Here is a 54,881-nt window from a genome sequence, read left to right on the forward strand (position 1 = left end):
CGGGCACCCAGCACCATCCCGATCGCCATGAATGCGGCGCACAGCAACCTCCGGCCTGCCGCCGGCGCATGGCCGCGCGGCCAGGGCGTCAGCGCGGCCAGCACCATCGCCGCGCTGCTGACGGGCATTAGGGTGGCGTGCCGCCATGCCATGTCCCACAGGCTTCCGGGCGCGCCGCATTCGCTGGCGAGCAGCGCCGCAGGCGTCTGGCGGGTGTCCGCCCACAGGCCCAGGGCCATGGCCGCCAGGCAGGCCAGCCACAGCGCCGTCATCGCGCGCGCCGGGCTAGGCGCAGGCGTGGCAGGGGGCGGGCTTGGCGTCGTCGTACCGGTCATGGTGGCGCACCCAGTCGCCCAAGTTGAAGTGCGGGCCGTTTTCGTTGCGTCCCAGCGGCGCGAAGTCCAGATAGTTGTACGCGCCAACCAGCCGTTCCACGCCGCGCTCGAAGGCGGAATAGGTCAGGAAGATTTCGCCGTCGGGGTCACGGAAGAATGCGCTGGCGCCTGAGCGTTCTTCGATACTGCCGTCGGCAAGCGGCACCGACGCGTGCATGTCGGCATTGAAGTCGCAGCCCTCGGAAGACACCCATTCAAACTGCCAGCCCATGCGCCGTTTGAAGGCGTCCAGCTTGGCGAATGGCGCGCGCGACACGGCCACCACCGACACATCGTGATGGCGCAGATGCGTGATGGCGCTGTCCAGGTGGTCGGCCAGAAACGAGCAGCCCACGCAGCCTTCTTCCCAGTCCGGGCCGTACATGAAGTGGTAGATGATCAGTTGGCTATTGCCGCCAAACAGGTCGGCCAGGCCTAGTGGCCCGTTTGCGCCTTGGAATTGATACGCCTTGTTCATCAGAACCCAGGGCAGGTCCTGGCGTTCACGGGCCAGCGCGTCCTGGCTGCGGGTCAGCGCTTTCTCACGGCTAAGCAGGGTCTCGCGGGCGGCCTCCCATTGGGGGCGGGGTACGACGGCGTGTTGGGTCTGCATGGTGCGGCTCCTTCTTCGATCGGGCCATTGCGGCCCGGGAACGGTAAGCGGCAAGCGCTGCATAGGAAGTGCAGTCAGACTGCGCTTGCCAGATGGTCCGCCAGCCGGTCCATAGCGCCCGCCCAGCCGGTTTCATGGCTGTCACGGGTAGCTTGATCGACAAACGGGGTTTGCAGGAAGGCGAGGTCGGTGCCGCCCTGCGCAGGGGTCAATTCAAGGGTGATCAACGAGGTGTCGTCGGGGGTATCGCGCCAGGCCCATGTGAATACCAAACGGCGCTGGGGCTCGACTTCGCGGTACACCCCGCTGGCGTAATGGGCTTGGCCGTCGTCGGTGACAAAGCCCACCTGGTAGGCGCCGCCCACCCGCACATCGGTTTCCGCCAGCAGTACGCGCTGGGTGCCGGCGGGGCCGAACCAGCGCATCAGCGCTTGCGGGTCCGTCCAGGCGCGCCAGACGCGCTCGGCAGAGGCGGTGAAGCGGCGAGTGAGCCGGAGCTCAAGGGGGGCGTCGCTGGGGGTTTTGCTGCGGGTGTCGCTGCGGTTATGGCTGTGGTCGTCGTCGGGGTTTCGGGCGGACATGGATGGATCTCCTCGTCGTGATACAGGTATCGGGCCAGCGAATCCAGTTGGCCGCTCCAGAACTTCTCGTAGCGCGCAAGCCAGGTGGAGGCGGCCTGCATGGGTTCGGGCGACAGCGTGCAACTGACGACGCGGCCGTCCTTGGCGCGGGCGATCAGCCCGGCGTCTTCCAGCACCCGCAAATGCTTCAGGAAGGCGGGCAGCGACATCGCGTGAGGCCGGGCCAGGTCGCTGACGGATGCCGTGCCTTGTTCCAGATCGGCCAGCACCCGCCGCCGGGTGGCGTCGGCCAGGGCGGAAAAGATGCTGTCCAGCGTGTCGTCGTTTAAGTTAACCATAAGGTTAAGTATTGATCCAAAAAACTGCCGGCGTCAAGCCAGCAGCATTGGGAATTTCCCGAAGGCTTAGTCGTGCCGGTGCATGGCCGACTGATGCTTGGTGTCGCGCATGGTTGCGTACACCAGCAGAGACACAAAGATCACGCCGGCCAGGTAGTAGTAGAACCATTGCTCATGCCCTTGCTGTTTGAAGAACAGCGCAATGGCCGGGGCCGTGCCGCCGAAGATCGACACAGTGACGGCGTAAGGCACGGCCACGCCCGTGGCGCGGATGTTCGTGGGAAACAGTTCGGCCTTCACCACGGCGTTGATCGACGTGTAGCCCGCCGTGAACACCCATGCGCCGCAGATCAGCAGGAAGGCGATGAAGGGCGAACGCGTATGCGACAAGGTCATCAGGATGGGCACGGTCAGCAGCGCGCCCGCCACGCCGAAGAAAATCAAGAGCGGCTTGCGGCCAACCTTGTCCGACAGCGCGCCATACAGCGGTTGCAGGATCAGCGCGAAGATGAGCGAGGCCGCGATGATGTAGGTGGTGGTGATGTCGGAAAAGCCCGACGTCTGGCGCACGAACGTCTGCATGTACGTCGTGAACGTATAGAAGGCCGCGGTGCCGCCCGCGGTCAGCCCGACGACGATGGCCACTTCACGCGGATATTTCATCAGGCCCCGCAGCGAACTCGTTTTGGGCTTGGTCTTCTGGGCTTCCTTGTAGGAATCGGTCTCGGGCATGTCGCGCCGCATCAGCGCGGTCACAATCGCCAGCATGGCGCCGATCACAAAAGGAATGCGCCAGCCCCAATCGACCAGTTGTTCGTGGGTCAGGAATACGTTCTGCAAGAGCAGCAGCACCAGGATTGCGCAGAGCTGTCCGCCGATCAGCGTCACGTACTGGAAGCTGGAATAAAAGCCGCGATGCTCGGGGTCGGCGATCTCGGTCAGGTAGGTGGCGCTGGCGCCGTACTCGCCGCCCAGGCTCAAGCCCTCGATCACACGGGCCAGCGCCAGCAACGCCGGCGCGGCGAAACCGATGGTGGCGTAGGTGGGCGTGACGGCGATGATCAGCGAGCCCACGCACATCATCACCACCGACACCATCAGCGATATTCGGCGCCCGTGCCGGTCGGCGATATGGCCGAACAGCCATCCGCCCAGCGGCCGCACGATGAAGCCGGCCGCAAACAGCGTGGCGGCGTTCAGTTGCTGGACAACGGGATCGTGCGACGGGAAAAAGGCGGGCGCGAAATACAGAGCGAAGGCGGTGTAGGCGTAGAAGTCGTACCACTCAACCAGATTGCCCATCGAGCCGACAAAGATGGCCTTGATGCGGCGTTTGGCGTCGGGCATGTCGAGATACGTTTGCGTCATAGCGGCTCTCGGGAGGAACTCGTTGACGTATCTTGCGCCTGCCCGGCGCGAAATGCAGCACCGGTAAATAGTTGTTATTCAGGAAAATGTCAGGATTAGCGGCCGCGCGGCTTGATGATGTCGCACGCGGCGGCGCGGTCGCCCGTTTGCGCGCCGCTGCCTAGCAGCGCTTGCGCGCCGCAGACCGAGCCGAACATGCGCGCGTTGTCGTGGCCCACGCCGCCCACTTCGAAGCTGCTGCGGTGCAGCGTGACGGGCTTCGCACCGCGGGCGGCCAGCACGTATTCGTATTGCAGATAGCCCGTGCCACGAGCCAGCCGCGTGGCGCCCTGAGCTTCGGCGCCGCAGGTCTTGTCCAGCAGCCGGTGTTCGGGGTTGTTGTCGGCGCCGCCCAGCAGATAGGTGACGTCGCGCGCGGCGTAGCGGACAAAGAGCCGGGTGTCGTCGGTGTCGCGCGCATTGGGAGACACCGACCCTGTCACATAGGCCGACACGTACGCGGGCAGCTTGTCCGTGCCGTACTTGTACTGGTTGTAGGTGGGGCAGATGCCGCGTTCGTAGGGCGCGTAGCCCTTGCCATCGGCGCGCGGGCGTTCGTTGGTCAGGTACAGGTAGGACGACGGGTTGGCGATGACGTAGCGCAGCGCCAGGCCATCGCGCCGCAGCGGGCCGTCCACGTTGTTCAGCACGGCGTAGCGCTGCACCAGTTGGCCCCCGGCCGAGTGCCCGGCCAGCACGATGCCGGCCAGCGTGGGCAGACGCTTGCGGTCGTCCAGGCTGCGCAGCAGGTCGTCCAGCACCTGGAACGACGAGACGGGCGCGGGCCGGCCGCTGGCCTGCACGCTTTCATCGCCGTCTTCCCAGCTGGACTTGCGCCACGCGGCCATGCCGGCAAACCCCGAATCAATGGACCCGGAGAAGCGCGGCGCCAGAATCAGCGTGTCGCGCGCCCGCTCGGGGTTGTGCGTCAGCAGTTCAGCGGTGGTTTCGTAATAGCGGTCGGCATCGCGTTTGACGCCGTGGATGATGACGATGACCTGCTTGATGTCGCGCAGATCATCTTTCGTCAGATTGCGATTGGCGTAGACCGGAATTTTGTACTTGCGGCCCGGTTTGCCCAGCTCGACGGGTTGCCAGCGCAAGGGCGCGGCGCGCTTGGGCGCCGGCACGGCTTCGTCGTAATCGTAAGGGTCAGGCAGCGGCGTCTGCGCATGCGCGGCCCAGGGGGCGAGCACGGCAACCAAGGCCAGCGCCGCACCCAGCCGGCGCCCGGACGCTTGGCGCGCTGCGCCGTGCGTAGCGGGGAAGCGGTGGGAGACGGAAGAGGCAGGCGCGCGGCGCATGGCGCGGCGGGCGATCAGCAGCCCTCGTGACCGAGCAGCTGCTTGAGCGCGGGCAGGTCCAGGATGCGGACTTCGCGCTGGTTGATCTTGATCAGGCCCTCGCGTGCGAAACGCGAGAACAATCGGCTGACGGTTTCCAAGGTCAGGCCCAGGAAGTTGCCGATTTCTTCGCGGCTCATGCGCAGCACGAACTCGGTCGACGAATAGCCCAGCGAGGCATAACGTTGCGACAGGTTCAAGAGAAAAGCGGCCAGGCGCTGTTCAGAACGCATCGAACCCAGCGACGCCAGCATCTGATGCGAACGCGTGATTTCGCGGCTCATCAGACGGCGGAATTGCTGTTGCAGCGACGGCAGGTGCGCCGCCACGCGATCGACTTCGGTCAGGCGGATGACGCAGACTTCGGAGTCTTCCAGCGCCACGGCGGCGGACACGTGCTTGCTATCAAGCATGCCGTCCATGCCGACGATTTCGCCGGGCAGGTGAAAACCGGTGATTTGAATCTGGCCGGTGGCGTCTTCGAGCTGAGTCTTGATGCTGCCGAAACGCACGCCATAAACGGCGTCCAGCGGTTGATCCAGCGAATACAGCGTTTTGCCCTTTTCCAGGCGCACACGCTCTTTCACCAGCTCGTCCAGCTTTTCCACTTCGGCGGCAGCCATGCCCACGGGAACACACACGTGGCCCAACATGCAGGTGGAACAGTGGGCGGCATCAGGGGCAACGGGAACCCGTTTTTGCATACGATGACCTCTAGAGTGCCCGTCGCGCCGCAAAGGGCAGGGACGGGTGTAAAAGCGTGAAGACAAATTCCATTGTAGTCGGTTGTTACTACGCCCGTCTTACGGGGCGTCTTCACCGCTTCGGCGACGGCGGTGCGCGATCCAGTCGTCGCCCGGGATATCGATGGCGGCGGCCCGCAGCGCCGGGTCGATCGGGTAGTACTGGCAGGCGATGTCAGGGGCGCCGCCCGCGGGCGTATCCAGGCGCGCGGTGACGTCGCGGCGCACAAAACAGCACGGCTGGCCGGGCACGTATTCTTCGATCTCGTCCATCAAGGCGATCAGGCCGGGATCGACCCGGTAGACGTCGCCGCGCACCCGCCGCCCATCGGCCACCGGGATCAGCCCGGGCCAGTCGCCGAAGTCGACCAGCACGCCCGGCACGGTGGCCGCGCCGACCCATTCGGCGGCGGGCAGCCCGCGCCGGGCGGCGGCTTTCGCCAGGTCATTGATTTCGCCGGCGCGTAGGGTGCCGTAGACAAAAACGTATATGCTCATAGCTCGGTTTATTGATCCATGTCCGGATGCATTGCCCAGATGCATGGCTGAATGCACGTTTGATTGCACGTTCGATTGCACGTCACAGCAAACCCGTGTGCGGCAGGTGTTGAAATTCTCTCATCCGACCGCATATTCAGGATATCGAGCCAGCCGGCACGTATCGGTCAGGCTCCCCAACAAGCCAAACGACCATTATGCGATTCGACAAACTGACTACCAAGTTCCAGCAAGCCCTGGCCGACGCCCAAAGTCTGGCCGCCCGCAACGACCACCCCTACATCGAGCCCGTACACGTGCTGTCGGCGCTGTTGTCCGACGCGGACAGCGGAGCAAGCAGCCTGTTGGCGCGCGCCGGTGTGGCGGTGAACCGCCTGCAACCCGCTTTGGAAAGCGCCCTGAAGTCGCTGCCCCAGGTGCAAGGCGACGATAACGTCCAGGTTGGCCGTGACCTGAACGCCGTGCTCACGCGCACCGACAAGGAAGCCGCGCGCCGCGGCGACACCTATATCGCCAGCGAATTGTTCCTGCTGGCGCTGGCCGACGACAAGGGCGAAGCCGGCCGCATCCTGCGTGAAGCCGGCCTGCAAAAGAAGGCTCTGGAGTCCGCCATCGACGCCGTGCGCGGCGGCGAAAACGTGTCGGGCGCCGAAGGCGAATCCAACCGCGAAGCCCTGTCCAAGTACACGATGGACCTGACCGAGCGCGCCCGCCAAGGCAAGCTCGACCCGGTGATCGGCCGCGACGACGAAATCCGCCGCACCATCCAGATCCTGCAACGCCGCACGAAGAACAACCCGGTGCTGATCGGTGAACCCGGCGTGGGCAAGACCGCCATCGTCGAAGGCCTGGCGCAGCGCATCGTCAACGACGAAGTGCCCGAGAGCCTGCGCGGCAAGCGCGTGCTGTCGCTGGACCTGGCGGCGCTGTTGGCCGGCGCCAAGTTCCGGGGTGAATTCGAAGAACGCCTGAAGGCCGTGCTGAAAGAGCTGGGCCAGGACGACGGCAGCAACATCGTCTTCATCGACGAGCTGCACACCATGGTGGGCGCGGGCAAGGCCGAAGGCGCGATGGACGCCGGCAACATGCTCAAGCCTGCGCTGGCGCGCGGCGAGCTGCATTGCATCGGCGCCACCACGCTGGACGAATACCGCAAGTACATCGAAAAGGATGCGGCGCTGGAGCGGCGCTTCCAGAAGGTGCTGGTCGACGAGCCCGATGTGGAATCCACCATCGCGATCCTGCGCGGTTTGCAGGAACGCTATGAAATCCACCACGGTGTTGAAATCACCGACCCGGCGATCGTGGCCGCGGCCGAGCTGTCGCACCGCTACATCACCGACCGCTTCCTGCCCGATAAGGCCATCGACCTGATCGACGAAGCCGGTGCGCGCATCCGCATGGAAATCGATTCCAAGCCCGAGGTGATGGACAAGCTTGACCGTCGCATCATCCAGCTGAAGATCGAGCGCGAAGCCGTCAAGAAGGAAACCGACGACGCGTCCAAGCGCCGCCTGGGCGTCATTGAAGACGAACTGGAAAAGCTGCAACGCGAATACAACGACTTCGAAGAAATCTGGAAGGCCGAGAAAGCCGCTGTGCAAGGCACGCAGGCCATCAAGGAAGAGATCGACAGCGTGCGCGCCGAAATGGCGGAGTTGCAGCGCAAGGGTCAATTCGACAAGCTGGCTGAACTGCAATACGGCAAGCTGCCGGACTTGGAGTCGCGCCTGAAGGCCGCCGAAGTGGGCGCGGCGCAAGCCGCTGAAAACGCCGAGGGCGACGAAAGCCGTCCGCGTCTGCTGCGCACCAAGGTCGGCGCCGAAGAAATCGCCGAAGTCGTGTCGCGCGCCACCGGTATTCCCGTGTCGAAGATGATGCAGGGCGAACGCGAGAAGTTGCTGCACATGGAAGAGTTCCTGCACAAGCGCGTGGTGGGCCAGGACGAGGCCGTGCGGCTGGTGTCCGACGCCATCCGGCGTTCGCGTGCGGGTCTTGCCGACCCGGCGCGGCCTTACGGTTCGTTCCTGTTCCTGGGCCCCACCGGCGTGGGCAAGACCGAACTCACACGAGCGCTGGCCGAGTTCATGTTCGACTCCGAAGAGCACCTGATCCGCATCGACATGAGCGAGTTCATGGAGAAGCATTCGGTGGCGCGGCTGATTGGCGCGCCGCCGGGATACGTGGGCTACGAAGAGGGCGGCTATCTGACCGAAGCCGTGCGCCGCAAGCCGTATAGCGTGGTGCTGCTGGACGAGGTTGAAAAGGCCCATCCGGACGTGTTCAACGTGTTGCTGCAAGTGCTGGACGACGGCCGTCTGACCGATGGCCAGGGCCGCACGGTGGACTTCCGCAACACGGTGATCGTGATGACGTCCAACCTGGGTTCGCATCATATCCAGAGCCTGGCGGGCCAGCCGTATGACGTGGTCAAGGAAGTGGTGTGGGGCGAGTTGAAGCAAACCCTGCGGCCTGAATTCCTGAACCGTATCGACGAAGTGGTGGTGTTCCACGGACTGGAAGCGCAGCACATCGAGTCCATCGCCCGCATCCAGCTGCGCCGTCTTGGCGCGCGCTTGGAAAAGCAGGAGATGCGCCTGGAAGTGACCGAGGCCGCCTTGGCGGAACTGGCCCGCTCCGGTTTCGATCCGGTGTTTGGCGCGCGCCCCTTGAAGCGCGCGATCCAGCAACAGATCGAGAACCCGGTGGCGCGCCTGATCCTGGAAGGCAAGTTCGGGCCGCGCGATGTGGTGCCGGTCGATTGGCAAGACGGGGAATTCATCTTCACCCGCACCTTGCAGTAAGTCCTGCAAAGGAAAAAAGCCCAGCGCAATATGCGCTGGGCTTTTTTTTCGCCTGCGACCGGATGGGCATCCGGTCTGGGTTCACCCGCGTTACGGCGCGACCGTCACGAATACCGGGTTCGAGTAGAACCACAGATCGTTGTAGTTGCGCGCGTTGATGGCGTTGAAGCGGGCGGCGTTATCCGCCAGGTCCACCTTGGCGTCGGGCAGGGGTTCGCCCGCTGCCGTTTCGCCCGCCACGTCCACGCCCAGGTTCGTGCCGCGCAAGCGCAGGTACAGGCTCTTGTCCGCCGTCACCGTGGTCTTGATGACGTTGTAGCCTTCGGCGTCCACCGTCCAGTCGGCGCGCGTGTAGCGGGCCAGCACTCGGGTGGTGGGGTTGGTGTCGGCGTCATAACCCGCGGTGCCGGCGGCGGCGCGCGCGCCCACTTCGCCTACGATCAGGTCCACGTGGTTGACGGTGGGTTTCACGTAGGTCGGATTGCCGCTTTCGATCGGGTATTCGTAGTGGTTGCTGTCGGGGCTGCGAAAGCGGATGGTGACTTCCACTTTCTCGCCCTTGGCGGCTTGCAGCTCGCCGCCCATGTGCACCGCGCCGGCTGCGCCCTTGGCCTGGAAGTCCAGCGCGTCGATCAAGTCGCCAAACACACCGAACACGCGGCCGCTTTTCAAGCCCGCGACCACGGCCGCCATATCGTTGCCGTCTTTCCAGACGTGCGTCTTGGCGTATTCGCCGGGCGCGTAGCCAGAGCTGTACAGGCCCGATGCGGTGCGGAAGTGGAAGTCGGAATCGGCCACCGTCCAGATGCGCCGGCCTTCGCCCAACAGCGCATCCCAGGTGCCGCCCAGGTGCGCCACCAGATAGTCCACGCCGCCATACGTGCGGTTGGGCAGGAAGGCGTTGGTGTAGGCCGTGGCGTAGCCGCCGCGGTCGGGCTCCATCTGGTTACCCACCATGCCTTCAATGGCGAAGAAAACGGACGGGGCCAGGTCATTCATTTCGCGCAGCTGGGCCACCGTGTACTTGCCGGCATAGCGCGACGGGTGATTCAGCAGCATGTAGCTGTCGGGATGTTTGTCTCGCAGCCACTTCAGTGCGGCCAGCGAATCGGCATGCGTGGTGAACGCGCGGGTTTCGCCCGACAAGCGCGACACCAGCAGCGGGTCGAACAGCGCGGGGTCGCGGTTGGTGAACAGGTATTCGAATTCGGCCACCGCTTCCAGCGATTTGGCCGACATCGGGTCGTTCGTGCCTATGCCGATGTTCACGTGGTCATGCGTGGGCATGTCCCATTCGAACGACGAGAAGATGATCTTGCCCGCATAGCGGCCTGCGGCCTGCGCGCTCTTGATGAAAGGCACTTCGTACTGCGCCATGCCGCTGGAAAACGGGATGGAGCCGCCTGCCAGCGCGGTGCCGGTGTGGTCACGGCCCGACAGGCGCAAGTGGTTCGAAATGGCGGCCCAGTCCAGCTGGTAGCGGTCAAAGGCCTGATCCAGCGCGCTTTCCAGGCTGACTTGCGCGTCGTCCGATTGGTACGTGTGCACATGCAGGTCGCCCGCGCTCCAGGCGCCGGTTTCAACCGGGGGCTTGGGCTCGACGGGCGGTGCGGGTTCCGTGACGACCGGCGGGCTGGGCTCTGTCACGGCTTCATCATCGTCATCACTGCCGCCGCACGCGCTTAACAGGGTGACGCAAGCCAGCGACAAGGGCATGATGGCCCGCCGCAAGCGGGATACTTCGAACTGCATGGACACACTCCAACGTTTGGCGGCATGCGAAAGGCATGGCCGCAAAACGCGGAACTATGCAGGCGGCGGGTGACGCGGCCATGACAGCCGTGCGCCAGGCGCTACGGCTTCGCCGCGTTCGCGTCGGCCAGCGCCTGGTTGATGATGGCGTTGGCCGTCCAGCGCACCACGTCCGTCACCGCGGGCAGATCTAGATTCCAGATGTCTTTCAACACCAGAAACACTTCCGTGCCGTACACCAGCGACAACGCTTGCGCCACGCGCGCCTGCTCGGCCGCCGACAGCTCAGCCGCCAAGGGCGCGATGGCGCGCTTCAGGATGTCAACGCGGTGGCCGCGCACCAATCGCGGTTCGGCGGTGGACTTGCCCGCGGCGGCTTCGGCGTGCTGCTGCAAAGACACCATGATGGCGGCGCGCAGCGGCGCTTCGTGCGAGGCCAGCCGGGGGTAGGCAAAGCGCAGCAGCTCATCGACCCGCGTCGCGGCATCCGGCGCGGTGGAGTCCCACGCCAGGATCGGGCCCAGGCTCTCGTCCACCACGGCGGCGATCAGCGCGCTTTGGCTGGGAAAGTAGCGGTACGCGGTGGCGCGCGATACCTGGGCGTGTTCGGCCAGTTCGGCAACCGATGGCGTGATGCCCTGGGCCATCAACTGCTGCGCCGCATCCAGCAGCGTCTTGCGCATGCGGGCGCGTGGCCCGTGCGGCGGTTCGCCGCTGGCCGCGGCCTGCCGGCTGGCGGGCGCGATCAGGCGGGCGGCCGCGCCCGATCCGGCGGCGGGTTTGGCAGGGGCTAAGGTTTGACGTGAGACAGGTGTCTCAGTATGATTCTTTCGTCTCATTTCTTGATTCTACAGGCCTAGCGGCCTCACATATCGAGGCGCGCACCGAGTGTAGCCGCCCGCGGAGGAGCCATGACGCATTCGAATCGGCGGGTCTTTGTTGCCGCCACCTACGACACCAAGGGCCACGAAGCCGAGTACGTCGTGAATCTGCTCAAGCGCGAAGGGCTGGACGTGGTGTCGGTGGACGTGTCCACCTCGGGCGCCGCCAGCGCGGCGCAGGTGCAGGCGCAAGAGGTGGCGCGCAGCCATCCCGATGGCGTTGACGCCGTCTTCACCGGCGACCGCGGCACCGCAATCGCCGCCATGGCGCTGGCCTTTGAACGCTATGCGGCCAGCCATGACGGCATTGGCGCCATGCTGGGCCTGGGCGGCTCGGGCGGCACCGCGCTGATCACCCCCGCCATGCGCGCCTTGCCCATCGGCACGCCCAAGCTGATGGTGTCGACAATGGCCTCGGGCAATGTCGCGCCATATGTCGGGCCCTCTGATATCGCCATGATGTATTCCGTAACCGACGTGGCCGGTCTGAACCGCATTTCGCGCCGTGTGCTGGCCAATGCCGCAGGCGCCGTCGCAGGCGCGTTCCGGATGGCGGACAGCATTGCCGCCGAAGACGACAGCCGGCCTGCCGTTGGCATCACCATGTTCGGTGTGACGACCGCGTGCGTGCAGCAGGTAACGCCGTTGCTGGAATCGCGCTACGACTGCCTGGTGTTTCACGCCACGGGCACCGGCGGGCAGTCGATGGAAAAGCTGCTGGACAGCCATCTGCTGGGCGGCGTGCTGGACCTGACCACAACGGAAGTGTGCGACTTCCTGTTCGGGGGCGTGCTGGCCTGCACCGAAGACCGCTTCGGTGCGGTGGCGCGCACGGGCGCGCCGTATGTTGGATCTTGCGGCGCGCTGGACATGGTGAATTTCGGCGGCATGGATACCGTGCCCGAACGCTATCAGGGCCGCCAGTTCTATCCGCACAATCCGCAGGTGACGCTGATGCGCACCACGGTTGAAGAAAACACGCGGCAGGGCGAATGGATTGCCGCGAAACTGAATCAATGCAACGGGCCGGTGCGCTTTCTGATTCCCGAAGGCGGCGTGTCGGCGCTGGACGCGCCGGGCCAGGCGTTCTGGAACCCCGAGGCCGATGCCGCCTTGTTCGCCGCGCTGGAAGCGCATCTGGTGCAGACGTCCAACCGCCGCCTGGTGCGCGTGCCGTGCCACATCAACGACCCGCTGTTCGCCAAGACGGCGGCCGATCACTTTCTTGACATTGCTACACACTAAGGATTGCCGTTATGCCGCGTTTTGACCGTAACGAGTTGCTGGACAAGTTTCGCGCCATGGTGCGCGCGCGCACGCCGATTGTGGGCGGCGGCGCAGGCACGGGGCTGTCAGCCAAGTGCGAAGAAGCGGGCGGCATCGACCTGATCGTGATCTATAACTCGGGCCGCTACCGCATGGCGGGGCGCGGCTCGCTGGCCGGCTTGCTGGCTTACGGCAACGCCAACGAAATCGTCGTCGACATGGGCCGCGAAGTGCTGCCCGTGGTGAAGCAGACGCCGGTGCTGGCCGGCGTGAACGGCACCGACCCGTTCTGCGATTTCGATGTGTTCCTGGACGACCTGAAGCGCCAGGGATTTTCCGGCGTGCAGAACTTTCCCACCGTGGGCCTGATTGACGGCACCTTCCGCGCCAACCTGGAAGAGACCGGCATGGGCTACGCGCTGGAAGTCGACATGATCCGCCTGGCGCACCAGAAGGGCATGCTGACCACGCCCTACGTGTTCAACGAAGACGATGCGGTGGCGATGGCGAAAGCGGGCGCCGACATCATCGTCGCGCACATGGGCCTGACCACCGGCGGCTCCATCGGCGCCGAAACCGCGCAGACGCTGGACGGCTGCGTCGCCGCCATCGACCGCATCGCCGCCGCCGCGCTGGCGGTGCGCCCCGACCTCATCGTGCTGTGCCATGGCGGCCCCATCGCCACGCCTGACGACGCCGCGCACGTGCTGCGCGCCTGCAAGCATTGCCACGGTTTCTATGGCGCCAGCTCCATGGAGCGCCTGCCCACCGAACTCGCGCTGACCGCTGCCACGCGCGAGTTCAAAAACCTGACCTTCTAAGAGGCGTTCCCATGCCGCACACCGTACACGTCAGTGCCATCATCCACGCGCCGCTCGCCAAGGTTTGGCCCTTGTTCCGTGACTTCAACGGCTTGGCCGGATGGCATCCGGGCATCGCGCAAAGCCGGCTGGAAGCCGACGGCCGCCACGACGCGGTGGGCAGCGTGCGGTATCTGGCGCTCAAGCCCTCGGGCTTTGTGCGCGAGCAGTTGCTGATGCTGGACGACCCCGGCACGGCGCTGCGCTACTCCATCATCGAGACCAGCTTGCCGATGCGTGACTACATCGCGGGCGTGTCGCTGCGCCCCATCACCGAAAGCGGCCACACGCTGGTGGAATGGTGGGCGGACTTCCGCGTGGAAGGCGCCGAACTGGCCGACGTGGCCAAGGCCGTGGGCCAGGGCGTCTTCGCGGCGGGGCTGGCCGCGCTGGATGAGAAGGTGCGCGCGGCGTAGCGCAGGGTTGAGCCGCGGCCAGCCTCGTCTGGCGATTGCCGCTACGCCGCCAACGTCTTCCTGCTCACTGGCACGCGCTTGCAGCCAGCGGGTAGCGCCGCGTCGCGCAGATAGTCATGAATGGCGCGGATCAGCGCCTGCGCGGCGGGGCTTAGCGGATATTCCTTGTGCCGGATGATGCACACCGTGCGCACAACGGTGGGCCGCGCCAGCAAGGCGTAGGCCAGGCCGGGTTCCAGCACGCGTTCCGCGGCCAACGCCGGTAGCAGCGCCACGCCCAGGCCCGCCTTCACCAGCGCCGCTTGCGACGTGGTGCTGGACGCTTCATAGAAAGGCGCGCCGGCCTCAATCGGTAAATCCGCGCGGGCGCGCAACAGCGCCATGATGCCGGTTTCGTCCACCACGCCCACCAGCTTGCGTTGCGCCAGATCCGACCAGCGCATCGTGCCGTCGCGGCCCGGGCGCAGGCTGTCGTCGTCGGCGCGGTACAGCACCCCGAAGCGGTCTTCCAACAAGGGATCAAAGCGCAAGCCGGGCGCATCGGCCCAGCGGCTGGTCAGCCCGAAGTCCACCTCGCGCGCGGCCACTTTGCGCTGGATGCGGCCAGAGTTGTCGTCGCTCAGGTATAGGCGCACGGCCGGGTACTGCGCCGCAAATGCTGCGGCCGCTGGCGCGATGATTTCCGTAATGGCCGATGGCGCCGCGGCCAGGCCCACGCGCCCGCGCTCCAACGCGCCAAAACGCACCACGTCTTCGATCACGCCATCAAAATCCGCCAGCAGCCGCATCACGCGCGGCAGGAATTCTTCGCCCGCCGCCGTCAGCAACACGCGCCGGCTGGTGCGCGCAAAGAGCTGGGTGGCAAGCGCGTCTTCCAGTTGGCGCACCAGGCTCGTCACCGACGATTGCGTTTGGAACAAGCGCTTGGCCGCATGCGTGAAACTGGATTCCTGGGCCACCGCAACAAACGCGGTCAAGTGCTTCAGGGTGACGTGCTTGGGCAGACGATTCATTTCAAACCACGATAGATGGATCAATAAAAACAATTTTTCCAGATTGATCGCGCGGACGATACTAGGGGCTTCATCCAGGCAGGGCAATCATGCAACAGGAAAAATTCGATCTGATCATTGAAGGCGGCTGGGTCATTGACGGCTTGGGCGGACCGCGCCGGCGCGCTGATGTGGCGGTAGCCGGCGAGCGCATTGCCGCCATCGGTGACTTGTCCCATGCCGCCGCCACACGCCGGCTAGATGCGCGCGGCAAGATCGTGGCGCCGGGCTTCATTGATTCGCATGGCCACGATGACCTGATGTTCGTGGAAAAGCCGGGCCTGGAATGGAAGACCAGCCAGGGGATTACGTCGGTGGTGGTGGGCAACTGCGGTGTCAGCGGCGCGCCCGCGCCCTTGCCGGGCAACACCGCAGCGGCGCTGGCGTTGCTGGGCGAAACGCCCTTGTTCGCCGACATGCACGCGTACTTTGATACGCTGCGCGCGCAACAACCGATGATCAACGTGGCCGCGCTGGTCGGCCATGCCAACTTGCGTCTGGCCGCCATGCGCGACCCGGCCGCCGCGCCCACGCCTGACGAGCAACGCGCCATGGAACGCATGCTGGCCGATGCGTTGGCGGCGGGCGCGGTGGGCTTCAGCACGGGCCTGGCGTATCAGCCGGGCGGCGTGGCCGAGCAAGCGGAACTGGACGGCCTGGCCCGCGTGGCCGCTGCACAAGGCGCGCTGCACACGAGCCACATCCGCAACGAGGGCGATGAGGTCGAAGCGGCGGTGGACGAAGTGCTATCTGTTGGCCGCAACACCGGCTGCGCCACCGTGTTGTCGCACCACAAATGCATGATGCCGCGCAACTGGGGCAAGAGCCGCGCCACGCTGGCCAACATCGACCGCGCGCGCGCCGAAGGCGTGGACGTGGCGCTGGACATCTACCCGTACCCGGGCAGCTCCACCATCCTGATCCCGGAACGCGCCGACAGCATTGATGACATCCGCATCACGTGGTCGGTGCCGCATCCCGAATGCAGCGGGGAATCGCTTGCCGATATCGCTGCGCGCTGGGGATGCGGCAAACAGGAAGCGGCCGAGCGGCTCAGCCCCGCAGGCGCCATCTACTTTGCCATGGATGAAGCCGAGGTGCGGCGCATCTTCCAGCATGACTGCTGCATGGTGGGTTCAGACGGCCTGCCCAACGACGCGCACCCGCATCCCCGTTTGTGGGGCAGCTTCACGCGCGTGTTGGGCCGCTACGTGCGCGAGGCCGAACTTCTGACGCTGGAAGCCGCCATCGCCAAGATGACGGCCTTGCCCGCGCGCGTGTTCGGGCTGGCGGGCCGGGGCCAACTGAGCCCGGGCGCGTGGGCGGACATCGTGGTGTTCGACGCGGACACCGTGCTGGACCGCGCCACGTGGGAATCGCCCACGCTGCCATCGGCAGGCGTCGAGCACGTGCTGGTCAATGGGCAGCCGGTGTTTCCCGCCGTGAAAGGCATGACGCGGCCGGGCAAGATTTTGCGGCGAGAGGCTGGAGCAAGCTGACTGCGCCGCTGGCTGACTGCGCGGCTGCGCCCAACAACCTATCAATAACAACTAACCCAATCCCTAGGAGACAACCCCATCATGATGCGCAAAACCTGTGCCGCCGTACTGCTTGCGGCCGTGCTGCCCGCTGCCCACGCGGCTTTTCCTGACCACCCCATCACACTGATCGTGCCGTTCCCGGCAGGCGGCCCCACTGATATCGTTGGCCGTTTGGCGGCGGCGAAGGCGGGCGAGATTCTGGGCCAGCAGATTGTGGTGGAGAACCGCACTGGCGCGTCCGGCACCATCGGCATGACCGCCACCGCGCGCGCCAAGCCCGACGGCTACACCGTGGGCCTGGCCACCGTCAGCACGCACGGCACCGCGCCGCACCTGTTTCCCAACCTGGCGTACGACCCGGTCAAGGACTTCACGCCGATCAGCAACCTGGTCACCAGCCCCAACATCCTGAGCGTGAATCCGAAGTACCCCGCGCAGACGCTGGCCGACTTCGTCACGCATGTGCGCGCCAATCCAAATAAGGACGGCTACGCGAATGCGGGCGCGGGCGGCGTGAACGACCTGGGCATGATCTGGTTTCTGCAAATCATCGGCGGCAAGATGAACAGCATTTCGTACCGGGGCTCGGCGCCTGCGCTGACCGATACGGTGGGCGGCGTCGTGCCGGTGATTTTCGACAACTTCCCCTCGTCGTTGCCGTATCTGAAGAGCCAGCATCTGCGCGCCTTGGCCATCACCGGCACCGAGCGCAACCCGCGCCTGCCGGACGTGCCGACGTTTGCGGAGCAGGGCTACAAGGACTACGACGTCACCGCGTGGTATGGCGTTGTCGGCCCGGCTGGCATGCCGGACGACGTGCGCGACAAGCTGGCGAAGGCGTTTGCGCAAGCCGTGCGCGACCCCGCCACGGCGGCCAAGATGGAAGAGACGGGCGCGTTTCCGCTGGGCAATACGCCGGCGGAATTTGGCGATCAGATCCGCACGGAACGCGACCGCTGGAAGACGGTGATCGACCGCGCGCAGATCAAGCTGCAATAAGGACGCGGGGGGGGGGGGGCGGCAGCCGCTTCAGATGCCCTGCTAGTACACGTCGCGCCGGTACCGGCCGGCGTGCTGCAAGGCTTGCAGGCGGGCGTCGCCCAGGATGTCTTGCAGCGCGGCATCCACACCGCCCGCCATGCCTTGCAGGCTGCCGCACACATAGATGGCGGCGCCGTCTTCTACCCAGTCCCGCAGCGTGCCGGCTTGCTCGCGCAGCAGGTGCTGCACGTAGCGGCGCTGGGGCTGGTCGCGGGAATAGACGGTGTCCACGCGCGCTAGCGTGCCGTCGATACGCCAGGCGGTGATCTCGTCGCCGCAAAACGCGTCATGGGCGGCGTTGCGTTCGCCAAACACCAGCCAGTTGCGGTGATGGCCGCGCGCACGCCGCGTCTTGATCAGCGCGCGCAGGCCCGCCAGCCCGGTCCCGTTGCCGATCAGGATCAACGGCCGGTCATCCATCGGCGCATGGAAGTTGCGGTTGGTGCGCACGCGCAGGTCGATCTCGTCACCCACGCGCGCAATATGCGTCAGCCAGCCGCTGCCCACGCCCAGCCCGCCATCGGCGCTGCGCATCTGGCGCACCAGCAATTGAATCGCGCCGTCTTCGGGCAAGGAAGCAATTGAGTATTCGCGGTGCGCCAGCAGCGCGCCGCCGCGTTCCTGCCGGGGGCCGATTTCAGCGATATCGCCCGCGAGCCAGTGCAGCGTTTGCCCGTCGGGCGGCGTCAGCGTCAGCAGATAGCATGGGCCGCCTTGGCTGTCGGGGTTGAGCAGCTTGCGCCCGGTAAGGCGCCAGGTTTCATAGACGGGCGCTTGCCAGTCGGGCAGGTCGCTGCGGCCGGCCAGCAAGCCCAGGTGATGCTGCCAGTGGCGCAGCGCGGCGGGGTCGCCATTGTCTACTTCGACCAGGTCGAACAAGGGGGTGGCTCCTTGCGCATGCAGCCAGTCGTTAAGCCGATGGCCGAAGCCGCAGAACTGCGCGTATTCGCTGTCGCCCAATGCCAGCACGGCGTATTGCGCGCCGCTTAGGGCGAGGGCGGGTGTGACGGTGGTGGCGGATGTCGTTGTCGCTGCCGTTGTTGTTGTCGCCGTCGCCGTCGCTGTCGTTGTCGTTGTCGTCGTCGTCGTCGCTGAATCGGTAGCTCCGCCTGCGGGAATTGGCAAGTTCCCCGGCTGCATCTGGCCCGCGAATGCGGCGGCTGCATCGGGCGGGTCGCCTTCGCCATAGGTGCTGGCCACGAACAGCATGCGCCGGTAGCCCGACAGCCGCGCCACATCCAGCTGATCCAGCGCCGCCACGCGCACGCTTAAGCCGCCCGCGCGCAGCGACTCTGCGGTCTGCGCGGCGAGCGATTCGGCATAGCCCGTTTGCGTGGCGTAGGCGACAAGCAAGGTGTCATCCGGGGCGGGGGCGTTCAAGGCGGCCAGCGCCTGCGCCTGCTGAGCGTTGTGCCGGCGGGCGCGTCGCCACGCCCACAGGCAGAGCAGCAACCACACGCCCACCACGCACGCTGCTGCAATCAATCGGGTCAGGCTCATAGGTCAGCGGGGCAGCGCCAGCGCCTGAAAGGCCGGGGTGGCGATGACGCGGTAAGCGTCGGCATCGCGCAGGATAAACAACGCCGCCAGATCGTGACGGCGGGCGTAGGCCAAGCCATCCGTTTCGCCCAGCACGGTCAGCACCGTGGCCAAGGCGTCGGCCTGCATGCACACCGGGTGCAGCACGGAGACAGACGCGACGTTATTGCGCACCGGCTGGCCGGTGCGCGGGTCAATAGTGTGGGCGTAGCGCGCGTCGCCGCTGCCGGCGTGGCGGCGGTAGTCGCCCGATGTGGCGATGCTGCGGTTTTCCAGCGGCAAGGCCAGCGCGTGGTTATCGCTGGCGTCGGGTACTTCGATCGCCACGCGCCAGGGCTGCCCATCGGGCCGCATGCCGCGTGCGCGCAATTCGCCGCCCACTTCCACCAGGTATTGCGAGATGCCCAACGCGTCCAGCGCCATCGCGGCGCGGTCCACGCCGTAGCCTTTGGCGATGGACGACAGGTCGATATACGCGCCGCCCGGTTGCCACGCGGCTTGGGCGGCGGCGTCCAGCGTTACGCGCTGCCAGCCGCAACGGGCGCGGGCGGCGTCGATCGCGGCAGAAGAGGGCGGCTCGAATGCGCGCTGATGCGGACCAAAGCCCCAGGCGTTGACCAGCGGCCCCACGGTGGGGTCGTAAGCGCCGCCGCTGTCTTCGGCCAGCGCCAACGCGTGGCGCAGCACATGGAAGAAGCCGTCGGGCAAGGCCTGCCAGCCGGGCGCCGCTTGATTGAAACGCGTGATGTCCGAGTCCGCTTCCCACGTGCTCATCTGCGCCACCACCTCGTCCAGCGCGGCCTGGATCGCGCGCCGCGCGGCGTCGCTGCCGCAGCCTGCGGGCAGCGCCATGCGAGCGGACCAGGTGGTGCCCATGGTCGCGCCCGCCAGCGCGGCAAGCTCAGGCTGCGGCGCGGGCATGGCGCCGTAAGCCACGCGGACGACGGGCGCCGCCGCGCCGCGTGGCGCGTAGGAAGGGGGCGTGGACACGCGTGTCCGCTTAGGGTTGCAGCACTTCGACGGTGCCGGCGTAGGACAGGCGGCGCTTCTTCGCTTGCGGCACGTTGACCTTCGCGTCTTCCAGACCGGCTTCGATCCAGTACAGGCCCGGCTGCGCCCACTTCACAGCGAACTTGCCGTCCTTGTCCGTCTTCAGCTTGATTTCGCCGACCTTGTCGCGATAGCGGCTGCCGCCCGGCACGACGTTCACTTCCAGTTCCGCGGCGGGCTTGCCGTCAATCAGCATCTGGAACGTGGCTTCTTCGCCCGTGAACAGGTCGTTCGGATGCGTGACCGGCGCAAGCTCCAGGCCACGGCCCACGGGCTTGAGGGGCGTGGGCTTGCCTGCCGTCACGAACGTTTCAACGCGGCCCAGGCTTTGCGACACTTCCAGCTCTTGCGCGTTGGCCGGCACGGCTTGGGCCATGCCTTCCACCTTGCCGAAGTAGCGCTTGTTCTTGCCGTCTTCTTTCCAGCGCGCGAACACGCCGTCGTTGACGACCGCCACGCGGTACGTGCCGCTTTGCTTTAACTGCAAGTCAAACGTGCTGCGCAGCTTGCCGCGGTTCAGGTTTTCGGCTTCGGCGGCGCTGCCATCGGGCGCGACGACGGTCAGGCCATCCAGGCGCAGCGGCGCGTGGTTGAAATAGAACTTGTCGTTGCCGACGGCGGCGTCGACGGTGATCCAGCTGTCGGTGCCCGACAGCACCGTGGACGACGGCACCATCCACACATCATGCGCGTGGGCGGCGAAGGGCAGGCACAGCGCCAGGGCGGCGGCCAGTTTGGCGGCGGATTTCATGGTTGCGCTCCAGGGAGGAATCAGGGTTTGAGGTCGAGCGCAATCGCGCCCAGTTCGTGTTCGCCGCGCACCGTCAATTGCTCGGCCTTTTGCGGCGGCCACTGGAAGGGAATGCGCAGCAGCTCGCGGCCGCCGACTTCGCGCGCGGCTTCAACCACCACGGCGTACTGGCCGGGCTTGAGCGCGGCCAAGGGCTTGGACGCTGCGTCAAAGCTCAGGGCATGTTTGCCCACGGGTTTGGTCGCGCCGCTGACGCCGTCCACCGGAAACTGCTGGTTGCGGCCGCTGCGGCGCCACCATTGGCGCATGTCCTTCAGCCATTCAGTGCCTTCGTTGTTTTTCTTGGCCACGTCGTACCACACGGCCAGATCGGTGGCGACGCTTTGGTCGGGGTTCTCGATCCAGATCGCCACGTACGGGCGGTGGTACTCGGCCACATCCAGGCGCGGCACCTCGATGGATACGCTGATGTCGGCCGCGTTGGCCGTTCGGGCGATGGCGCCGGCCAAGACGGCCGACAACAACAGTTTGCGCATGGAAATCTCCAGGGGCGGATCGATGGAATCAGTGGATGAAGAGCAGGGCCAGCACCACGGGAATCACGACGCCCAGCCCCACCATGGGCCAGGTCGCGCTGCGGTTGCCGGCGTGCATCTTCAGCAGCACCAGTCCGGTCAGCGAAAAGACCAGACAGGCGACGGCAAAAATATCTAGGAACCAGCTCCAGGCCAGGCCGGTGTTGCGGCCCTTGTGCAGATCATTCAGGTACGAGATCCAGCCGCGGTCGGTGCGTTCGTATTCGACTTCGCCGCTGGCCCGGTCGATGGACAGCCAGGCGTCGCCACCGGCGCGCGGCAACGACAAATACACTTCGTCGGCGGACCATTCAGCGGTTTTGCTGGCGGTGCCGGCATCCAGCGTGTCGTCCAGCCATTGGGCGACGGGGGCGGGCAGCGGCGCCTTTTTTTGCCCGGCGGGGGCGGTCAACTGCTTTAACACGGGCTCGGGCAATTGCGCCTGGCGGGTGGTGACCACCGCCTTCGATTCAATGTGCGACGCGTTGTTCAGCGTGAGGCCGGTGATGGCGAACAACAGCATTCCCAGCAGGCACAGGGCCGAGCTGATCCAGTGCCATTGATGCAGCGTTTTGAGCCAGTAGGCGCGACGCCGGGGAGTGGGTTGACTGTCCATGCGGGATTCGGTTTGAAGCGGCGGATTCTAACATTTAATGAGAATTACTCTTATAAAAGAGCGCATTAACGCCGCTGCCAGGCGAAGAAGACGATTTCAATCCATTTCTAAGCACGCCGTCAGGTGCAAGGCGCCCTGCGGCGATAAGATAGGCCACTTATTTTTTTGCATCGTCCGGGGCCAGTGCCGGGTGACTCCCGGGGCTGTCGCGGGTGAACTCCTGGTCCGCTCCTGGTCAATCCACACGCCCATGTCCGTCTACCAAACCCTGATTCCCCTGAATTTCCTGGCCGTGGGCCTGGGCGCCGTCTTGGGCGCGTGGGCGCGCTGGCTGGTCAGCCTGTGGCTGAACGTGGAGTCGTGGCCATGGGGCACGTTCGCGGTCAATCTGGCGGGCGGGTATCTGGTGGGGCTGGTGCTAGCGCTGGTGGCCGGGCATCCGGAATGGCCCGCGTGGGTGCGGCTGGGCGTCATCACCGGGTTCATGGGCGGGCTGACCACGTTTTCGACCTTCTCGGCCGAAACGGTCGCCATGCTGGAGCGCGGCGCCTATGGCACCGCGTTGAGTTATGCGGGGTTGAGCCTCGCCGGGTCGTTGGCGCTGACGGCGGCGGGTCTGGCTACCGCGCACTGGTTGCGCTGAGCCGGCGGCGGACGGGCGTCCGCCGCACGGCCCGCGATATCGATTCGGTCAGCTGGCGTGCGGGTTCAGCACGCGGGCGGCTTGCAGGCCGCTGCGCACTGCGCCTTCCAACACGCCAGGGTAGCCGGTGTCGGTCCAGTCGCCGGCCAAGGCCAAGGTCGGCCACGGCGTGGTGTTCAGTGGGCGGGTCAGGCCCGGCACCGCGGCGAAGGTGGCGCGCTTTTCAATCAGCAGTTCCGCGGCCGACACCTCCGGCATGGCCGGCAGGCGCGCGGGATGGCGCGCCGCTTGTTCCGCCACCTGGTCGATCAGCGCTTCGATGACCTGCTGGCGATTGCGCTCGGCGATGCTGGTGGCGGCGCTGGCCACCACCGCCAGTTCGCCCGAATGGGTGTCGCCCGCCAATTGCGCGCGGTCAAACAGCCATTGGCCGACATGGCCGCGGGCCGCTTCTTCGCGCAGCATCATCATGGGTTCGGGCAGCCGCCACGGTTCAGCCAGCCGCAGGTTCAGGGTGGCGATGGGCAGGTAGTCGAACGCCTTCAGAGCTTCAAGCAGGCCGGTCGCGCCGGCTTCGCGCAAGGGAGCGTCCAACAGGCGCGCGGCGTAGGTTGGCGGCACGGCCAGCACGGCGGCGTCAAAGCGTTCCTGGTTGACGACGATGCCGTCATCCGACGGATGCAACTGGCGCACGGTGCTGCCGTAGCGCATCGTGACCTGGCGCGCGGCGGCGTCGGGCCAAAGGGCAGACAGGTCGGTGCAGGGCAGCAGCAGGTCGCTGTCTTCCCGCACGCCGGCCAGGCTGTCGCGCAGCACGCGGGCAAACAAGGTGGCGCTGGCCGTGACGGTGGGCGTGTTCAGCGCGGCCAGGCAGAGCGGTTCCCAGATTTGCCGGATCAGCACGTCGGATTGCGCGTGATAGTGCAGCAATTGCAGCACGGTCCAGTCGCGCGGCGGCGACCACGACATGGCTTTCAAGCCGCGCATCAGCCGCAGCGAGGCAAAGCGGTCGGACCACGACAAGCCGCGTGCGCGCAGGAGGGCAATCGCCATGTGCAGCGGGGCGGGCAGGCGCGGGGCCGACAGATGGAAGCGGCCGTCCAGGCTGGCCAGCCGCAACGGGCGGCGCATCAGCAGTGCGTCGGGGTTGCGGCCCACGCGGCGCATCAGCGCCAGCGTTTGCCGGTAGGCGCCCGACAACAGATGCTGGCCGTTGTCCAACGGCGCGTCGAACGATTCGTGGAATACGCGGCGGGCGCGGCCGCCAGGCGTGTGGCCGGCTTCGAATACGGTGACTTTGGCGCCGGCTTCACGCAGCGCCACGCTGGCCGCCAAGCCAGCCCAGCCCGCGCCAATGACCGCCGCCTTCACCGCGCCAACCGGCGGACCAGTCCGCGTCCGCCGCCCACCCAGGTTTTCCAAGCCAGCCACAGCTTGCGCAGCGGCGTAAGCGAGATGCGCTGATGCAGCACCTGCCAGTTGTCGCGCTCGATCTCGTCAAGCAGCGCGTAATAGATCGCGGCCATCATCAGCCCGGGGCGTTGCGACCGGCGGTCGGCTTCGGGCAGATTGCTCATGGCCTCGCGGTACAGCTCGCGGGCGCGGTCGGCCTGGAACTTCATCAGCGCGCTGAAACGGTCGGAATATTCGCCGTTCAGAATGTCCGAGGCCTTGACCTCGAACTGCTGCATGTCGTTCACCGGAATGTAGATGCGGCCGCGGCGCGCATCGTCGCCGACGTCACGGATGATGTTGGTCATCTGGAACGCCAGGCCCAGCTTCTCGGCATAGACCAGCGTCTTGGGATCGCTGTAGCCGAACACGCCAGCCGAGAGTTCGCCCACCACGCCAGCGGCGTGCCAGCAGTATTTGCGCAGGCCAGGCCAGTCCAGATAGCGGGTCTGGTCCAGATCCATTTCCATGCCATCGACCACCGCCAGCAGGCGCTCGCGGGTGATGGAACAGCTTTCCAGATGTGGCTGCAACGCCCGCGTCACGGGGTGATCGGGCTTGCCGTCAAACATCTGGTCGACCTGCGTGCGCCACCACGCCAGCTTGATGCGCGCCAGCGACGGGTCGGTGCATTCGTCCACCACGTCGTCCACTTCGCGGCAATAGGCGTACAGCGCCGTGATCGCGCGGCGGCGTTCGGGGGGCAGGAACAGGAATGAGTAGTAGAAGCTGGAACCGCTTTTCGCGGCTTTTTCCTGGCAGTATTCGTCAGGGGTCATAGATAGGCAGGGCCTGTTACTTGATAGAGCGCCACAGCATGATGGCCCAGTCTTTGGCGCCCAATTCGGGGCGATTCATGAATACATCGTAGCTGCTTGCCTCGATACGCTCCAACACACGCAGCCCGCCTTGCACCACCAGGCGCAGCTCCAGGCCGATGCGGCCCGGCAGGCGGCGCGCCAGCGGAGCGCCGAAGTGTAGCAGCGCTCGTGTGCGTTCAACCTGGAAGGCCATCAACTCGCGCCACGCGGGCGTCAGGCGGCAGGCGGCCAGGTCGTCGTCGGTCACGCCATGGCGGCGCAGGTCTTCTTGCGGCAGGTAGACACGATGCTTGTGCCAGTCCACCCGCACGTCCTGCCAGAAGTTCACCTGTTGCAGCCCTGTGCAGATGGCGTCGCTTTCGGCGATGTCCTGCGGGCTGGTGGCATTGAACAGGTGCAGCATCAGGCGGCCGACCGGGTTGGCCGAGCGCGTGCAATAGTCGGCAAGCGACGCGTAGTCTTCGTAGCGTTTGACGGTGATGTCCTGCTCAAAGGCGGACAACAGGTCGTAGAACGGCGTGATGGGCAACTGGTGCTGGGCGATGGTCTTGGCCAGCGGCGTGAAGACATCAGCCAAGGGCGGCAGGCCGGGCGGGGGCACCGTGCCGGGCTCCGCGCCAATGCGGTGCAGCTCGGTGCGGTAGGCGGCCAACTGCGCCAGCCGTTCGTCGTCAGACGCGCCGCCTTCATCGGCGATATCGTCCGCCGAGCGGGCGAACCGGTAGATATCGGTCACGGCGCCACGAAGCCTGCGCGGCAGCAGCAGCGAGGCGACGGGAAAGTTTTCGTAGTGATCGATGGACATGGATAGCAATGCAAGTCGGGTCCGGTGGACCGTGTACGACGCATTTTAGAGTAGTCGCTTTCTTGGGCAGGGCGCTATCCCCATCGGGGCATCCCCGCGAGGGCGTCGATCAGTTAGACTTAAGCGCCACAGGATCTCACACCATGCCGCGCCCCATATCAGCCACTGTTTCCGTCTCAGCGCTTGCGCACAATCTTGCCACCGTGCGCCGTCATCTTGAACAAACCGCCGCCGCGGCGTCCGGCCTGCCGCCCTCCATCTGGGCGGTGATCAAGGCCAACGCGTACGGACACGGCATTGAGCAAGCGGTCACGGGGTTCTCCAAGGCGCAAGGCCTGGCGATGCTGGATCTGGACGAAGCCGTGCGCTGCCGCGAGGCCGGCTGGGGCGGCCCCATTCTGCTGCTCGAAGGGTTCTTCAAGCCGTCCGACCTGGATCTGGTCGACCGCTACCATCTCAGCACCACCGTACACAACCGCGAACAGCTGGACATGCTGGCGCGCGCGCGTTTCTCCCGCCGCGTGGACATCATGCTGAAGCTCAACAGCGGCATGAACCGCCTGGGCTTCAGCCCCGCCGCCTATCCCGCCGCCCATGAGCGCGCGATGCTGCTGCAACAGCAAGGCACGCTGGGCTCGGTGGGCAAGATGACGCACTTTGCCTGCGCGGACGGCCCCCAGGGCGTGACCGAGCAACTGGCCGTGTTTAATTCGGTGACGCATAAGATGCCGGGCGCGATCAGCGTCTGCAACTCGGCCGCCACCTTGCGCTTTGCCGACATCGCGGTGGGCTCGCCCACGCAAACCCATTGGGTGCGTCCTGGCATCTGCCTGTATGGCGCGTCGCCGTTTGCGGATGCCGAGGCCACGTCGTTCGGCCTGAAGCCGGCCATGACGCTCAGCTCCGAGATCATCGCGGTGCAGGAACTGAAGGCGGGCGATGCGGTGGGTTACGGCGCCATCTTCCGCGCCGAACGCCCCATGCGCGTGGGCATCGTCGCCTGCGGTTACGCCGACGGCTACCCGCGGCACGCCACCACCGGCACGCCGGTCGTCGTGGCCGGCATCCGCACCCAGCTGGTGGGCCGCGTATCCATGGACATGCTGATCGTTGACCTGGACCCGATTCCCGCCGCGGGCGTCGGCGCGCCCGTCGTGCTGTTTGGCGAAGATGGCCCGTCGGTGGACGAAGTCGCCATGGCCGCCGGCACCATCGGCTACGAGCTGCTGTGCGCACTCGCGCCCCGCGTACCCGTCACCCGCGACGCCTGAACGCGCTGTTTTCGCCGCCTGCCGTCCCGGGCGGCACGGTGTCCGCCGTGCAAGATTTGCTACGCAATTTACAAGACAGCCATCTCAGGATGGTGTCTACTGGGAACACCGGGCGCCCAAGCGCCCGTTTTTGACCAAGCAAACAGACTACGAGGTTTCGATCCATGAAGGACAAATGCGTGCTCATTACGGGTGCCACCAAGGGCATAGGCTGGGCGCTGACGCAGCGGCTGTCCGACATGGGTTGTCATGTGGTGGGCATCGCGCGCAACACGACGGATGTCGATTTCCCCGGTTATCTGTACGCCTGTGACCTGGCCGACGCTGGCCGCACCGAAGAAGTGCTGCGCGAAATCCGCGAGAAATTCCCGGTCGACGCGGTCGTCAACAATGTAGGCATCGCGTCGCCGCAGCCGCTGGGTGAAATTGATCTGGCCACGCTGTACAACGTGCTGGACCTGAACGTGCGCGTGGCGGTGCAAGTCACCCAAGCCTTTATTGAATCCATGAAGGTGCGCCGCGCCGGCCGCATCGTCAACGTGGTCAGCCGCGCCATTTATGGCGGCCTGGACCGCACGGCGTATTCCGCCGCCAAGAACGCGCTGGTGGGTTGCACCCGCACCTGGGCGCTGGAACTGGCCGAGTACGGCGTCACCGCCAATGCGGTGGCCCCCGGCCCGATCGAAACTGAAATGTTCCGCGCCACGCGCCCGGCAGGCAGCGAAGGCGAAAAGCGCGCGCTGGCTTCCGTGCCTATGAAGCGCTTGGGCACGCCGGCCGAAGTGGCCGCCGCCATCGCCTTCCTGTTGTCGGATGACGCGGGCTTCATTACCGGCCAGGTGCTGGGCGTGGACGGCGGGGGCAGCCTGGGCGGCCGTTCCTGATTGCGTCCCGCTGGCCCGAAGAACAAAGCGCACCATAAGGTGCGCTTTTTTTATCCGTGAAGCCTGCGGTCAGTACGGACCTTTGCCCGCCGCCACCGGCTTCACATCCTTGAATTGCGACGCCAGGTTTTCGGCTGCGCGCGCCAGCAGCACCGCGTCCACGCCCACGGCCACAAAGGTGGCGCCCAATTCCAGATAGTGCTTGGCTTGCGCCACGCCGCCGTGCAGGATGCCCGCGGCCTTGCCCGAGCGCACGATGCGGGTGATGGCGTCGTCGATGGTCTTCAAGACCTCGGGGTGATCGGGCTGGCCCAAGTAGCCCATGCTGGCCGACAGGTCTGCCGGGCCGATGAAGGCGCCGTCCACGCCGTCCACCGCCAGAATCTCATCCAGCGCGGCGATGCCGGCCGGCGTTTCGATTTGCACCAGCACGCACATCTGGTCGTTCGCGCGTTCCAGGTAATTCGGGATGCGGTTCCAACGCGACGAACGCGCCAGCGCGCTGCCCACGCCACGAATGCCAGCGGGCGGATAGCGCACGGCGGCAACTGCCGCGCATGCTTCGTCGGCGGACTGAATCATCGGCACCAGCAAGGTCTGCGCGCCGGTGTCCAGAATCTGCTTGATCTGTACCGGGTCGTTCCAGGCCGGGCGGACCACGGCGGCTACCGGGTAAGCGGCCACCGATTGCAGTTGCGACAGCGTCGTCTGCAACGTGTTGGGGGCGTGTTCGCCGTCAATCAGCAGCCAGTCAAAGCCGGCGCCGGCAACGATTTCGGAGGTGTAGGCGCTGGCCAGCCCGGCCCACAGGCCGATCTGAGGTTGGCGGTCGCGCAAGGCTTGCTTGAAGGTGTTGGTCAGGATGTCCATGGACGGCATGCCGTGTTAGATGAAATGACAGTTGACGGAACCCAGCACGCCGTAGTCGACATTGAAGGTGTCGCCGGGCCGGGCAGCGATCGGGCGCGTGAACGAACCCGACAAAATGATTTCCCCCGCTTCCAGCGCCACGTCGTGGGCGGCCAGCTTGTTAGCCAGCCATACTACGCCATTGGCCGGGTGATTCAAGACGCCCGCGGCCACACCGGTTTCCTCGATGACGGCGTTGCGCGACAGGATGGCGCCTACCCAACGCAAGTCCAGCTCGCCAATCTTCATGGGTCGTCCGCCCATCACCACACCCGCGTTGGCGGCGTTGTCAGCGATGGTGTCGAACACCTTGCGCGGGCGCTGGGTGGCGGGGTCGATGCCGTGCGAGCGCGCGTCGATGATCTCAAGCGCCGGGATCACGTAATCCACCGCGTCATACACCTGGAACAACGTCACGTCCGGGCCTTGCAGCCGCTTGCCCAGCACGAACGCCAGCTCGACTTCCAGGCGCGGCAGGATGAAACGGCTTGCGGGAATATCGCTGCCATCGGCAAAGAACATATCGTCCAGCAGCATGCCGAAATCGGGTTCGTTGATTTGCGATGCCTGTTGCATGGCGCGCGAGGTCAGCCCAATCTTGTGCCCGCGTTTGACGCGGCCTTCCGCCAGCTTGATGTCCATCCACGCGCGCTGAATGGCGTACGCATCGGCGATGGTGATGTCCGGGTATTCCAGCGAAATCTGGCCGATCTGCTGCCGGCTGCGTTCGGCGTCGTGCAGGCGCGCGGCAAGGTTGCGCACCGTTTGGGTGTCTAGCATGGGGTGTCCTGTAAAGGGCTCACGAAGAATAGGGAACCAGCGTGTTGACCAGCCGGCCGATGCCTTCGATTTCAGTGACCACTTCATCACCCGGCGCCACGTTGACGATGCCGTCGGGCGTGCCGGTCAGGATCAGGTCGCCCGCTGAAAGCGTCATGAAGCTGCTGAAGTATTCGATCAGAGCGGGCACGTCGAACACCATGTCGCGCGTGTTGCCGCGTTGGGTTTCGACGCCGTTGACGGTGGTGCGCAGGTTCAGATTCATCGGGTCTGGGACGTCGTCGCGGTCGACCAGCCAGGGGCCAAGCGGCGTGCAGGTGTCGCGGCTTTTTACGCGCAGGTTGGGGCGATACCAATTTTCCAGGTAGTCGCGCAGCGCGTAATCATTGGCCACCGTGTAGCCCGCCACGTAGTCATAGGCTTGATCGCGCGACACGCCGCGCGCCGTTTTGCCGATCACGACAGCCAGCTCGCATTCATAGTGCATGAAGGCGACGTCGGCCGGGCGCAGCGTCTGCGCGCGGTGCCCGACGAAGGTGTTGGCCGCCTTCAGAAAGCCCAAGGGTTCGTCGGGCGCCTTGAAGGCCAGCTCTTTGGCGTGGTCCGCGTAATTGATGGCAAGTGTGAAGGTCGTGCGCGGCTCAATAGGTGGCAGCCACGTTACGGCGTCTTCGGCCAGGACGCGGCCGTCGGCCAGGCGGACGTGGCCGGGCTGCGCTTCGGTGGCGGCGTGGATAGCGCCTTCATAGGCGATGCGTGCGTGTTTCATGGAGTCGTCCTTAAACCGTGGCGGCGGCCAACGCGTTGCTCAACGTGCCAACCTGCGCGATGCGGATGTCATAGCGTTGCCCGGCGCGCAGGCGCGGCGCGTCGTGCGGCGTGCCAACCAGCAGCATGTCGCCCGCCTCGAAGCTCATGAACTGCGTCACGTCGGCGATCAAACGCGCGACGGGGCGGATCAGGTCGGCGGTGCTGGCGCGCTGCGCGACCACGCCGTCCACCCACACCTCGATGTCGAGCGCGTCCGGGTTGCTGATGGCGGAGGCGGGCGCTAAATCACGGCCGATGGGGCAGAAGCCGTCGCGGCATTGCTGTTTCAGGGCGGGGCGGAAGTAGCTGCTGTGCGGCACAGACAAATCGGCCACCACGCGATAGCCCGCCACCACGTCTAACGCTTCCGACTCGCTCAGGCGCGTGGCGCGGCGTGCGAACACCACGCCCAAGGTGGCGCCCACTTGCACCTCGTCCACATCCGCCGGCAGCGTGATGACATCGCCGTCTTGCGCGTACGTATTGGCGGGTTTGATGTAGAGCACGGGGGCTTTGGGCGCGGCTTTGTAAGGCGGGGCGTCCACGGCGCTGCCCAAGGCGGCCAACGCTTGCCGCGTGTTCAGCGCCGCACCCACCACGGTGCGTGGGGGCGCGGCCAACGCGGCGCGGGTCTGGGCGGCTCTGGCCGCCAGATAGTCGCGGTAGTTGTTCAGCTTGTAGTTCAGCACGGGGTCCGCTTCTTCGATCTGCATCGAAATCCCGAAGGGGCGCGCGGCCATTTGCGGCGCCAGCGCCGTGGTCAGCGCCTGAAAAACGCGTTCACCCAGCGCGGTCTTCTGGGCGTCGTTGCGGCCATGTCCGATGCGCAGCACCACATGGACGAACGCGTTGTCCGGGTGGCCATCGACGATCAGGCAATCATCCACGCGCAAGGCGCGGGTGCGGGCGCCGGCCAACGGGAACAGGCTGCCGTCACCCACGGCGGCATCCTGCACGGTGCGCATCAGCGCACGCGTATCCAGGGCCAGATTGCCCGAGTACTCAATCCAGATATGGGGCATGGGGTCTCCCGCACAATATTGTTAGCATGTTAATTATCATAATGAAATCTGCAATGGGTGACAACGTGGCGGCAACCTGCAGCAACGCCACATGCGCGCAACGCCGCTGCATTCCGCTAGTGGTTTTCCGACGTTGACAGCCTGCCTTTCGCCGGCATAATGTTAACGTGTTAATTAAAAGTGGCGGCCATCACCGCCGGGCACGGGACGAGGAGCCGCGATGAGCATAAAGCACTGGATCAATGGGGAGCAGGTCGACAGCCAAGACCGCTTCATCACCTACAACCCGGCCACGGGCGACGCCATCGACGAAGTGGCCTCGGGCGGCCAGGCCGAAATCGACGCCGCCGTGTCCGCCGCGGCGGCCGCCTTTCCCAAATGGGCCAACACGCCCGCCAAGGAACGCGCCCGGCTGATGCGCCGCCTGGGCGAACTGATCGACCAGAACGTGCCGATGCTGGCCGAACTTGAAACGCAGGACACCGGCCTGCCAATTTCACAAACCCGCAAGCAGCTGATTCCGCGCGCCTCCGAGAATTTCAATTTCTTCGCCGAGGTCTGCACGCGCATGAACGGGCATACCTATCCCGTGGACGACCAGATGCTGAACTTCACGCTGTACCAGCCCGTGGGCGTGTGTGCGCTGGTGTCGCCGTGGAACGTGCCGTTCATGACGGCCACGTGGAAAACCGCGCCATGCCTGGCGCTGGGCAATACGGCGGTGCTGAAGATGTCTGAACTCTCGCCACTTACGGCCGATCAGCTGGGCCGTCTGGCCCTTGAAGCCGGCATCCCGGCCGGCGTGCTGAACGTGGTGCAGGGCATGGGTGCGACCGCGGGCGACGCGCTGGTGCGCCACCCCGGCGTGCGCGCAATCTCGTTTACCGGCGGCACGGTCACCGGTAAAAAAATCATGGCCAGCGCCGGCGGCATCAAGAAGTTTTCGATGGAGCTGGGCGGCAAATCGCCCGTGCTGATCTTTGATGACGCCGATGTCGACCGCGCGCTGGACGCCGCGTTGTTCACCATCTTTTCGTTGAACGGCGAGCGCTGCACGGCGGGTTCGCGCATCTTCGTGCAGGAAACCATCTATGCCGATTTCGTGCGCAAATTTGCCGCGCGCGCCGAACGGCTGGCGGTGGGTGACCCGATGAATGACGCCACGCATGTGGGCGCGATGATCACGCGCCAGCATTGGGAAAAGGTGACGGGCTACATCCAGCTGGCCGAACAAGAGGGCGCGCGCATCCTGGCGGGTGGCGCGGGCAAGCCGGCCGGGCTGCCGGCGCAGTTATCGGGCGGCAACTTCGTGCGTCCGACCGTGCTGGCCGACGTCGACAACCGCATGCGTTGCGCGCAGGAAGAAATCTTCGGCCCCGTCGCCTGCCTGATCCCGTTCAAGGACGAGGCCGAAGGGCTGGCGCTGGCCAATGATGTCAAATATGGCCTGGCTTCCTACATCTGGACAAGCGACATCGGCCGCGCCCATCGCCTGGCGCGCGGTATTGAAGCCGGCATGGTGTTCATCAACAGCCAGAACGTGCGCGATCTGCGCCAGCCGTTTGGCGGCACCAAGGAATCCGGCACCGGGCGCGAAGGCGGCGAATATAGCTACGAGGTCTTCGCCGAAATCAAGAACGTCTGCGTGTCGATGGGCAGCCACCACATACCGAAATGGGGCGTCTGAGCCCCTGCACCAAGGAGACAACCATCATGGGCAAGCTTGCGCTGGCGGCGAAAGTGACGCACGTGCCGTCGATGTATCTGTCGGAACTTCCCGGCAAGCACCACGGCTGCCGCGAGGCCGCCATCCAGGGCCATCGCGACATCGGCGAGCGCTGCCGCAATCTGGATGTGGATACGATTGTGGTGCTGGACGTGCACTGGCTGGTGAACGCGGGCTATCACGTGAACGCCAATGCGCGCTTTGCAGGCCGCTACACCAGCAACGAACTGCCGCACTTCATCAAGGACATGGACTACGCCTACGGCGGCAACCCTGAACTGGGCCGCCGCATCGCTGAATGCGCCAACGCGGCGGGCGTGGCCACGCGCACGCACGAGATCGACAGCCTGGAACTGGAATACGGCACGCTGGTTCCCATGCGCTACATGAACGGCGACGGCCGTTTCAACGTGCTGTCGGTGGCGGCGTGGTGCGCGTGGCATGGCCTGGATGAAAGCCGGCGCTTTGGCGCCGCCCTGCGTCAGGCGATCGAGGCCAGCGACAACCGCGTGGCCGTGCTGGCCAGCGGTTCTTTGTCACATCGGTTCAACGATAACAACAGCCCTGAAGCCGCCATGCACCAGATCAGCCGCGAGTTCCATCGTCAGATGGATCTGCGGGTGGTTGATCTGTGGCGCCAGGGGGATTGGAAGACGTTCTGCGCCATGCTGCCGGACTACGCCGAGCTGTGCGTGGGCGAGGGCGGCATGCACGACACGGCGATGCTGCTGGGCTTGCTGGGGTGGGACGCTTACGACAAGCCGGTGGAGATCGTCACCGATTACTTCACCAGCTCCGGCACGGGGCAGATCAACGCGATCTTCCCGGTGCCTGACTAAGTGTCAGCCTTCGTCGGCATCGCCCGATGCCGGCGTATTCCGCTTGATCAGGTCGACCATGGTGTCGACATCGCGGTACAGGCGGTCAAGCAATTCCTTGCCGATCTTGGCTTCGATCTCTTGGTACTTCGCATCCACGTGCGGGCGCATCCGGTCGATCAGCTTGTTGCTCTTGGGGGTCAGCGAGATTTCCTGGCGGCGCTGGTCGGCGCTGGAGCGCACGCGCTTGATCAAGCCTTGTTCTTCCATGCCGGCCAGCATGCGGGTCAGGCTGGGGCTAAGAATTTGACAGCTGCGCGCGATCTGGTTCGGTTCCATCGATCCCACTTCGCTCAAGGTGCGCAACACCCGCCATTGTTGTTCGGTGACGCCGGCCGCGTGCAATACGGGTCGGAAATGCGCCATCAGGGTTTCGCGTGCGTAGAGCAGCAGGTGGGGAAGATTGCGGTGGTGGAAGCTCGGACTCATGGCGGCTATGTTAGCAAGAAGCCATCCGTTTTTTGCTCACTGTTTCTTGATCCTGAACGGCTTGCGGCGGGGATGCAACACGGCCCCCGGCGCCGCCGTGACGGGCGGGCTGGGGGCCGGATCAAAGCCGTGAGTTCGGGCCGTAAGTTCAGGCCGGGTTCTGCTGGGCCAGTTCCTGCAAGTCGTCAGGCAAGGTCAGGTCGGGCGCGCCTTGCTGCAATTCGCGCAGCGCTTGCACGGCGTCGTCCTGCTGGTCGTTCTGCATCAGCGACCGGATGTGCGCCACGCGAGCCTCGATATCTTCTTCGCTGAACGCGACGACGTCGGTGGCAGTGGCCTCGGCGGGCTGCTCCGTGCTGGTGGCGGCAGCGGCTTGCGGGGCCGGCGTCACTTGAACCGCCTGGCTCTGGCTAGCTTCGGGCGTTGACCCTGACGCCGATGTAGAAACCGAAACGCGTTGAGTGACAGCAGGCGCCGCGGATTTTCCGGCCAGCGCATCGGTCAGGGCGGCGGGGGGCGGCGAGCGTTCGGCGCTGGTGCCAACTTCATGCGGGGCGACGAGCTGCGCGTTCAGCTCGGGTGCCTCGGCGCTTTCGCGCATGTCGGTCCAGGCGAACAGGCCCGCCACCATCGCGGCGCACGCCGCTGCGGCCCAGCCGGGGTGCCAGCTATGGCCAGGGTGCCAGGTTCGGCGCACCGCGGCGTCCAGTTCGGGACTGCTCCCGGGTCTGGGCTTACGGTACAGGGCGCGCAGATCCCGTTCATCGTCTTCATCGAAAGGGGGGCGATAGGTAATGCTCATGCGCGTACTCCTCGCGCCTGCGTCCGGTGGCAGGACGCATCCGCGTTTGACCTTTCGCTCGTCGCCGCGCCGGTGGTCCGGCGGTCTTGTCGTGGCTTGGGTCGTGTTCCGGTTTATGCGGCTTGGGTGGCAGGCCGCGCTGCATCCGTCGATTATGCGCGATTTGCGGGATTCCGGCAGGGAATTTCTTCTATTTGCATGATGTAACTTTGGCCCGTCCCTAATACTGAAAGCAGAATGACAGACTCGTGCCTCGCAGCACGTCAAAGTGACTGTTCAATGCGCGTTTTGATCCCGGTTCTGCGCCCCGGGACGCGAGCGATGCCAGTACACTTTCGCGCATGGCCAAATCCCGAACCGTATATGTGTGCGCCGACTGCGGCGGCACGACCCCGAAGTGGCAGGGCAAATGCCCGCATTGCAACGCCTGGAACACGCTGGAAGAAACGGTGGAGTCGTCGTCGCCCGCCGCGTCCGCCCACCGCTATGCGCCGCTGGCCTCAGCCAGCCCGGTGCGCAGCCTGTCCGAAATCGAAGCCCGCGAAACGCCGCGCCAGCCTACCGGCCTGGACGAATTTGACCGCGTGCTGGGCGGCGGTCTCGTCGCCGGGGCCGTGGTGCTGATTGGCGGCGACCCCGGCATCGGCAAGTCCACGCTGCTGCTGCAAGCGCTGGCTTCGCTGTCCGAGACCACGCCCGTGCTGTATGTGACGGGCGAAGAGTCCGCCGAGCAGGTCGCCTTGCGCGCGCGCCGCCTGGACTTGCAGACAGGCAACGTCAACCTGCTGGCCGAGATCCGGCTGGAAGCCATTCAGGCTGCCGTGTCCGAACAGAAGCCCACGGTTGCCGTGATCGATTCCATTCAAACGCTCTACAGCGGTGAACTCAGCGCCGCGCCGGGTTCCGTGTCGCAGGTGCGCGAGTGCGCCGCGCAGCTGACCCGGCTGGCCAAGCAGACGGGCATCGCCATCGTCATGATCGGCCACGTCACCAAAGACGGCGCGCTGGCGGGTCCGCGCGTGCTGGAACACATCGTGGACACGGTGCTGTATTTCGAAGGCGATACGCATTCGTCGTTCCGTCTGGTGCGCGCGTTCAAGAACCGTTTTGGCGCTGTGAATGAACTCGGCGTCTTCGCTATGACCGACCGCGGTCTGCGTGGCGTGGCCAACCCGTCTGCGCTGTTCCTCTCGCAACACGAACAGCAGGTGGCCGGTTCCTGCGTGATGGCCACGCAGGAAGGCACGCGCCCGCTGCTGGTCGAAATCCAGGCCTTGGTGGATAGCTCGCACGCGCCCAACCCGCGCCGGCTGACGGTCGGGCTGGAAGGCAACCGGCTGGCGATGCTGCTGGCCGTGCTGCACCGGCACGCGGGGGTCACCACGTTCGACCAGGACGTGTTCGTCAACGCCGTGGGCGGCGTGCGCATCACGGAACCCGCGGCCGACTTGCCGGTGCTGCTGGCCATTATGTCGTCGTTGCGTGACAAGCCCTTGCCGCGTGGCCTGATTGCATTTGGTGAAGTGGGCCTGGCCGGCGAGATCCGGCCCGCGCCGCGCGGCCAGGAACGGTTGCGCGAAGCAGCCAAGCTGGGCTTTTCGATTGCACTCATCCCCAAGGCCAACGCTCCGCGCCAGCCCATCGAGGGTCTGGAGATCTGGGCGGTGGACCGCCTGGACGCCGCGCTGGACAAGCTGCGCTGATCGGGAGCACTTCGTGAGTCTGTTAGTGATCGCCGCGTGCCTGGCCGCGGGGGGCCTGATTGGTTTCATGGGCGGCGTGCTGGGCATCGGGGGCGGTCTTATCGCCATTCCCGCGCTGGTGTTGTTGATGGGCATGTCGCAACAACTGGCGCAAGGCACTGCGCTGATCATGGTGTTGCCCGCCATCACGATGGCGGTGCGCAAGTACAACCAGCAGACCCGCATCGACAAACGCGTGGCCGCCGCAGGCGCGGCGGGCGCCGTGCTGTTCACCTGGGTGGGCGCGCGTTTGGCGCTGGGCATCGACTCCGGTGTCTTGCGCCGAAGCTTCGCCGTGTTCCTGTTCTTCATCGCCTTGTTCTATGTGTGGCAGACGTGGCGCGCGGGCCGCGTTGCCGCCAGCAAACAGAAACGCAAAGAGCAAGGGGCAACGCAAACGCAAACGCAAAAGCCTGCGCGCGCGGCGCCTGCCTTCACGCCGCGTCGCGCAAGCGTCTTGGGCATGTTGTGCGGCACCTTGGGCGGCTTCTTCGGCGTGGGCGGCGCGGTGCTGGCGGTGCCCATCATCACGTCCGTCTTCCGGTTGCCGCAGACCATGGCGCAGGCGCTGGCGCTGAGCATGGTGATTCCGGGTTCCACGATTGCGCTCATCACTTACGGATGGGCGGGTCAGGCGAACTGGATGGTGGGCCTGCCGATGGCGATAGGCAGCTTGCTGTTCGTGCCGGTTGGCGTGCGCTTGGCGTACAAGCTGCCTGAACGCAAGCTTAGAGCCTGCTTCGCGCTGATGCTGTTCGCCACCGTGGCGCTGCTGGCGTTTGAAAGCTGAGCGCCAGCCTGTATTAGCAAACGTTAGCGTCCGAAATTTTGTGGTTCCGCGTTGAACCTTCGGCGAGTGGGATCTTCAAACGGAGTACGGGGTAAGCGGCGATGTTGCCGCCCCGTGTCGGATAGGCTTTTAGCCTTGCACATTCAGGAGTTCATGAAATGACGACCCACTCCCGTATCGCTGCGTTCTTATCCACCTCGGCCTTGTGCCTCGGTCTTGCTGCTGCGCCTTCTGCGTTTGCGGCCGGCGCCGATGCCACGGCCAAGGCGGGTGATACCAAGACCCAGGCGCAGCACAAGCATCACAAGTCTGACAAAACGTCCGCCAAACCAGCGGCCGCGAAATCAGGCACTGCATCAAAGATGGACCATTCCGGCGCCACGACGCCGGCCAAGTAGCAAGCGGCTGAAAAGCCTTAAGTAGTTCCTTTGCAGGAAGACTGCCGGTTCCTTGGGGCCGGAAAGTCGAAAGCCTCTCGGTATGGGCACCGAGAGGCTTTTTCATTTTTGCAGCAGGTGTTTGTTATTCGACCGGCGTAATCACACGGCCCGTGTCGAAGTAGGCCTGCAAGTTATCCAGCATCAGGTTTTCCATGCCCAGGCGCGTTTCCAGCGTGGCGCTGCCGATGTGCGGCAGCACGACGGCGTTGTCGCTGTTCTTCAGCGCGTCTGGCACCTTGGGTTCGTGTTCGAACACGTCCAGCGCTGCGCAACCGAGCTTGCCGGATTCCAGCGCCGCCACCAGCGCCGCTTCATCAATGACCGGGCCGCGCGCGATGTTGACGATGATGCCCGTTGGGCCCAACGCTTCCAGCACGGGCTGATTCACCAGATGGCGCGTGCTCGGGCCGCCTACGGTGGCGACCACGAGGAAGTCGGCCCACTTGGCCAGATCCACCAGCGACGCTTCGTAGCCATAAGCGATGTCGTCGCGCTTTCGGCGGTTGTGATAGCGCACGTCCATGTCGAAACCCGTGCCACGCTTGGCAATGGCTTCACCGATGCGGCCCAGGCCCACAATGCCCAGCTTCTTGCCGCTGACGCGCTGGCCCAGCGGGATGCTGCCATGCACCTGGCCCCATTGGCCGGCGCGCACGAAGCGTTCGCCCTGGCCCATGCGGCGCGCGCCGGCAATCAGCAGGCCCCAGGCCAGGTCCGCCACGCAATCCGTCAGCACGTCAGGCGTGTTGCTGACCTGCACGCCACGCTTCTTGGCGGCGTCCACGTCGATGGTTTCGTAGCCCACGCCCCAGCTGCAAATGGCTTTGAGGTCGGGCAGGGCGTTGATGAGTTCAGCGTCGGCGCCGAAGTTGGCCGACGTGACAACCGCGGTGATGCCCTTGCCATGTTCGGCCAGCGCCGCTTTGCGATCCGGAAATTTCCACAGTTCCACTACGTCATAGCGGTCTGCCAGGCTCTTGTTGGCGGTGGGGGAGCCGGCCAGCGAGCCGACCTGGATGATGCGTTGCTTGGTGGTCATGTTGTCGTACGGGTGGGTGGCGAAAACGGTCATGCTACTTGATTCGGCGGGGGGCAGGCACCGGGGATGCCCGCAGGCATCCCCGATGTTTATGCCCGCGCTGCCGCCACCGCTTATTCCAACTGGATGTTGGCCTTCTGAATGACATCCTTCCAGCGCTTGACCTCGCCTTGCTGGAATTGCGTGAACTGCTGCGGCGTGTTGGCCACCACTTCAAAGCCCAGGCCTTGCAGCGTTTGCTCGGTCTTCGGGTCGCGCAGCGCGGTTTGCAGCGCCTTGGACAATTGCTCTACAACGGCCGGGGGCGTGCCCTTGGGCACGGCGAAGCCTTGCCAGGAATACACCACCATGTCCTTGATGCCCGCTTCCGCCAGCGTCGGCACATTGGGCAGATCCGGTGCGCGCGCATCGCCCGTAATGGCCAGCGCTTTCAGCTTGCCGGCCTTGATGTGGTTCTGCACCGCACCCAGGTTCTGGAACGACACGTTGACCTGTCCGCCGATCAGGTCGGCAATGGCCGCGCCGCCGCCTTTGTAGGGCACGTCCACGCCGGTGCTGTCCGTGCGCTGGCGAAACAGCACGGCGGAAAGGTGGTCAGACGAACCCGTGCCGGACGACGCATACGACACGCTGCCCGGATTCTTCTTCGCATACGCAACCAGCTCGGCCACGGTGGCGGCCGGGAAGGTGGGGGCGGCGACCAGCACGTTGGGGTTGCGCACCGCTTGCGTCAGATACGTGAAGTCCTTGCTGGGGTTGTACGTCAGGTTTTTGTACAGCGCTTCGTTGATGGCGAAGGTGCCAATCGACCCCACCATCATCGTGTAGCCATCGGGCGTGCTGCGCGCCAGCGCCTGTGCGCCGATGGCGCTGTTGGCGCCCGGCTTGTTTTCAACCACGAAGGTCTGGCCCAGGATCTTCGACAGCGCGGGCGTGACGGAACGCGCGGTGATGTCGGACGAGCCGCCGGGCACGAACGGCACGATCATGGTGACGGGCTTGTCGGGGTAGCCGGCCGCTTGTGCAGCCGGCCCGCCAAGTAGAACGGCGCTCGCCGCGGCGGCGGCGCAGATCAGTTTATTCATGGTGTCTCCTGGTTCGCGTGGTGATGAAAAACCCGGCGCTCACGCGTTGCGGCCGGGCTTGAATCGGGGGCTGAATAGGGAGCGTGATTCGTGTGGGCTCAGTCGACTTTTGCGCCGGAGGTCTTCACCACCTCGGCCCACTTGACGGTTTCCTGCGCCATGAATTGCTTGAACTGCGTGGGCGTATTGCCTGATGGCGTGGCGCCTTGCGCTTGCAGTTGCGCCCGCACGGGTTCCTGTTGCAAGGCGGCCGCGACGTCGCGCTGAATCTTTTCAACAATGGCGGGCGGCGTGCCAGCAGGCGCCAGCAAGCCGAACCAGCTGGATGCCTCATACCCCTTCACGCCCGCTTCAGCCATCGTCGGCACATCGGGCAGCGCGGGCGAACGCGCGGCGGTGGTAACCGCCAGCGGCCGCAGCTTGCCGCCCTTGATGAAGCCCATGGACGAGGGCAGGTTGTCGAAGATCAGGTCAGCGGACCCGCCCATCACATCGGTCAGCGCGGGGCTGCTGCCCTTGTACGGCACGTGCGTCATGCGCGTGCCCGTCATGCTCTGGAACAGTTCGCCCGACAGGTGCGTGGACGTGCCGTTGCCGGTGGACGCCATGTTGACGCTGCCCGGGTTGGCCTTCAGATACTTGATCAGGTCCGCCACCGTGCGGATGCCGTGCTTGTCGGCAAACTTGGGGTTCAGTTCCAGAATGTTCGGCACGGGGATGACCAGCGTGACCGGCACGAAGTCCTTGACCGGGTCGTACGGCAGCTTGCTGTAGACCGATTGATTGATGGCGTGCGTGCTGACGGTGCCCATCAGCAGCGTGTAGCCGTCAGCGGTGGCGCGCGCCGCCTCGGCCGTGCCGACGTTGCCGCCCGCGCCGGCCTTGTTGTCCACCACCACCGGCTTGTTCCAGCTCTTGCCCAGCTCAGCCGCCACCACGCGCGCGGCGATGTCCGCAGTGCCGCCCGCGGGGAAGGGCACGATGATCTTGACCTCGCGTTCGGGATAGTCGGCGTGGGCTTGGGCGGCGGGCAGCAGCAGCGCGGTCGCCATCAAACAGGCGGCCGTGATCAGCCGGCATCGCGCGATGGGGGCTTGCATGATGAGTTGTCTCCTGGGTGTGCGCGTGGCCGCGCATCGTTTGTGGGGGATGTTGCGCGCCCCTGGCATCGCCCGAGGCGTGTTGCAACGGGGCGCTCATCGCGCCCCGCCTTGTTGATGCCTTTCCACTTGTCAAACAAATATAGGTATTGAGAATTTGCTTGTCAACCAAGTATACTTTTTTCCCATCACTCATCTGACAAGTGCAACAGCCAGGAGCCCGTTCATGAAAACTACCCCGGTCACCGCCCAGGACCTGCAACGTTCGGTCATTGCCGTGCCGCCGCTTGCCCGCCACGACGATCTGTCCTTGAACGAAGCCGCCAACAAGGCGCTGCTGGGGCATCTGGAGGCCGGGGGCGTGCGCAACGTGATGTACGGCGGCAACGCCAATTTCTACAACGTGGGCGTGAGCGAATACGCGCGCATCGTGGACATGCTGGCAGGCCTGGCGGGATCGGACACGTGGATACTGCCGTCGGTCGGCCCCGACTACGGCAAGATGATGGACCAGGCCGCCATTCTGCGGTCGCGCGCCTTTCCTACCGCCATGCTGCTGCCGATGGCGTTCCCGTACACCGATGACGGTCTGGCCGAAGGCGTGCGCCGCTTCACCGATGCGTTGGGCAAGCCCGCCGTGGTCTACATCAAGTCGGCCGACTACCTGGCGCCGGAAACCGCCGCGCGCCTGATCGAAGAAGGCCGTATCGCCGCGTTCAAGTACGCCGTGGTGCGCGACAACCCGGCAAAAGATGCGTATCTGTCGTCGTTGCTGGAATCCGTGGATTCGCGCTGGATCGTCAGCGGCATTGGCGAACGTCCGGCCATCGTCCACTACCGGGACTTCGGGTTGAAAAGCTTCACGTCGGGCTCTGTGTGCGTGGCCCCGCGCGGTTCGATGCGCCTGCTGCACCTGCTTGGCGAAGGCCGTTACGACGAGGCCGAAGCCGTGCGCCAACACTATCTGGGCCTGGAAGATTGCCGCGACGGCATCAGCCCGATTCGCGTGCTGCATGATGCCGTCACGCTGTCGGGCGTGGCGGACATGGGCCCGATGCTGCCGTTGCTGACGGGCATCTCGGCCGCTGAACGCGAGCGCGTGGCGCCGGTCGCGCGCGCGTTGGCGGCATGGGACAAGGAAGCCGTGGCGGCCTGAGCGTGAACGGGTGCGCTGCATGCCGCTCATCGCATCGCCTGTTGGCGGTACGATGAGCGCTGTTCGCCTCAAGGCGAGCAGGCCTTAAGCATTCAGGAGGTTTCGTGGCCCGATCCAAAGCATCTACTTCGTCCGAGCCGCAGGCGCCCGTCGAGTCCGACGCGTCCGGGTCCCAACCGCTTGAACGCGGGCATCGGGTGCGGCTGGCGGATCAGGTCTACGGACAGATCTTTGAGCAGATCGTCTCTGGCGGCCTGAACGTGGGCGACAAGCTGCCCTCCGAAAACGAAATATCGGAACGCTTCGGCGTGTCGCGCCCGGTCGTGCGCGAAGCCTTGCTGCGTTTGCGTGCCGATGGCTTGATCACCGCGCATCAAGGGTTGGGCACGTTTGTCAGCCATCAGCCCGCGCCGCGTCTGAAAACCTTCAACGATGTGCAAAACGTTAGCGCGTATCTGCGCGCGCAAGAGGTTCGCGTGGCGTTGGAGGGCGACGCCGCGCGGCTGGCGGCGCTGCGCCGCACCGACGAACAACTGAAGAAGATCGCCGATGCGCATGCGGCCTTTGCCGACAGCCTGGCGCACGGCCAGGTGTCGCCCGAAGCCGATCTGGCGTTTCACGCCAGCATTGCCGAGGCCAGCGGCAACGACTTTTATCTGGGGGTGCTGGAAAGCATCCACGAATCCATCAACGGTTTCATGCGGCTGACGTTGAGCCTGACGCGCACTGGCTCGCGGCAACGCGCCCAGCGCGTCGTGGACGAACACGCCACCATCCTGGACGCTATCCGCGAACAGGATAGCGAGCGCGCCCGCGTGGCCATGCAATTTCATCTGGGGCAGGCGCGCCACCGGCTGGTGGACCGCGAACGCGACTAGGCGCGCAGCCGCTTCCCGCCGCCGCGCCCGGCATCGCAATACCTATAACGAACGGAGACGACTCAGTGCAAGGCAACGTAGCAACAGGAACGGACGTGCAGGTGGAGCAGGTTCGCGAGCAGATTTTGCAGGTGCTGCAAGCGTGGGGCATGGATGAAGATCTGGCGCACATCACGGCGGGTCTGATGGCGCAAACGGATTTGCTGGGCATCGATTCGCACGGCATTTCGATGCTGCCTTCGTATGAAGAAAAATGGCGCGCGGGGTCGCTGCGGCTGGATGCGCGCGCGAAGATCGTGCGCGACGGCGGCGCCAGTGCGTTGATCGACGGCATGGGCGGGCTGGGCTATCCGGTGGCGGCGCAAGCCATGCACCTGGCGGTCGATAAGGCGTTGGAACACGGTGTGGGGGCGGTGTCGGTCTGCAACTCGCATCACTTCGGCGCCGCTGGCGTGTACGCGCGCATCGCGGTTGAGCGCGGCGTGGTCGGGCTTGTCACCAGCAGCGCCAACGGCGTCATCATGGTGCCCACGCGCGGCGCCATGCCGATGCTGGGCACCAACCCCATTGCCTTCGGCGCGCCCGCGGCGCACAACGAACCCTTTGTGCTGGATATGGCGACCACCACCGTCGCCGCCAACAAGGTCAAGGTCTACGACTTTCTGGGCAAGCCGTTGCCTCCGGGCTGGGCGGTGGACGGGCAGGGCGGGGCGGTCACAGACGCCGACGCCGCCATGCAGTTCATCTTCAAACGGCCCGAAGGCGGCTTGACGCCGCTGGGCGGCACGCCTGCGATGAGCAGCCACAAAGGCTACGGCCTGGCGATGATGGCGCAGATTCTGGGCGGCACGTTAAGCGGCAGCGCGTTCGCCGCACGCCGCGCGCCCACGCGCCAGCCGGGCGAACCCGACGACGTCGGGCATTTCTTTTTGGCTTTGAATCCCGATGCGTTCCGCGCGGCCGGATCGTTTGAGTCCGACATGGATGACTTGATCGATTCGATGCACGACACCCCGCCCGCCAATCCCGACGAGCCCGTGCTGGTGGCGGGCGAACCCGAAGCGGCGGAGCGTGCGCGCCGGTTGCGCGCGGGCATCCCCATTTCCGCGGCCTTGGCCGAGCGCCTGCGCGGCATCTGCGAACGCGCGGGCACGCCTTACCTGCTGGATGACAAGTAGGCGGGCCGCGATCCCCCATTCACGTGTTTTGCAAGACAACAGCAGACCCGGACACCGGGCGCCATACCTAGAAAAACCACGAGGAGACAACCATGCAAGAACACAAACCTTTGGCGCGCAGACGCCTTGCCATCCTGACCGCCGCACTGGCCGCCACGACGATCGGCGTGCTGGCCATGGCGCCGAACGCCGCCATGGCGCAAGCGGGCACATGGCCCGCCAAGCCCGTGAAGCTGATCGTGCCGTTCCCGGCGGGCGGCAGCACGGATTCCGTGGGCCGCTTGCTGGCCGCCGAATTGTCCAAAGAGCTGGGCCAGAGCGTCATTGTCGAGAACAAGGGCGGGGCCAATGGCAACATCGGCTCGGATGTTGTGGCCAAGGCGGAACCCGACGGCTACACCTTGCTGCTGTCTGGCGTCGGGTCTAACGCCATCAGCTATGCGGTCTACCAGAACATGCCGTACCGCAACAGCGACTTCGCGCATATCTCGCTCTTGGCAACCGGGCCCAACGTGCTGGTGGCCAACATGGAGTTCCCCGGCAAGACCCTTGAAGACTTCATCAAGCTCTCGCGCGAGAACCCGGGCAAGTACACGTTCGCCAGTTCAGGCAGCGGCTCGTCGGGCCACCTGGCCATGGAGATGCTGAAGCAGGACGCCAAGATTGATCTGGTGCATGTGCCGTACAAAGGCGGCGCTGCGGCCATTACCGACATGATCGGCGGGCGTGTGTCGGTGATGTTCCTGAACCAGGACACGCTGCTGCCGCAGGTCACGTCCGGCAAGCTGCGCGCGCTGGCGGTGGCCAGCGCCAAGCGCAATCCGGCCTACCCGAATACGCCGACGGTGGCAGAGTCCGGTTACCCGGGCTTCTCGGCAGAATCGTGGTTTGGTTTGTCGGCGCCTGCGAAGACGCCGCCTGCGGTGATTCAGCGTCTGAATCAGGCCACGGTGAAGGCGTTGGCGTCACCCGACATCCGCAAGAAGCTTGAAAGCGTGGGCTTCGTGGTGGTGGCGGACGACCCGAAATCGTTCTCGGCGTTTGTCGATAACGAAATCACCAAGTGGGGCAAGGCCGCGAAAGCATCCGGCGCCCGCATGGATTAAGGGCATGCCCTAATACTTGCCCGCTGTACCGCCGGGCTTCGGCCCGGCATGATTCCCGTATTCTTTTTCTGCAAACACGAAGGCGGCAATGAACTCACCCTTACCCAATCGCTTCCGGCAACGCATCCTGGCCCGCGAGCGCCTGATCGGATTCTGGATGTGCATGTCCAGCCACATTACGGCCGAGCTCGTCGGACTGGCGGACTTCGACTGGTTGCTGCTGGACGGCGAGCATTCGCCCAATGAAGTGCCGATGTTCCTGCAACAGCTGCAAGCCTTGCAGGGCAGCGCCAGCGCGGCGGTGGGCCGGCCGTCTTGGAACGACCCGGTGCAGATCAAGCGCCTATTGGATATCGGCTTCTATAACCTGCTGATTCCGTTCATTGAGTCCGAGGCCGATGCGCGCCTGGCGGTGGCCGCCACGCGCTATCCGCCGCAAGGCATACGCGGCGTGGCGGGCGCGCAGCGCAGCAACCGCTACGGCACCGTGCCGGATTATTTGCAGACCATCAACGACAACATCTGCGTGCTGCTGCAGATTGAAAGCCGCCCGGGTATCGAAGCGGTGGATGAGATTGCGTCAGTGGAAGGCGTGGATGGCGTGTTCATCGGGCCGTCGGACTTGGCCGCGGCCTTGGGCCACATCGGCAACCCGGGCCACCCCGAAGTGCAAGAAGCCATCCGCCATCTGCATGCGCGCGTGTCGGCGCAAGGCAAGGCGGTGGGCATCCTGGCGCCGGTGCATGCGGACGCGCGCCGCTACCTGGACATGGGCATGCACTTCGTGGCGGTGGGCACCGACCTGGGCGTCTTCAAACAAGCCACCTTCGCGCTGCGCGAGGCGTTTCCCACCTGATTGCATCAACGCTTAATCTTCCAGCGCCAGCAAATCGCGTATGGTCTGGCGGCGGCGGATCAGCCGGGCGCGGCCCTCGTCCAGCAACACTTCGGGCGCGAGCGGCCGGCTGTTGTAGTTCGAAGACATCGACGAGCCATAAGCGCCCGCGTTGTGAAAGACCATGAAGTCGCCAATGCGCGGCTGCGGCAAAAGCTGGTCCGACATGACGCCGCCTTCTTCTTGCGTGAACACGTCGCCCGATTCGCACAGCGGGCCGGCGACGGCGATGCGCGTTTCGGCCACGCCTTGCGGCGCGGAGCCGTCGGGCGCGTGCACCGAGATGCGGTGGAAGCTGCCGTACATGGCGGGGCGCATCAGGTCATTGAAGCCCGCGTCCACCAGGGCGAAGTCGCGCTCGGGGCGGCGGTTGATGGCATGCACTTCAGACACCAGCACGCCCGCTTCGGCAACCAGGAAGCGGCCCGGTTCGATCTCCAGGCGGATATCGTGGCCCAGGAATTGTTCGATGCGCTTGCGGGCGGCATCCCACTGTTCAAAGTAGTGGTCGCAGTCGATGCGCGGCTCGCCGTCGCGGTAGGGGATGGACAGCCCGCCGCCCGCCGAGATGGCTTCGATGTCGTGATCCAGCGAGCGCACCACGTCGACCATGGCGTCGCAGACGCTGGACAGGTGGCCGTAGTCCACGCCTGAACCAATGTGCATGTGCACGCCCACCAGCTTCAGGCCGTGGCGGCGCACGATGGACACGGCTTCGGCCACGTCATCGATCCAGATGCCATGCTTGCTTTGCGGGCCGCCGGTGTTGGTCTTGTTGCTGTGGCCGTGGCCAAAGCCGGGGTTGATGCGCAGCCACACGCGGTGGCCGCGCGATGCCTGGCCCACGCGTTCCAGCATGTCCAGCGAGCCCGCGTTGACCGTGATGCCGTGCTTGAGCACGGTGGCCAGCGTGGCGTGGTCGATCAGGTCGGCCGTGAAGACCATCCCTTCCGGCTCGCCCTTGGGGTCGAAGCCGGCTGCCAGGCTGCGTTCGATCTCGCCCAGCGACACCGCGTCCACCACGGCGCCTTCCTCGCGCATCAAGCGCAGGATGTGCAGGTTGGAGCAGGCTTTTTGCGCAAAGCGGATGGTGTCGAAGCGGCGCAGTTGCGCGATGCGTTCGCGGATGACGGCGGCGTCGTACACCCACAGCGGCGTGCCGTGTTCGGTGGCGAGTTGGGTGAGTTGGCGCGGATCGAATGCCATGTCGTGCGGACCTTGAATGGGGAAGGGAAACCAGGCGGCATGATGCCGGTTTCAGGGCATCCAGTAAAATGCTTATATGTTGAAGATCCATTCATTCCTGATATGGGGTGGTCCATGCTGACGCATCGGCATATCGAAGTGTTCCGCGCGGTGATGATTGCGGGCAGCGTGACGCGGGCGGCCGAGCTGCTCAGCACGTCGCAGCCCACCGTCAGCCGCGAACTGGCGCGCATGGAGCAGGGCATCGGCTTTGCGCTGTTCGAGCGCGTGCACGGACGCTTGCGGCCCACCATGCCGGCGCTGGCGCTGTATGACGAGATTCGCCAGTCCTACGCGGGGCTTGAACGGGTGGCGTCGGCGGCGGCGCGGCTGCGCGAATTCCGGGGCGGGCAGCTCTCGGTGATTGCGTTGCCCGCGTTTTCGCATTCCATCCTGCCTGACGCGTTCCGGCGCTTTCATGGCCAGCATCCGGGCGTGAGCCTGTCAGTTGAGACGCAAGAATCACCCTTTCTTGAAGAGTGGCTGACGGCGCAACGCTATGACCTGGGCCTGACCGAACACGATGCGGCGCCTGCTGGCACGCGGGTGCAGCTGCTATTGCAGGTAGATGAGGTGTGCGTGTTGCCCGATGGGCATCCGCTATTGGAAAAGGCCGAGATCGATCTGGCTGATTTCGAAGGCCACGCTTTTGTCAGCCTGTCATCCAGCGACCCCTACCGCATTCAGATTGACGAAGCCTTCGCGGAAGCGGGCGTGCTGCGGCGCTCGATCGTCGAAACGCCGACTGCGGTATCCGTGTGCACGTTCGTGCGCCAGGGGCTGGGGGTCGCCATCGTGAACCCGCTGACCGCCCTGGATTTCGTGGGCCGGGGCTTGCATATTCGGCCGCTGCGGCGCGCGTTCCCGTTTCGCGTCAATCTGGTGTTCCCGGAGCATCGTCCGGCCAACCCGCTGGTGGAAGCGTTCACGGCCTCGCTGATGGAAGCCGCTCACGCCATCAAGGCGCGGCTGGGGGCGTAGCAGGCAACAAAAAAGGATGCCCTGGGGCATCCTTCTTCATTTGCCGTATTCATGACGCCCCAAACAAACCGGGGCGGCAGAATCTTAGGCCAGCGCCTTGATAGCGGCAGCCAGGCGGCTCTTGTGGCGAGCAGCCTTGTTCTTGTGGATGATGTTCTTGTCAGCCACGCGATCGATCACGCTCGAGGCCTTCTGGAACACGTCGCCAGCCGCAGCCTTGTCGCCAGCGGCGATGGATTGGCGAACGCGCTTGATGGCGGTGCGCAGCATCGAGCGCAGGCTGGAATTGTGCTTGTTGCGCTCAACGGATTGGCGAGCGCGCTTGCGGGCTTGGGCGGTATTGGCCATGTTGCTATATAAGTTGAATTCGGCAAAGTCGAACATTGTAGCAAGTCCCTATGGGAATGCAAGCTTTTAATGTCTGATCTGTCGATGGAGCGCCCGTCAACCGGGCGGGGGGCGCTGGGGGAAAGCGTTCCTGGGCTGGAGAGTCCTAGCTAGAGAACCCTTTCGGATGATCCTCTGTAAAGCCTAGAACCACAGCCTTGAGGAAAACCCGCGGCGCCTACTGGATAAAAACACGGTACTGAGTATACAACGAAGCGGGCCGCAGAAACACCGGCCCGGGGTAGAGCGTTGTCAGGTCGCGACGCTGATCGACACGAACCACGGCGTGAAACGGCGAACATGGATGGGCATCATGTCTTGCAGCGTGTCCAGCGCGGCGTTGGTGTCGTCCAACGGGAAATGGCCGGAGACGGGCAAACCGCCCGCTGCCATCGATACGCGCAGCGTGCCGGTGCGATACGGGCGCAGCGCGGCAATGACTTCCGCCAGCGGCCGGCCCCGGGCGTCCACCCAGCCCGATTCCCAGGCGGCTTCAGCCATCAGTTCTGCACGCGGGGTGTCCATGCGGGAAATGTCGAACCTGGCGCCGGTGCCGGCGCGAACGGTGCCATGCGCGCCCGCCATGGTCTCGACTTCGACTTCATGCTCATGCACCACGACCACCGTGCGCTGGGCCTGCTGGCGGACCATATAACGGGTGCCAAGCGCACGCACGGTGCCTTCGGCCGTTTGCACCAGGAACGGGCGGCGCGCATCGGGCGCCACCGAGACCGTCACCGCGCCATCCAGCAGACGGACCTGGCGGTAGGCGGGGGTGAAATCCAGGTTGACGCGGCTGCGCGCATCCAGCAGCAACTGGCTGCCGTCGGACAGCAGATAGCGGCGGCGTTCGCCGGTGGCGGTAGCGGCATCGGCCGCCACGTTGTTCAGCGGGTAGAAGGCGTTGCCGACGTAGGCGGCGCAGGCGCCTGTACTGGCGAGCGCAAGCGCGCCAGTCAGAAAACGGCGGCGGGGCGGCACGATGGCCGGGGGCGGAGGGATCAGCGACGATGCGGCGGGCGCGGTGCTGGTGCCATACCCCGCTGCGGGATATGCGTCACCAAGCCGGCCAAATGTCGACCCTGCAAGCGAGCCTGTCAGCTGTTGCCAGGCATTCTCATGAACAGGGTCAGCCGCACGCCACGCCAGGAAGTCGTTGTAGTCCTGCGCTGTCGCTTTACCTGAGCGCAGCAATAGCAACCAATTGATCACCTGGTCCGCCATGGGTTGTCCTTGGGCGTACTTCACTTCTTCTCCCTGGCGGCGGCGCCGACAGGAATCCTTTCGATGGCAATTTGTAAATAATAAAGGTTTTTTACCAAAGATTACCGGGTGGTTGTCAATTCTTGACGAATCTAATGCAAAAAGCCGGCAGGAAGCCGGCTTTTTGGTGGGATTGTCGCCTTGACGGCTGAATTTACCGGCTTGGGCGTCGTCCAAAGTCCTTAAGACGGAAGCCAAAGAGTAACAACATTCCGAAGTAGACCACGCCGCTGGCGGCCAACACGCCCCCAAGATACGCCGCGCGCAGGCCCGCATGCGCTTGCAGTCCGAGCCAGTCGATCTTGCCATCCGCGTACCAAAGCATCGCCGCCAATGCGGCTAGCGCCGGCAGCAAACGCAGTGCAAACACCATCCAGCCAGGTCCGGGCTGATATACGCCGCGGCGGCGCAGGCCAATCAGAAGCGCCAGCGCGTTCAGGCAGGCGCCCAGCCCAATGGCCAGCGCCAGGCCCGCATGCGCCATGAAAGGCACCAAAATCAAATTCATCACCTGCGTCAAAATCAGCACGCCGATGGCGATTTTCACGGGCGTGCGGATGTCTTGCTTGGCGTAGAAGCCCGGCGCCAGGATCTTTACCGCCAGCAGGCCGATCAGCCCTGCGGAGTAGGAAATCACGGCAAGGCGGGTTTGCAGCACGTCCTGGGCGGCAAAGGCGCCGTAGTGGAACAGGGTGGCGACCAAGCCATCCGACAGCAGCGCCATGCCCACTGCGGCGGGCAGGCCAAGCAACAGCACCAGACGCAGGCCCCAGTCCAGCAGCGCGCTATAGCCGCCGTGGTCGTCGCGGGCGTGGGCCGCCGACAGGCTGGGCAACAGCACGGTGCCCAGTGCCACGCCCAGCAAGGCCGTCGGAAATTCCATCAGCCGATCGGCGAAAGACAGCCAGGTCACGCTGCCCGGGGTGAGCCAGGTGGCGATATTGGTGTTGATCAGCAGCGAAATCTGCGCCACGGACACCCCCAGCGTGGCGGGCGCCATTTGCTTGAGGATGCGTTGCACGGTGGGGTCGGCCCAGGCTTGGCGAAAGCGCAGCGAAAAGCGCGGCGTCAGCCCCAGGCGGGCCAGCGCCACCCACTGCACGGCCAGTTGCGCCACGCCGCCGATCATCACGCCGATGGCCAGCGCATAGACGGGGACGTCCATGCGCGGGGCCAGCCAGATGCAGGCGGCGATCATCGACAGGTTCAGCAGCACCGGCGTGAACGCGGGCACGGCAAAGCGACGCCAGGTGTTCAGCACACCCGAGGCGAAGGCAATCAGCGACATGCAGAAGATGTACGGGAACATCATCCGCGTCATCCAGACGGCCGCGCCAAATTCGGTATCGCGGGCCGCCCCACGCAGGCCGCTGGCCATGGCGGATACCACCCAGGGTGCGGCAACGATGCCGATTAGCGTGATCAGCATCAGGGTGGCGGTCAGCAGCAGGGCCACGCGGTCCAGCAAGATGCGGACTTCTTCTTCCGACCGCTTATTGCGCGCGGCGCCAAGAATCGGCACAAACGCCTGGGCGAACGCGCCCTCGGCGAACAGGCGGCGCAACAGGTTGGGGATACGGAACGCGACCCAGAAGGCGTCGGTGATGGGGCCGGCGCCAAAGGCGCGGGCAACCAGGATGTCGCGGATCAAGCCGGAAATGCGGGACAGCAACGTGAAGCTGCTGACAGTGGCCGCCGAACGAAACAGGCTCATGGATGGGACTAGGTAAAAAGTGCGGGCCGGCCCGAAACGAACTACGAGAAAAAGGCGGTCAAACAAAAAAAGGCAGGCCCACGTCGTGGGCCTGCCTTTGTACTACATCACTTTGGCGGCATGCGGATGGCGCCGTCCAAGCGGATGGTCTCGCCATTCAGCATCTCGTTCGTGACGATGCTGTAGACCAGCTTGGCGTAGTCTTCCGGGCGGCCCAAACGGGCGGGGAAGGGGATGCTGGCGGCCAGCGAGTCCTGCACTTCCTGCGGCATGCCGAAAATCATCGGCGTGCCGAAGATGCCCGGGGCGATGGTCATGCAGCGGATGCCCGTTTTGGCCAGATCGCGGGCGATTGGCAAGGTCATGCCGGCGACGCCGGCCTTCGATGCGGCGTAGGCCGCCTGGCCGATCTGGCCGTCGAAGGCGGCAACCGATGCCGTATTGATCATCACGCCGCGTTCGCCGGTGGGCTCGGGCGTGTTGGCGCTCATGGCTTCAGCGGCCAGACGCATCATGTTGAAGCTGCCGATCAGGTTGATCGACACCACCTTCTGGAACAAATCCAGCGGGTGCGCGCCGTTCTTGCCCACGATCTTGGCGGCGGGCGCGACGCCCGCGCAGTTCACCAGGCCGAACAGCGAGCCCAGTTCCAGGGCGGCGGCAACGGCGCTCTTGCCGTCGGCTTCCTGCGTCACGTCGCAATGCACGTAGCGCTGGCCCAATTCCTTGGCCAAGGCCTGGCCAGGCTCGTCCTGCACGTCGGCGATGACGACCTTGGCGCCGTTTTCCACCAGCATGCGCACGGTGCCTGCACCCAGGCCGGACGCGCCGCCCGTAACGATGAATACCTTGTTCGCGATTTCCATGTCTCTACCACCAGATCAGTTCAAGGGAAGTTGTGCGGCGCGGCAGGCGCCGAATGCGACAAGGCCTTCGGGCCGGTGCCGGAGCGCAATGCGTCCAGCCGGCGCCGAAGGCCTTTGGCCATCAAGGCGCCAATCAGCTCTTGACGGCCTCGAACAGGCGCGACTTGATTTCGTCGACAGCGCCCACGCCCGAAATCTTGCGGTACTTGGGGGCTTCGGCGGCGTTCTGCTGCGCCCAGGTCGAGTAGTAATCGACCAGCGGACGGGTTTGTTCGCGGTACACGGACAGGCGATGGCGCACCGTTTCCTCGCGATCGTCGTCGCGCTGGATCAGGTCTTCGCCGGTGACGTCATCCTTGCCTTCAACCTTGGGCGGGTTGAAGCGGACGTGGTAGCTGCGGCCGCTGGGCTGGTGCACGCGGCGGCCGCTCATGCGTTCGATGATGTCTTCTTCGGGAACTTCGATTTCCACCACGTAGTCCAGCTTGACGCCGGCGCTTTTCAGCGCATCGGCTTGCGGGATGGTGCGGGGGAAACCGTCGAACAGGTAGCCGCTGGCGCAGTCGGGCTGCTTCAGGCGGTCTTGAACCAGGCCGATGATGATCTCGTCGGAAACCAGACCGCCGGCATCCATGACCTTTTTGGCTTCAATACCCAGCGGCGTGCCTGCCTTCACCGCGGCTCGCAGCATGTCGCCGGTGGAGATTTGAGGAATGCCGAAGTGTTGGGTGAGAAACGCGGCCTGGGTGCCTTTGCCGGCGCCGGGGGGTCCGAGCAAGATGAGACGCATGAGTGCTCCTGATGGGGTTTATTTTTTGTGATCCGGGGGATTATGCCGCAACGCAGCAGCCAATGCGGGGCTGCGCCATGCGAAATAACCCTTACATCTGTTTGCTGTAGATCAGCCGGACGCGTTCCAGATCCGCCGGGGTATCTACCCCTGCTGCGGGAGGGCTGGACGCCCGGTGTACGACGATTTGATGGCCATGTTCCATGGCGCGCAGCTGTTCCAGCGACTCGAACCGTTCCAGCACGCCTTGCGGCAGGGTCGGGAAGCGGCGCAGGAATGATACGCGGTAGGCATACAGCCCTATGTGATGCCAGGCGGGCAGGCCGTCGGCCAGCACGCGTTCGCCCGAAGCCAGCGCGTCGCGGGCCCAGGGAATGGGGGCGCGCGAGAAATACAGCGCCCGGTCGTCGGCGGTGCAGACGAGCTTCACGACATTCGGGTTGAACAGCGCCTCGGCGTCGGCCAGCGGGCTGGCGCAGGTAGCGATATCGGCCTGGGGGCAAGCCTGGAGCTTGGCCGCGACGGCGTCGATGAGTTCGGGTTCGATCAGCGGTTCGTCGCCCTGCACGTTCACCACGATGGCGTCATCAGGCAGGCCCAACTGTTCCACCGCTTCCGCCAGCCGGTCAGTGCCGGTGGGGTGATCACTGCGCGTCATCAGGGCGGTCAGGCCATGGGCCTGCACCGCCGCCTGGACGCGGACGTCGTCCGTCGCGATGAACAATTGCGACGCGCCCGACATCGCGGCGCGCTCGGCGGTGCGCACGACCATCGGCTTGCCGGCGATGTCGGCAAGCGGTTTGTCGGGCAGGCGGGTCGAGGCGGTACGCGCCGGGATCAGGGCGATGAAGCTCACGGTAGCGGCGTGTCAGTGGGCAGCGGGGGCGTCGTCCAGCGCGCGCGCTTCGGACTCAAGCATGACGGGGATGCCATCGCGCAGCGGGAAGGCCAGG

The 54,881-nt window shown here is 65.2% G+C and carries 55 protein-coding genes and 1 pseudogene (2 of these 56 only partly in view); 20 read left to right on the forward strand and 36 right to left on the reverse strand.

All coding sequences use genetic code 11. From position 1 onward, the window contains the following. The 8 genes and pseudogenes from ACFZAI_RS12475 to ACFZAI_RS12510 all read right to left on the reverse strand — a co-directional run. Window positions 1–272: the 5' portion of a hypothetical protein gene (locus tag ACFZAI_RS12475; protein WP_391567165.1), read on the reverse strand. It extends 151 nt beyond the left edge of the window; the window shows 272 of its 423 coding nt (coding positions 1–272); the start codon lies at window positions 270–272; its stop codon lies off the left edge, out of view. A gap of 13 nt (window positions 273–285) precedes the next feature. After that, window positions 286–987, reverse strand: a complete 702-nt coding sequence (locus ACFZAI_RS12480) for a DUF899 domain-containing protein (RefSeq protein WP_391567166.1) — start codon at window positions 985–987, stop codon at window positions 286–288. A 74-nt stretch (window positions 988–1,061) separates the two neighbouring features. Continuing rightward, window positions 1,062–1,424, reverse strand: a pseudogene (locus ACFZAI_RS12485) (SRPBCC domain-containing protein); the annotation flags it as partial. After that, window positions 1,412–1,906, reverse strand: coding sequence for an ArsR/SmtB family transcription factor (locus ACFZAI_RS12490; RefSeq protein WP_391567167.1), 495 nt, complete (start codon window positions 1,904–1,906; stop codon window positions 1,412–1,414). The pseudogene ACFZAI_RS12485 and the gene ACFZAI_RS12490, both read right to left, overlap by 13 nt. Before the next feature lie 66 nt (window positions 1,907–1,972). Then, complete coding sequence (locus ACFZAI_RS12495; RefSeq protein WP_391567168.1) at window positions 1,973–3,274, reverse strand: MFS transporter; 1,302 nt, start codon at window positions 3,272–3,274, stop codon at window positions 1,973–1,975. 95 nt (window positions 3,275–3,369) lie between these two features. Continuing rightward, window positions 3,370–4,617: a hypothetical protein gene (locus ACFZAI_RS12500; RefSeq protein WP_391567169.1), complete on the reverse strand. Its 1,248-nt coding sequence runs from the start codon at window positions 4,615–4,617 to the stop codon at window positions 3,370–3,372. A gap of 14 nt (window positions 4,618–4,631) precedes the next feature. After that, entirely contained in the window at window positions 4,632–5,360 is a 729-nt protein-coding gene (locus ACFZAI_RS12505) for a helix-turn-helix domain-containing protein (RefSeq protein ID WP_391567170.1), read from the reverse strand. Window positions 5,361–5,459: 99 nt separating this feature from the next. Further along, complete coding sequence (locus ACFZAI_RS12510) at window positions 5,460–5,897, reverse strand: gamma-glutamylcyclotransferase (protein ID WP_391567171.1); 438 nt, start codon at window positions 5,895–5,897, stop codon at window positions 5,460–5,462. A 197-nt stretch (window positions 5,898–6,094) separates the two neighbouring features. Here ACFZAI_RS12510 and clpB point away from each other — a divergent pair, with 197 nt between their 5' ends. Then, window positions 6,095–8,701, forward strand: coding sequence for an ATP-dependent chaperone ClpB (gene clpB, locus ACFZAI_RS12515; RefSeq protein ID WP_391567172.1), 2,607 nt, complete (start codon window positions 6,095–6,097; stop codon window positions 8,699–8,701). A 90-nt stretch (window positions 8,702–8,791) separates the two neighbouring features. On the opposite strand, the gene ACFZAI_RS12520 is transcribed toward clpB, so the two are convergent. Both ACFZAI_RS12520 and ACFZAI_RS12525 read right to left on the reverse strand, forming a co-directional pair. Beyond that, complete coding sequence (locus tag ACFZAI_RS12520) at window positions 8,792–10,453, reverse strand: S-layer protein (RefSeq protein ID WP_391567173.1); 1,662 nt, start codon at window positions 10,451–10,453, stop codon at window positions 8,792–8,794. A gap of 101 nt (window positions 10,454–10,554) precedes the next feature. After that, window positions 10,555–11,202 (reverse strand): TetR/AcrR family transcriptional regulator, encoded by a 648-nt coding sequence (locus tag ACFZAI_RS12525; RefSeq protein ID WP_342067967.1) that lies wholly within the window; start codon window positions 11,200–11,202, stop codon window positions 10,555–10,557. A 162-nt stretch (window positions 11,203–11,364) separates the two neighbouring features. Between ACFZAI_RS12525 and ACFZAI_RS12530 the strand changes: the two genes are divergently transcribed. Genes ACFZAI_RS12530 through ACFZAI_RS12540 form a run of 3 tightly spaced genes read left to right on the forward strand, consistent with a single transcriptional unit; the run spans window position 11,365 to window position 13,876 of the window. Continuing rightward, entirely contained in the window at window positions 11,365–12,579 is a 1,215-nt protein-coding gene (locus ACFZAI_RS12530) for a Tm-1-like ATP-binding domain-containing protein (protein WP_391567174.1), read from the forward strand. Between the two features lie 11 nt (window positions 12,580–12,590). Continuing rightward, complete coding sequence (locus ACFZAI_RS12535; protein WP_391567175.1) at window positions 12,591–13,421, forward strand: phosphoenolpyruvate hydrolase family protein; 831 nt, start codon at window positions 12,591–12,593, stop codon at window positions 13,419–13,421. An 11-nt stretch (window positions 13,422–13,432) separates the two neighbouring features. Continuing rightward, complete coding sequence (locus ACFZAI_RS12540) at window positions 13,433–13,876, forward strand: SRPBCC family protein (protein ID WP_391567176.1); 444 nt, start codon at window positions 13,433–13,435, stop codon at window positions 13,874–13,876. 41 nt (window positions 13,877–13,917) lie between these two features. Here the strand turns inward: ACFZAI_RS12540 and ACFZAI_RS12545 are convergent, their stop codons facing one another. Next, a complete protein-coding gene (locus ACFZAI_RS12545; protein WP_391567177.1) occupies window positions 13,918–14,889 on the reverse strand; it encodes a LysR family transcriptional regulator in 972 nt (323 codons plus the stop codon). Between the two features lie 89 nt (window positions 14,890–14,978). Between ACFZAI_RS12545 and ACFZAI_RS12550 the strand changes: the two genes are divergently transcribed. Together ACFZAI_RS12550 and ACFZAI_RS12555 are read left to right on the forward strand one after the other, a co-directional pair. Further along, window positions 14,979–16,427, forward strand: a complete 1,449-nt coding sequence (locus tag ACFZAI_RS12550) for an N-acyl-D-glutamate deacylase (protein ID WP_391567178.1) — start codon at window positions 14,979–14,981, stop codon at window positions 16,425–16,427. Window positions 16,428–16,508: 81 nt separating this feature from the next. Beyond that, the gene (locus ACFZAI_RS12555; RefSeq protein WP_391567179.1) at window positions 16,509–17,468 is read left to right on the forward strand and encodes a tripartite tricarboxylate transporter substrate binding protein BugE; all 960 of its coding nucleotides are present in this window, start codon (window positions 16,509–16,511) and stop codon (window positions 17,466–17,468) included. A 42-nt stretch (window positions 17,469–17,510) separates the two neighbouring features. Here the strand turns inward: ACFZAI_RS12555 and ACFZAI_RS12560 are convergent, their stop codons facing one another. From ACFZAI_RS12560 to ACFZAI_RS12580, 5 genes are all read right to left on the reverse strand, one after another. After that, entirely contained in the window at window positions 17,511–19,010 is a 1,500-nt protein-coding gene (locus ACFZAI_RS12560; RefSeq protein WP_391567180.1) for a sulfite reductase subunit alpha, read from the reverse strand. A gap of 3 nt (window positions 19,011–19,013) precedes the next feature. Further along, window positions 19,014–19,970, reverse strand: coding sequence for an FAD:protein FMN transferase (locus ACFZAI_RS12565; protein ID WP_391567841.1), 957 nt, complete (start codon window positions 19,968–19,970; stop codon window positions 19,014–19,016). A 79-nt stretch (window positions 19,971–20,049) separates the two neighbouring features. Further along, entirely contained in the window at window positions 20,050–20,850 is an 801-nt protein-coding gene (locus ACFZAI_RS12570; protein WP_391567181.1) for a DUF4198 domain-containing protein, read from the reverse strand. Window positions 20,851–20,870: 20 nt separating this feature from the next. Further along, window positions 20,871–21,386 carry a DUF2271 domain-containing protein gene (locus ACFZAI_RS12575; protein WP_054424901.1) on the reverse strand — a complete coding sequence of 172 codons (516 nt, stop codon included), beginning with the start codon at window positions 21,384–21,386 and terminating at the stop codon, window positions 20,871–20,873. Between the two features lie 28 nt (window positions 21,387–21,414). Continuing rightward, complete coding sequence (locus tag ACFZAI_RS12580) at window positions 21,415–22,041, reverse strand: PepSY-associated TM helix domain-containing protein (protein ID WP_391567182.1); 627 nt, start codon at window positions 22,039–22,041, stop codon at window positions 21,415–21,417. Between the two features lie 250 nt (window positions 22,042–22,291). Between ACFZAI_RS12580 and crcB the strand changes: the two genes are divergently transcribed. Further along, complete coding sequence (gene crcB, locus ACFZAI_RS12585; RefSeq protein WP_391567183.1) at window positions 22,292–22,684, forward strand: fluoride efflux transporter CrcB; 393 nt, start codon at window positions 22,292–22,294, stop codon at window positions 22,682–22,684. Window positions 22,685–22,732: 48 nt separating this feature from the next. On the opposite strand, the gene hpnE is transcribed toward crcB, so the two are convergent. The 3 genes from hpnE to hpnC are packed head-to-tail and all read right to left on the reverse strand — an operon-like array spanning window position 22,733 to window position 25,762. Next, window positions 22,733–24,055, reverse strand: coding sequence for a hydroxysqualene dehydroxylase HpnE (hpnE, locus tag ACFZAI_RS12590; RefSeq protein WP_391567184.1), 1,323 nt, complete (start codon window positions 24,053–24,055; stop codon window positions 22,733–22,735). Next, complete coding sequence (gene hpnD / locus ACFZAI_RS12595; RefSeq protein WP_279996371.1) at window positions 24,052–24,915, reverse strand: presqualene diphosphate synthase HpnD; 864 nt, start codon at window positions 24,913–24,915, stop codon at window positions 24,052–24,054. Before hpnD ends, hpnE begins: the two co-directional genes overlap by 4 nt. A 16-nt stretch (window positions 24,916–24,931) precedes the next feature. After that, the gene (gene hpnC, locus ACFZAI_RS12600) at window positions 24,932–25,762 is read right to left on the reverse strand and encodes a squalene synthase HpnC (protein WP_391567185.1); all 831 of its coding nucleotides are present in this window, start codon (window positions 25,760–25,762) and stop codon (window positions 24,932–24,934) included. Between the two features lie 143 nt (window positions 25,763–25,905). Between hpnC and alr the strand changes: the two genes are divergently transcribed. Together alr and ACFZAI_RS12610 are read left to right on the forward strand one after the other, a co-directional pair. Next, entirely contained in the window at window positions 25,906–27,033 is a 1,128-nt protein-coding gene (gene alr / locus ACFZAI_RS12605) for an alanine racemase (RefSeq protein ID WP_391567186.1), read from the forward strand. Between the two features lie 164 nt (window positions 27,034–27,197). Further along, window positions 27,198–27,917 carry an SDR family oxidoreductase gene (locus ACFZAI_RS12610; protein WP_054424913.1) on the forward strand — a complete coding sequence of 240 codons (720 nt, stop codon included), beginning with the start codon at window positions 27,198–27,200 and terminating at the stop codon, window positions 27,915–27,917. Between the two features lie 69 nt (window positions 27,918–27,986). Here the strand turns inward: ACFZAI_RS12610 and hpaI are convergent, their stop codons facing one another. The 4 genes from hpaI to ACFZAI_RS12630 are packed head-to-tail and all read right to left on the reverse strand — an operon-like array spanning window position 27,987 to window position 31,438. After that, window positions 27,987–28,787 carry a 4-hydroxy-2-oxoheptanedioate aldolase gene (hpaI, locus tag ACFZAI_RS12615; protein WP_391567187.1) on the reverse strand — a complete coding sequence of 267 codons (801 nt, stop codon included), beginning with the start codon at window positions 28,785–28,787 and terminating at the stop codon, window positions 27,987–27,989. 15 nt (window positions 28,788–28,802) lie between these two features. Continuing rightward, on the reverse strand, window positions 28,803–29,606 hold the full coding sequence (gene hpaH / locus ACFZAI_RS12620; protein WP_391567188.1) for a 2-oxo-hept-4-ene-1,7-dioate hydratase: 804 nt from the start codon (window positions 29,604–29,606) through the stop codon (window positions 28,803–28,805). A 19-nt stretch (window positions 29,607–29,625) separates the two neighbouring features. Continuing rightward, the gene (locus ACFZAI_RS12625) at window positions 29,626–30,375 is read right to left on the reverse strand and encodes a fumarylacetoacetate hydrolase family protein (RefSeq protein WP_391567189.1); all 750 of its coding nucleotides are present in this window, start codon (window positions 30,373–30,375) and stop codon (window positions 29,626–29,628) included. Between the two features lie 10 nt (window positions 30,376–30,385). After that, complete coding sequence (locus ACFZAI_RS12630; protein WP_391567190.1) at window positions 30,386–31,438, reverse strand: fumarylacetoacetate hydrolase family protein; 1,053 nt, start codon at window positions 31,436–31,438, stop codon at window positions 30,386–30,388. Between the two features lie 220 nt (window positions 31,439–31,658). On the opposite strand from ACFZAI_RS12630, the gene hpaE reads away from it, so the two are divergent. Both hpaE and hpaD read left to right on the forward strand, forming a co-directional pair. Further along, the gene (gene hpaE, locus ACFZAI_RS12635; protein ID WP_391567191.1) at window positions 31,659–33,125 is read left to right on the forward strand and encodes a 5-carboxymethyl-2-hydroxymuconate semialdehyde dehydrogenase; all 1,467 of its coding nucleotides are present in this window, start codon (window positions 31,659–31,661) and stop codon (window positions 33,123–33,125) included. A 26-nt stretch (window positions 33,126–33,151) separates the two neighbouring features. Continuing rightward, window positions 33,152–34,003: a 3,4-dihydroxyphenylacetate 2,3-dioxygenase gene (hpaD, locus tag ACFZAI_RS12640; RefSeq protein WP_391567192.1), complete on the forward strand. Its 852-nt coding sequence runs from the start codon at window positions 33,152–33,154 to the stop codon at window positions 34,001–34,003. 3 nt (window positions 34,004–34,006) lie between these two features. Here hpaD and hpaR read toward each other — a convergent pair whose 3' ends face one another. Both hpaR and ACFZAI_RS12650 read right to left on the reverse strand, forming a co-directional pair. Beyond that, the gene (gene hpaR, locus ACFZAI_RS12645) at window positions 34,007–34,471 is read right to left on the reverse strand and encodes a homoprotocatechuate degradation operon regulator HpaR (protein WP_391567193.1); all 465 of its coding nucleotides are present in this window, start codon (window positions 34,469–34,471) and stop codon (window positions 34,007–34,009) included. A gap of 148 nt (window positions 34,472–34,619) precedes the next feature. Next, the gene (locus ACFZAI_RS12650) at window positions 34,620–35,273 is read right to left on the reverse strand and encodes a hypothetical protein (RefSeq protein WP_391567194.1); all 654 of its coding nucleotides are present in this window, start codon (window positions 35,271–35,273) and stop codon (window positions 34,620–34,622) included. A 341-nt stretch (window positions 35,274–35,614) separates the two neighbouring features. On the opposite strand from ACFZAI_RS12650, the gene radA reads away from it, so the two are divergent. From radA to ACFZAI_RS12665, 3 genes are all read left to right on the forward strand, one after another. Next, entirely contained in the window at window positions 35,615–36,976 is a 1,362-nt protein-coding gene (gene radA, locus ACFZAI_RS12655; RefSeq protein WP_054424929.1) for a DNA repair protein RadA, read from the forward strand. Window positions 36,977–36,989: 13 nt separating this feature from the next. Next, complete coding sequence (locus ACFZAI_RS12660) at window positions 36,990–37,805, forward strand: sulfite exporter TauE/SafE family protein (protein ID WP_391567195.1); 816 nt, start codon at window positions 36,990–36,992, stop codon at window positions 37,803–37,805. A 158-nt stretch (window positions 37,806–37,963) separates the two neighbouring features. Continuing rightward, window positions 37,964–38,203, forward strand: a complete 240-nt coding sequence (locus ACFZAI_RS12665; protein ID WP_391567196.1) for a hypothetical protein — start codon at window positions 37,964–37,966, stop codon at window positions 38,201–38,203. Window positions 38,204–38,327: 124 nt separating this feature from the next. Here ACFZAI_RS12665 and ACFZAI_RS12670 read toward each other — a convergent pair whose 3' ends face one another. From ACFZAI_RS12670 to ACFZAI_RS12680, 3 genes are all read right to left on the reverse strand, one after another. Beyond that, window positions 38,328–39,284 carry a 2-hydroxyacid dehydrogenase gene (locus ACFZAI_RS12670; RefSeq protein WP_391567842.1) on the reverse strand — a complete coding sequence of 319 codons (957 nt, stop codon included), beginning with the start codon at window positions 39,282–39,284 and terminating at the stop codon, window positions 38,328–38,330. 113 nt (window positions 39,285–39,397) lie between these two features. Beyond that, on the reverse strand, window positions 39,398–40,369 hold the full coding sequence (locus tag ACFZAI_RS12675) for a Bug family tripartite tricarboxylate transporter substrate binding protein (RefSeq protein ID WP_391567197.1): 972 nt from the start codon (window positions 40,367–40,369) through the stop codon (window positions 39,398–39,400). Window positions 40,370–40,467: 98 nt separating this feature from the next. Next, window positions 40,468–41,469: a Bug family tripartite tricarboxylate transporter substrate binding protein gene (locus ACFZAI_RS12680; RefSeq protein WP_391567198.1), complete on the reverse strand. Its 1,002-nt coding sequence runs from the start codon at window positions 41,467–41,469 to the stop codon at window positions 40,468–40,470. Window positions 41,470–41,695: 226 nt separating this feature from the next. Between ACFZAI_RS12680 and ACFZAI_RS12685 the strand changes: the two genes are divergently transcribed. From ACFZAI_RS12685 to garL, 5 genes are all read left to right on the forward strand, one after another. Beyond that, a complete protein-coding gene (locus ACFZAI_RS12685) occupies window positions 41,696–42,625 on the forward strand; it encodes a dihydrodipicolinate synthase family protein (protein WP_391567199.1) in 930 nt (309 codons plus the stop codon). 104 nt (window positions 42,626–42,729) lie between these two features. Continuing rightward, window positions 42,730–43,503, forward strand: a complete 774-nt coding sequence (locus ACFZAI_RS12690; RefSeq protein ID WP_391567200.1) for a FadR/GntR family transcriptional regulator — start codon at window positions 42,730–42,732, stop codon at window positions 43,501–43,503. 65 nt (window positions 43,504–43,568) lie between these two features. After that, on the forward strand, window positions 43,569–44,681 hold the full coding sequence (locus tag ACFZAI_RS12695) for an Ldh family oxidoreductase (protein WP_391567201.1): 1,113 nt from the start codon (window positions 43,569–43,571) through the stop codon (window positions 44,679–44,681). A 92-nt stretch (window positions 44,682–44,773) separates the two neighbouring features. Next, the gene (locus ACFZAI_RS12700) at window positions 44,774–45,787 is read left to right on the forward strand and encodes a Bug family tripartite tricarboxylate transporter substrate binding protein (RefSeq protein ID WP_391567202.1); all 1,014 of its coding nucleotides are present in this window, start codon (window positions 44,774–44,776) and stop codon (window positions 45,785–45,787) included. 88 nt (window positions 45,788–45,875) lie between these two features. Then, on the forward strand, window positions 45,876–46,643 hold the full coding sequence (gene garL / locus ACFZAI_RS12705) for a 2-dehydro-3-deoxyglucarate aldolase (protein ID WP_391567203.1): 768 nt from the start codon (window positions 45,876–45,878) through the stop codon (window positions 46,641–46,643). A gap of 12 nt (window positions 46,644–46,655) precedes the next feature. Here garL and lysA read toward each other — a convergent pair whose 3' ends face one another. Then, complete coding sequence (lysA, locus tag ACFZAI_RS12710; RefSeq protein WP_391567204.1) at window positions 46,656–47,888, reverse strand: diaminopimelate decarboxylase; 1,233 nt, start codon at window positions 47,886–47,888, stop codon at window positions 46,656–46,658. A gap of 114 nt (window positions 47,889–48,002) precedes the next feature. On the opposite strand from lysA, the gene ACFZAI_RS12715 reads away from it, so the two are divergent. Further along, window positions 48,003–48,908, forward strand: coding sequence for a LysR family transcriptional regulator (locus tag ACFZAI_RS12715; RefSeq protein ID WP_391567205.1), 906 nt, complete (start codon window positions 48,003–48,005; stop codon window positions 48,906–48,908). An 84-nt stretch (window positions 48,909–48,992) separates the two neighbouring features. Here ACFZAI_RS12715 and rpsT read toward each other — a convergent pair whose 3' ends face one another. The 7 genes from rpsT to ACFZAI_RS12750 all read right to left on the reverse strand — a co-directional run. Further along, window positions 48,993–49,256, reverse strand: a complete 264-nt coding sequence (gene rpsT, locus ACFZAI_RS12720) for a 30S ribosomal protein S20 (protein WP_025135824.1) — start codon at window positions 49,254–49,256, stop codon at window positions 48,993–48,995. A 291-nt stretch (window positions 49,257–49,547) separates the two neighbouring features. Continuing rightward, complete coding sequence (locus ACFZAI_RS12725; protein WP_391567843.1) at window positions 49,548–50,519, reverse strand: FecR domain-containing protein; 972 nt, start codon at window positions 50,517–50,519, stop codon at window positions 49,548–49,550. A gap of 193 nt (window positions 50,520–50,712) precedes the next feature. Further along, window positions 50,713–52,272, reverse strand: a complete 1,560-nt coding sequence (gene murJ, locus ACFZAI_RS12730; RefSeq protein WP_391567206.1) for a murein biosynthesis integral membrane protein MurJ — start codon at window positions 52,270–52,272, stop codon at window positions 50,713–50,715. 107 nt (window positions 52,273–52,379) lie between these two features. Then, window positions 52,380–53,138, reverse strand: coding sequence for a 3-hydroxyacyl-CoA dehydrogenase (locus tag ACFZAI_RS12735; protein ID WP_391567207.1), 759 nt, complete (start codon window positions 53,136–53,138; stop codon window positions 52,380–52,382). 133 nt (window positions 53,139–53,271) lie between these two features. Further along, window positions 53,272–53,928 carry an adenylate kinase gene (adk, locus tag ACFZAI_RS12740; protein ID WP_391567208.1) on the reverse strand — a complete coding sequence of 219 codons (657 nt, stop codon included), beginning with the start codon at window positions 53,926–53,928 and terminating at the stop codon, window positions 53,272–53,274. Between the two features lie 91 nt (window positions 53,929–54,019). Continuing rightward, on the reverse strand, window positions 54,020–54,784 hold the full coding sequence (kdsB, locus tag ACFZAI_RS12745) for a 3-deoxy-manno-octulosonate cytidylyltransferase (protein ID WP_391567209.1): 765 nt from the start codon (window positions 54,782–54,784) through the stop codon (window positions 54,020–54,022). A gap of 12 nt (window positions 54,785–54,796) precedes the next feature. Further along, a protein-coding gene (locus tag ACFZAI_RS12750) for a Trm112 family protein (RefSeq protein ID WP_054424959.1) crosses the window boundary here: on the reverse strand, window positions 54,797–54,881 show its final stretch. It continues 98 nt past the right edge of the window; the window shows 85 of its 183 coding nt (coding positions 99–183); its start codon lies beyond the right edge, outside the window; the stop codon is at window positions 54,797–54,799.

The organism is Achromobacter sp. NPDC008082 (assembly GCF_042957345.1).
GTDB lineage: Bacteria > Pseudomonadota > Gammaproteobacteria > Burkholderiales > Burkholderiaceae_B > Achromobacter > Achromobacter kerstersii_A.

What these genes read in the sequence shown, in the direction of transcription:
- ACFZAI_RS12480 (WP_391567166.1), bottom strand. Translation starts at nt 987, where the DNA reads ATGCAGACCCAACACGCCGTCGTACCCCGCCCCCAATGGGAGGCCGCC.
- ACFZAI_RS12490 (WP_391567167.1), bottom strand. Translation starts at nt 1,906, where the DNA reads ATGGTTAACTTAAACGACGACACGCTGGACAGCATCTTTTCCGCCCTG.
- ACFZAI_RS12495 (WP_391567168.1), bottom strand. Translation starts at nt 3,274, where the DNA reads ATGACGCAAACGTATCTCGACATGCCCGACGCCAAACGCCGCATCAAG.
- ACFZAI_RS12500 (WP_391567169.1), bottom strand. Translation starts at nt 4,617, where the DNA reads ATGCGCCGCGCGCCTGCCTCTTCCGTCTCCCACCGCTTCCCCGCTACG.
- ACFZAI_RS12505 (WP_391567170.1), bottom strand. Translation starts at nt 5,360, where the DNA reads ATGCAAAAACGGGTTCCCGTTGCCCCTGATGCCGCCCACTGTTCCACC.
- ACFZAI_RS12510 (WP_391567171.1), bottom strand. Translation starts at nt 5,897, where the DNA reads ATGAGCATATACGTTTTTGTCTACGGCACCCTACGCGCCGGCGAAATC.
- clpB (WP_391567172.1), top strand. Translation starts at nt 6,095, where the DNA reads ATGCGATTCGACAAACTGACTACCAAGTTCCAGCAAGCCCTGGCCGAC.
- ACFZAI_RS12520 (WP_391567173.1), bottom strand. Translation starts at nt 10,453, where the DNA reads ATGCAGTTCGAAGTATCCCGCTTGCGGCGGGCCATCATGCCCTTGTCG.
- ACFZAI_RS12530 (WP_391567174.1), top strand. Translation starts at nt 11,365, where the DNA reads ATGACGCATTCGAATCGGCGGGTCTTTGTTGCCGCCACCTACGACACC.
- ACFZAI_RS12535 (WP_391567175.1), top strand. Translation starts at nt 12,591, where the DNA reads ATGCCGCGTTTTGACCGTAACGAGTTGCTGGACAAGTTTCGCGCCATG.
- ACFZAI_RS12540 (WP_391567176.1), top strand. Translation starts at nt 13,433, where the DNA reads ATGCCGCACACCGTACACGTCAGTGCCATCATCCACGCGCCGCTCGCC.
- ACFZAI_RS12545 (WP_391567177.1), bottom strand. Translation starts at nt 14,889, where the DNA reads ATGAATCGTCTGCCCAAGCACGTCACCCTGAAGCACTTGACCGCGTTT.
- ACFZAI_RS12550 (WP_391567178.1), top strand. Translation starts at nt 14,979, where the DNA reads ATGCAACAGGAAAAATTCGATCTGATCATTGAAGGCGGCTGGGTCATT.
- ACFZAI_RS12555 (WP_391567179.1), top strand. Translation starts at nt 16,509, where the DNA reads ATGATGCGCAAAACCTGTGCCGCCGTACTGCTTGCGGCCGTGCTGCCC.
- ACFZAI_RS12560 (WP_391567180.1), bottom strand. Translation starts at nt 19,010, where the DNA reads ATGAGCCTGACCCGATTGATTGCAGCAGCGTGCGTGGTGGGCGTGTGG.
- ACFZAI_RS12565 (WP_391567841.1), bottom strand. Translation starts at nt 19,970, where the DNA reads ATGCCCGCGCCGCAGCCTGAGCTTGCCGCGCTGGCGGGCGCGACCATG.
- ACFZAI_RS12570 (WP_391567181.1), bottom strand. Translation starts at nt 20,850, where the DNA reads ATGAAATCCGCCGCCAAACTGGCCGCCGCCCTGGCGCTGTGCCTGCCC.
- ACFZAI_RS12575 (WP_054424901.1), bottom strand. Translation starts at nt 21,386, where the DNA reads ATGCGCAAACTGTTGTTGTCGGCCGTCTTGGCCGGCGCCATCGCCCGA.
- ACFZAI_RS12580 (WP_391567182.1), bottom strand. Translation starts at nt 22,041, where the DNA reads ATGGACAGTCAACCCACTCCCCGGCGTCGCGCCTACTGGCTCAAAACG.
- crcB (WP_391567183.1), top strand. Translation starts at nt 22,292, where the DNA reads ATGTCCGTCTACCAAACCCTGATTCCCCTGAATTTCCTGGCCGTGGGC.
- hpnD (WP_279996371.1), bottom strand. Translation starts at nt 24,915, where the DNA reads ATGACCCCTGACGAATACTGCCAGGAAAAAGCCGCGAAAAGCGGTTCC.
- hpnC (WP_391567185.1), bottom strand. Translation starts at nt 25,762, where the DNA reads ATGTCCATCGATCACTACGAAAACTTTCCCGTCGCCTCGCTGCTGCTG.
- alr (WP_391567186.1), top strand. Translation starts at nt 25,906, where the DNA reads ATGCCGCGCCCCATATCAGCCACTGTTTCCGTCTCAGCGCTTGCGCAC.
- ACFZAI_RS12610 (WP_054424913.1), top strand. Translation starts at nt 27,198, where the DNA reads ATGAAGGACAAATGCGTGCTCATTACGGGTGCCACCAAGGGCATAGGC.
- hpaI (WP_391567187.1), bottom strand. Translation starts at nt 28,787, where the DNA reads ATGGACATCCTGACCAACACCTTCAAGCAAGCCTTGCGCGACCGCCAA.
- hpaH (WP_391567188.1), bottom strand. Translation starts at nt 29,606, where the DNA reads ATGCTAGACACCCAAACGGTGCGCAACCTTGCCGCGCGCCTGCACGAC.
- ACFZAI_RS12625 (WP_391567189.1), bottom strand. Translation starts at nt 30,375, where the DNA reads ATGAAACACGCACGCATCGCCTATGAAGGCGCTATCCACGCCGCCACC.
- ACFZAI_RS12630 (WP_391567190.1), bottom strand. Translation starts at nt 31,438, where the DNA reads ATGCCCCATATCTGGATTGAGTACTCGGGCAATCTGGCCCTGGATACG.
- hpaE (WP_391567191.1), top strand. Translation starts at nt 31,659, where the DNA reads ATGAGCATAAAGCACTGGATCAATGGGGAGCAGGTCGACAGCCAAGAC.
- hpaD (WP_391567192.1), top strand. Translation starts at nt 33,152, where the DNA reads ATGGGCAAGCTTGCGCTGGCGGCGAAAGTGACGCACGTGCCGTCGATG.
- hpaR (WP_391567193.1), bottom strand. Translation starts at nt 34,471, where the DNA reads ATGAGTCCGAGCTTCCACCACCGCAATCTTCCCCACCTGCTGCTCTAC.
- ACFZAI_RS12650 (WP_391567194.1), bottom strand. Translation starts at nt 35,273, where the DNA reads ATGAGCATTACCTATCGCCCCCCTTTCGATGAAGACGATGAACGGGAT.
- radA (WP_054424929.1), top strand. Translation starts at nt 35,615, where the DNA reads ATGGCCAAATCCCGAACCGTATATGTGTGCGCCGACTGCGGCGGCACG.
- ACFZAI_RS12665 (WP_391567196.1), top strand. Translation starts at nt 37,964, where the DNA reads ATGACGACCCACTCCCGTATCGCTGCGTTCTTATCCACCTCGGCCTTG.
- ACFZAI_RS12670 (WP_391567842.1), bottom strand. Translation starts at nt 39,284, where the DNA reads ATGACCACCAAGCAACGCATCATCCAGGTCGGCTCGCTGGCCGGCTCC.
- ACFZAI_RS12675 (WP_391567197.1), bottom strand. Translation starts at nt 40,369, where the DNA reads ATGAATAAACTGATCTGCGCCGCCGCCGCGGCGAGCGCCGTTCTACTT.
- ACFZAI_RS12680 (WP_391567198.1), bottom strand. Translation starts at nt 41,469, where the DNA reads ATGCAAGCCCCCATCGCGCGATGCCGGCTGATCACGGCCGCCTGTTTG.
- ACFZAI_RS12685 (WP_391567199.1), top strand. Translation starts at nt 41,696, where the DNA reads ATGAAAACTACCCCGGTCACCGCCCAGGACCTGCAACGTTCGGTCATT.
- ACFZAI_RS12700 (WP_391567202.1), top strand. Translation starts at nt 44,774, where the DNA reads ATGCAAGAACACAAACCTTTGGCGCGCAGACGCCTTGCCATCCTGACC.
- garL (WP_391567203.1), top strand. Translation starts at nt 45,876, where the DNA reads ATGAACTCACCCTTACCCAATCGCTTCCGGCAACGCATCCTGGCCCGC.
- lysA (WP_391567204.1), bottom strand. Translation starts at nt 47,888, where the DNA reads ATGGCATTCGATCCGCGCCAACTCACCCAACTCGCCACCGAACACGGC.
- ACFZAI_RS12715 (WP_391567205.1), top strand. Translation starts at nt 48,003, where the DNA reads ATGCTGACGCATCGGCATATCGAAGTGTTCCGCGCGGTGATGATTGCG.
- rpsT (WP_025135824.1), bottom strand. Translation starts at nt 49,256, where the DNA reads ATGGCCAATACCGCCCAAGCCCGCAAGCGCGCTCGCCAATCCGTTGAG.
- ACFZAI_RS12725 (WP_391567843.1), bottom strand. Translation starts at nt 50,519, where the DNA reads ATGGCGGACCAGGTGATCAATTGGTTGCTATTGCTGCGCTCAGGTAAA.
- murJ (WP_391567206.1), bottom strand. Translation starts at nt 52,272, where the DNA reads ATGAGCCTGTTTCGTTCGGCGGCCACTGTCAGCAGCTTCACGTTGCTG.
- ACFZAI_RS12735 (WP_391567207.1), bottom strand. Translation starts at nt 53,138, where the DNA reads ATGGAAATCGCGAACAAGGTATTCATCGTTACGGGCGGCGCGTCCGGC.
- adk (WP_391567208.1), bottom strand. Translation starts at nt 53,928, where the DNA reads ATGCGTCTCATCTTGCTCGGACCCCCCGGCGCCGGCAAAGGCACCCAG.